Genomic DNA, 56,430 nt, shown 5'->3' on the forward strand with positions numbered 1-56,430 from the left:
GGGGTGGGGGGGGTTGCCCCCCGGGGGGGGGGGGGGGGCGGCGGGGGGGGGGGGCCCCGGGTCGGGGGGTTCCCCGGGGTAACCGGGGGGTTTACCCGGGGGGGGGGGGGGGGGGGGTGGTTTCCCCCCTCCCCTCCCCCTGTCCACCCCCTGACGGCAACCGCGCGCGCGGGCGTCACTCTCCTGGGGGAACCTTGCCAACTCGGCTGGATTTCCAGGTGGTTGCCTGGCATATGCTCACGCCGAACACGAACTGAAAAACGTTCGGCCCCCGGCCGGGACTGGCATCCCGATCGAGGGCCTGACCAACGAGGAAGTAGACCCTTCCTGATGGATACCCCATACCCTAGCGCGCCCCGCGCGCACACCGGCGTCGTCCACCACAACACGCCCCTGCCGGAGTCCGACTCCACGTCGGTCAGCACGGCCATGCTCCACCATCCCCAGCTCTCGTTCCTGGCGCGTGGCATCGGCGGCTACATCACGTCGCTGCCCGAAGGGGCCGAGATCACCATCCGCGCCCTCGCGAGCAAAGCCCGCGAAGGCGAGATCCGGGTGGCCGGCGCCCTGCGCGAACTGGAGTCCCAGGGGTACCTCGCACGGCGCCGCGTACGGCTCCCGGACGGCCGCCTGGTGACCCGCACGTCCTGGCACCGCGTTCCCGAGACACCGGCGGACGAGCAGCCGGCCCCCGACCCGGAGCCCGAGCCGGACCCCGCACCGGTCCCGGACCCGGATCCCGCGCCGGTCCCGGAGCCTGACCCCGCCCCGGAGCCCGAGCCCCAGCAAGACCCCGAGCCCGCCCCCGCACCCGCACCCGCCCCGGAGCCTGCGGCTCCCTCCGCCGCCGTCCACGAACCCGCCCCCGCGCCCCACCGGCAGGTCAGCCGCGCTTCCGTCCCGCAGCCGCAGCCGCAGCCGCAGCCGCAGCCGCAGCCGCAGCCCCCGCTCCCGCCGCAGCCCCAATCGCCACTCCCGCCGCCGCAGCCGTCCGCGCCCGACGACCGGGGCGCCCGGCTCCTCCGCTCGCTCTGCCTCGTGGACCTCCGGCTGACGCTGACGCCGCAGGAGGTCGTCCGGCTGGCGCCCGCCCTCGCCGGGTGGTTCGAGCGGGGACTGAGCGACGAGGCGATCACCGGTGTGCTCACGGCCCGCCTGCCGGAACCGCTGACCCACCCCGGCGGCCTGCTCGCCCACCGGCTGCGGCAACTGCTCCCACCGGCGCGCACACCGGAACCGCCGCCGATGACGCCCATGCCGCCCCCGCTGCCCACACCGGCCCCGCCGCCGATGCCGGGCGCCCCGCGCTGGGGCATGGTCATCCACGACGTGCCCGTCTTCGAGAGCTGCGACGACTGCGACCGCGCCATCCGGTCCTCCGCGCCCGGCCTCTGCCGCGACTGCGCCTCGGCCCGTGCCCGGCAGGTCGCCTGACGGCGTGTCGCTACTGCATTCGAAGAGGGGGCCGGGCGTGTCAGAGGAGACAGGGTGCCTCCCCGGCGCAGTCTGCTCGTATGACGAAGTCGTACTCGCTCCTCGGGATCGCCGCCTGCACCGTCGCCGCCACGCTGGCCACCGGCGTCCACCCCGCCGTCGCCGCCACGGTCGACGTCGGCAACCCCGTCTCCGGCAACAACGGCTTCGGCGTCGTGGTCGAGACCGACGCGCTGCTCGGCTCCACCGAGTCCGAGGGGCCCGTCGCGATCGGCGGCGACCTCGCGTACGGCGCCGGGTACAACGTCTCCCTCCACACCCCCGGCACCTTCAGGGTCGGCACCGACGCGCAGCCCACCGCGCTCCTCGTCGGCGGCCGGATCGACTACGCGGGCAGCAGCCCCGTCGGCGTGCTCAAGGTCCTCCAGAACGGCTACCTGAAGGTCGGCGACCTCACCGGCAGCCAGGTGGTCACCCAGGACTCCAACAGCGCCACCGTGAAGACCCAGGTCGTCGCCGCCGGGCAGGGCCACAACTCCACGCCCCGCATCGAGCTGACCGTCGAGCAGCCCGCGCTCTCCGTCGGCCCCCACCCCGGCCTGATGGACTTCACCGGCCTCTTCGCCTCCTACCGGGACCGCGCCGACGCGCTGGCGAGCTGCGTCGCGAACGTCGAGGTCCAGGACCCGGGCCGGATCACCCTCGACGGCGACCGCACCAACGTCCTCAAGCTGACCGGCGACGAGCTGAACGCCCTGTCCGAACTCACCTTCCTCGACCGCCCGACCGCCTCCGGCCCCCTCGTCATCGACGTGGACACGACGGCCACGGGCGGGGTGTTCACCTGGGACGTGCCCAACCTGGCGGGGGTGAGCGGCGACGACGCGCCCTTCATCCTCTGGAACTTCTCCGACGCGACCGCGATCACCATCGCCACCGGCGACTCCGTCGAGGGCACGATCTACGCGCCCCGCGCCCACGTCACGGACCTCGACCCCGCCAACATCGAGGGCGACATCGTCGCCAAGGCGCTGACGGCCGGACCGCTGGACGCGACGAGGGCGGCCGACGTGAACGCGGGCGAGATCCACCACTTCCCCTTCGCGGCGGACCTGAGCTGCGACGACGGCACCTCCCCGACCCCCACCCCGTCCCCCTCCACGAGCGAGCCCACCCCGTCGCCGTCCACGAGCGAGCCCACGCCCTCCCCCTCCACCAGCGAGCCCACGCCCTCCCCGACCACGACGGAGCCGTCCCCCGAGCCGTCCACGACGGAGCCCTCGACGGAGCCGGCCCCGGACCCCTCCACCACGGAGCCGTCCCCCGAGCCCTCCACGACCGAGCCGAGCGGCTACGGCGACGACGAACTGGCCGACAGCGGTACGAGCCCCGTCGTCTACGCCTCGGCCCTGCTCGCCTTGCTGTGCGCGGCGGGCGGTCTGCTCCTGGTGCGGCGCTTCAGGAGGCGCTGAGCCGGCGCCGCCACCCGGCTCCCAGCAGGACCAGGACCGACACCCCCGCCGCCGCGAGGCCGGCGGTGAGCCCCGGGGGACGGAAGGCGCAGCTCACGGTGGTCGTCCCCGCGATCCGTACGGCCAGCAGGCCCGCGTAGGGATCCGGTGCGCGGCCCTGGCAGGTCCAGCCGGGGATCGCGGGGGCGGCGACCACCGCCGTGCCGGCCGTCCCGTCCGGCAGGCGGGCGGTGAGGCCCGTCGCCGTGGTCTCGACGGAGACGGCGGACCGGGCCCGCAGGGCCGTCACCGCGTTCCGGAGGCGGTCGTGGTCCAGGCAGCGCAGCTCGGCCGGGCCCTTGCCGTCCGGGACCTCCGGGCGGGCGCCGGGGGTCTGGACGCCCAGGGACGCCATCGCCGCGCGGCGCCTGGGGCCGCCCCCGAGGAGCCCGACCGGGGCGCCGGTTCCGAGCCGGGCCTCACCCGTGCGCTCCGGGGCCCAGAGGAAGACCTCGGTGCCCACCGGGCAGGAACCGGGCTCCGCCGGGCGGGTGTACACCCCGGCGCCGAGGAGGAGTTCCTGGTTGCGGAAGGGGTCCCGGCCGAGGACGGGCGCGGCGCCCGGCGGCCGTACCGTCACGAGCGGCGGCACCGCCCCCGTCCGCACGACCTCGCCGTCCCGCCACCGCGCCCCGACCGCGAACAGGGCGTCCGTGACCGGGTTGTCGAGGCTCTGGAGGGCGCGGCCGCGGGAGGTCCAGCCGCCGCCGAGGGCGGTGAGGAGTTCGGTGAGGACGGCGGGGGTGTGGCTGCTGTAGTAGGCGGTGCCCTGGCCGCCCAGGAGCAGCGGGTCGTTGCCCGCGACGCGCGGGAGGCCGGAGTCGGTGCGGTACGCGGGCCAGCCGTCGGCCGCCGCGAGGGCCGCGGCCCGGCGCTCCTGTCCGGGGCCGTACGGCGGGTAGTCGTCGAGGTGCGCCAGGCGGCGGCGGTCCGCGTACGCCGTCGTCGCGGCGGCCTGGCCGAGCAGCGTGCCGGTGACGAGCAGCGCGGCGAGGACGGCGTACCCGCGGCGGCGGGGGAGCGCGAGCGCGCCGGCCACCGCGGCGAGGCCGGCGACGGCGAGGAGGAGCGCGGGGTGGGTGGCGAGCCGGCTCGGGAGGGCGGCGGCGGTGAGCGCGAGGACCACCGCGCAGCCCGCCGCGAGCGGGCGCCGGCCGGGCGGTCCGTGGGCGAGGCCGGCGTACCCGGCGATCACCAGGAGGCCGGCGAGGACGAAGGTCTGGCGGTACGGGCTGCCGTTCGGCGTGGCGAAGAGGTGCCACACCAGGTGAGTCCGTCCCCACTGGAAGGAGACGGCCGCGGCGAGGACGAGTCCGGTCCACACCCACCGCTCCCGGCCCGGCACCTCCCGCCGGAAGGCGAGCGTCGCCGCGAGCAGCAGCACCGGTGTGGCCACGAACGCGGCCGGGGTGGAGAAGCCGTACGTCCCCGGAAGCAGCCGCGCCAGCACGTCCGCCGCGCCCGCCGCCTCGAACTCCCGGACGACGCCCGGGTGCGCCTGCCGGGTGGAGAGGAGGACGGGGACGAGGACGGGCGCGGCCAGGCCCACCCCGAGCACCACCGAGCCGGCGGCCCGGAGCGGCGCCCGGAGCCGGAAGGGGCCCGCCGTCGCGAGGCGCGCGAGCAGGAAGAGGCCCGCGCCGAGCGTCGCCATGTACGCGGTGTAGAAGTTCGCCGTCCAGCAGACCGCCGCCGTCAGGACGGAGAGCAGGGGGCGGACGCCCTCGCGGGCCCACTCCGCGACCAGGCACAGCAGCGGGAAGGCGATCAGTCCGTCCAGCCACATCGGGTTGTACGCGCCCTCCACCAGCGACCAGCCGCACAGGGCGTACCCGGCGCCGAGCACGGGCGGCCACCAGCGGGCGGGGACGGTGGAGATCCGGCGGAGGAGGAAGGCGGTCGCGGCCGCCGCGAGGGCCGTCTTCAGGAGGGTCAGGGCGTAGACGGCGTACTCGATGTCCGCGCGCGGGGCCAGTGCCACCAGCGGGGCCAGCGGGCTCGACAGGTAGGTGCCGTAGTCGGGGAGGAAGCCGGTGCCCCCGCCCGCCCGCCAGTTGAGCGTGATCCCGCCGTCGGCGCGGCCGTGCAGCAGGTCCCACAGGTGGGCGTGGAAGGGGACGAACTGGTTGGCCAGGTCGTTGACGGACCGGTGGCGCGGACCGAAGGGGAAGATCCGGGCCGCCGCGTCCCCGGCGCAGACGGCGGCGACGGCGAGCAGTCCGGCCAGGGCGCAGGCGGCGGCCGTGGCGCGGCGCGTGGACTTCGGGGCCGGGTCCGGGCAAAGCGTGGAGGGCGGGGCGGTGCGCAGGACAGTTCGCATGGCGGTTCGAATATCGCAGCGCCGGAGCGGCGGAGGACGGCCACCGCGGGGCAGTTCACGCAATGGTCGCCCGGTCGTCACCCCGCCGGGGCGGGCGGGTCACCGGCCTGCCTTTGGGTGTCGGATGTGCTGCTCTCTCTCGTCGTCCCCTGCTTCAACGAGGAGGACGTCCTCGCCCGCTTCCACACCCATGTGACGAAGGAACTCAAGGCCCTGAAGGGCGAGTTCGAGATCGTCTACGTGGACGACGGAAGCCGCGACCGGACCCTCCCGATCCTGCGGGACCTCGCCGCCGCCGACCCCGCGCGGGTCCGCTTCGTCTCCTTCAGCCGCAACTTCGGCAAGGAGGCCGCCATGCTCGCCGGGCTCCGGCACGCGGCGGGCGACGCCGTCGTGATCATGGACGCCGACCTCCAGCACCCGCCGGAGCTGGTGCACCGCATGGTCGCGCTGCACGCCGAGGGGTACGACCAGGTCGTCGCCCGCCGCACCCGCGAGGGCGACCGGGTCACCCGTACCCTCACCGCCCGCCTCTACTACCGGGCGATCAACCGGCTCGTCGACGTCGAACTCGTCGACGGCGTGGGCGACTTCCGGCTGCTCTCCCGCCGCACGGTCGACGCGATCCTCGGCCTCGGCGAGTACAACCGATTCTCCAAGGGGCTCTTCTCCTGGGTCGGCTTCCGGACCACGACCTTCGCCTACGAGAACGCGGTGCGCGAGGAGGGCCGGTCCAAGTGGACCTTCGGCAAGCTCCTCAACTACGGCCTCGACGGCCTCCTCTCCTTCAACAACAAGCCGCTGCGCGCCGCCGTCTACCTCGGCCTGCTGCTCGTCTCCCTCGCCCTCGCCTACGCCGGCTGGATCGTCGCCGACGCCCTCGCCCACGGCGTCGACACGCCCGGCTACGTCACCCTCCTCGTCGCCGTCACCGCCCTCGCCGGCGTCCAGATGGTCATGGTCGGCCTGATCGGCGAGTACGTCGGCCGCATCTACTACGAGGTCAAGCGCCGTCCCCACTACCTGGTGGCCGAGACGCACGCGGGCCGCGACAGGGACGGCGCGCGGGCCGACACCCCGGCGGCGGGTGCCTCGTTGTGGGAGACGGTCGTCCGGAAGTGACCCCCGTGACGCGGTGACGGGCAAGTTGTCGCCGCGAAGTAGTGGCTACGGTCCCGGCGACTCCCTACCATCGATCACCGCAAGGTCGTCCAACTGACGCACGACCAGCCCGGGAGGCTCCTTTGCACCGCCGCGACCGCCGCCACGACCGCTCCGCACGCCGCCGCACCGCGCTTGCCCTCTCCGCCGCGCTCCTCGCCGCGGCTCCACTGCTCACCGCGTGCGGCGGCGACGCCCATCCGGGGGCGGCGGCCGTCGTGGGGGGCGAGCGCATCGACGTCTCCAGCCTCCAGGCCCAGGTGAAGGCGGCCCGGGACGCGCAGTCCTCGTCCCCGCAGTCCGCCCAGCTGATCGCCGCCACCGGGGATCTCGGCCGGCAGAAGCTCAACGGCATGATCTTCGACCGGATCCTCGGCAAGGTCGCCGCCGACCAGGGCGTCTCCGCCACCCGCGCCGAGCTCCAGGAGACCCGCGAGGCGTTCGTCCGCGACAACGGCGGCGAGGAGGGCCTGGCGGCCGTCCTGCTCCAGCAGCAGGGCGTGGCCCCCGGCCAGATCGACGACGTCGTCCGGCGCAACGTCCTCATGACGAAGATCGTCGAGAAGCTGGGGATCACCGAGACCCCCGAGGGCCAGCAGAAGCTCCAGGAGCTCTTCGCCGCCGCGTCGAAGTCCCTCGACATCGACGTGAACCCGCGCTACGGCGCCTGGGACGACACCAGGGTCCAGCTCGACACCGGCGCCGAGACGGCACCCTGGCTGGTCAGGGTCACCAAGGACCAGGCCGCGGCCGGCGCGGAACAGCTTCCGGGCTGACCCCGGCCCCGGGGTAGGTTCGGGGGGTGAACTCCGTGAACCCCGGCCGGGTCGTCCTGCTCACCGCCAGCCACCGGGTGGCGCCGGGACTGCTGTCCTGGCCCGCCTGGCAGGCGCTGCGCGGCGCCGACCGGGTCCTCTGCCCCGACGAGCACCACCCCCAGCTGCCGTACCTGCGGGAGGCGGGCGTCTCCGTCGAGCACGTCCGCCCCACCGCCGAGGAGCTGGTCGCCGCCTGCGCCGGCGGCCGCACCGTCCTGGTCCTGCCCTCCGGTGAGGGCGACCGCGCCCTCACCGACGGGCTCGCCCGGCTCGCCGGCTCCGGCCGCACCGCCATGCCCGACCTGGAGCTGCTGCCCGGCTCGTACGACCTGCCCGGCGCCCGCCTGCTCGACCTCGTCCAGGTCATGGACCTCATCCGGCGCGAGTGCCCCTGGTCCTCGCTCCAGACGCACCAGGGCCTCGCCAAATACGCCATCGAGGAGGCGTACGAACTGGTCGAGGCGATCGAGGCCGGCGACCGGCACGAGCTGCGCGAGGAGCTCGGAGACGTCCTCCTCCAGGTCGTCTTCCACGCGCGGATCGCCGAGGAGGACGCCGAGGAGCCGTTCTCCGTCGACGACGTGGCCGGCGCCCTCGTCGAGAAGCTGGTCCAGCGCCACCCGCACATCTTCGGCGACGAGACCGCCGAGACCCCCGAGGACGTCCGCGCCCACTGGCTGCGCGCCAAGGCCGTCGAGAAGGGCCGGGAGTCCGTGACCGACGGGGTGCCCGTCGGCCAGCCCGGCCTCGCGCTCACCGCGAAGCTCGCGAGCCGGGTGCGCACGGCCGGCCTCGACGTGCCGCTCCCGCAGGGCCCCGGCATCGGCTACGAGCTGCTGGCCCTCGCGGCCCGCGCGGAGGCCGAGGGCGTCGATCCCGAGGCGGCGCTGCGGGCGGCGGCCCGGGCGTTCCGGGACGCGATCAGAGGGGTGGAGGGGCTGTGAGGGACCGTTTCCTGAAGCGGCTGCGCAGGCCGCCGTCGAAGGAGCGGGACATCGAGGTGTTCCTCTGCTTCGGCATGGCGATGATGCTGTCGCTGGAGAGCGATCTGTGGGACTGGCTGCGGCCGCTCGCCTGGCTGGCGGCGCTCTGGTACGCCGAGGAACTGCTCCGCAGGGCCGTCTGGCGCCGCAGGGCGCGCCGCGCGGCCGTCTAGTCCCCGCGCGGGGCGCGGGCGGCCGGGTCGTGCCAGCGGATCGCCGGGGGGCTCAGGAGCCATTCGGCGCGGGTGGCCGGGCGGGTGGAGAAGCGGCCGACCGGCGGGAGGGCGTCGTGGCGGGTGCGGGCCGGGTCGGCGCCCAGCTCCTCCAGGACCTCGGAGACCTCGGTGAGGAAGCCGGGCGGGCCGGCCAGGTAGACGTCGTGGTCCGGCCAGCGGCCGCAGGACCGCAGCGCGGTGAGCAGGCGCTCGGTGGCCTGGTCGCGGGGGTGGCGGGGGGCCGAGGCGATGTACGTGACGCTCAGGCCGGGGAGCCGGGCGGCCAGCCGGTCCAGCTCCTCGCGCCCGTAGAGATACTCGCGGGAGCGGGCCACCGCGAAGACGCGGCCCTCCGCGTCCGGGTCGGAGCCGGCCGCCTCCTCCAGCAGGGCCCGTACCGGCGCCCAGCCCGTACCGGCGCATATATAGGTGCGGAGCGCGCCGGGCGCCGTGCGGGAGACCGCCGCGCCGCCGGCCGCGCTCAGCCGCAGCGTCTCGCCCGGGCGGACCTCGTCCACCAGGGCCGTGCTCATCGCCCCGCCGGGGATGCGGCTCACGTGCAGGTCGAGCGTGCCGTCCTCGCGGGGCGCGTTGCCGAGGGAGTACGTGCGCCACACCCGCGGGACCCGGAGCGAGCTGACGCCGGCGTACTGGCCGGGGAGATAGGGGTACGGCCTGCGGGGGCGGAGGGTGAGCACGGCCAGGTCGTCGTCGTGCCGCTCGTGTCCGACGACGTCCGCGTCCCACCAGGCGGGCTCCCCGGCGGCCGTGGACTCCTCGGCGCCCGCCAGCATCAGGTCGGCGACCCGCCCGTACGCCTCCGACCACGCCTTCTCCGCCTCGACCGTCCACACCGCCCCCGCGGTGTGCGCGAAGGCGGCGAGCAGGCTCTCGCCGACCGCCGCGTAGAGGGCGGGGGAGGCGAGGAACTTGCGGTGGTCGCGGCCGAGGCGGCCCAGATAGGCGTCGAGCCCGGGGTCGTCCAGCGAGGTCACGACGTGGGTGAGCGCGGCGAACAGCCGGTCGCGCTGCGGGACCATGTCCTCGGGGAAGAGCGCACGTACGCCGGGGTTGCGCCAGAAGAGGTGCGAGTAGAAGTACGTGACGGCGTGTTCGGCCCGTCTCTCGACGACCGCGAACGTGCTTCTGAGCAAGGGGAGGTCCACGCGGGAAATGTAGGGCACGGGCCGTCACGGCGTGGTCACCTGCCGCTGATCACGTCAGGTCGGCCGGCGGGGCGCGGAGGACCGGACGGTACGGTCACGGGGTGAGTGAAGGACCCGCACCGATGCCCGATACGCCCGGAACTCCCGGTACGAGCCCCGCGCCGGCCTCCTGTCCCGTCGGCGGTGCCGCGGGCGGGCCGGTGCCCGAGCTGTTCAGCTGGGAGTTCGCGACCGATCCCTACCCGGCGTACGCCTGGCTGCGGGAGCACGCGCCGGTGCACCGGACCACCCTCCCCAGCGGGGTCGAGGCGTGGCTCGTCACCCGGTACGCGGACGCCCGCCAGGCCCTCGCCGACCAGCGGCTCTCGAAGAACCCGGTGCACCACGCCGAGCCGGGCAAGACCGGCATTCCGGGCGAGCGCAGCGCCGGCCTGATGACCCACCTCCTCAACATCGACCCGCCGGACCACACCCGGCTGCGGCGCCTGGTGTCGAAGGCGTTCACCCCGCGCCGCGTCGCCGCCTTCGCGCCGCGCGTGCAGGAGCTGACCGACCGGCTCATCGACGACTTCGTGGCGCGCGGGAGCGCCGACCTCATCCACGAGTTCGCCTTCCCGCTGCCCATCTACGCCATCTGCGACATGCTGGGCGTCCCCGCCGAGGACCAGGACGACTTCCGGGACTGGGCCGGGATGATGATCCGGCACGGCGGGGGCCCGCGGGGCGGCGTCGCGCGGTCGGTGAAGAAGATCCGCGGATACCTCGCGGAGCTGATCCACCGGAAGCGCGAGGGCCTGCGGGAGGACGGGGCCGACGACCTCATCTCCGGGCTCATCCGCGCCTCGGACCACGGCGACCACCTCACCGAGGCCGAGGCCGTCGCGATGTGCTTCGTGCTCCTCTTCGCCGGCTTCGAGACCACCATCAACCTCATCGGCAACGGCGCCTACGCCCTGCTGCGGAACCCGGAGCAGCGCGCCCTCCTCCAGGCGTCGCTCGCCGCCGGGGAGACCGGGCTCCTGGAGACGGGCGTCGAGGAGCTGCTGCGGTACGACGGCCCGGTGGAGCTGGCGACCTGGCGGTACGCGACCACCGGTCTGACCCTCGGCGGGCAGGCGATCCCGGCGGGCGACCCGGTCCTCGTCGTCCTCGCGGCCGCCGACCGCGACCCGGACCGCTTCGGCGCGCCGGACACCCTCGACCTCGCCCGCAGGGACAACCAGCACCTCGGGTACGGGCACGGCATCCACTACTGCCTGGGCGCGCCGCTCGCCCGCCTGGAGGGGCAGACCGCGCTCGCCACCCTCCTGACCCGCCTTCCGGACCTGCGACTTGGGGTCGATCCGGAGGAACTGCGGTGGCGCGGCGGGCTCATCATGAGGGGGTTGCGCACGCTTCCGGTGGAGTTCACCCCATCCGCACCCCCGCAGGGCGGGTGACGGTGTGTCAGAAATGTGATCTTCACGTGATCGGGAAGCCATCGACTTGTGACGGACGTTCGAATGCGGCTACCTTCGCGCCAGCGTTCGGCCGGAACCCGGCCGTCCCTGCCGTCCCTGCCGTCACGCGAAAGGCCCCGACATGCTTTCCGGAAACGGACGACACCGTCGACCCCGTCAGGCTCCCGCGATCGTCGTCACCGCGGGAGTGACCGGATCCGCCATGGCGCTGCCGCTGCTCGCCGCCGGATCCGCCTCCGCCGCCGACGCGGCCACCTGGGACCGGGTCGCCGCCTGCGAGTCCGCCGGCCAGTGGAGCGCCAACTTCGGCAACGGCCAGTACGGCGGCCTCCAGATGACGCAGGAGGCGTGGGAGCGGCACGGCGGACTCGCCTACGCCCCCAGCCCCGACCTCGCCAGCCGCGCGCAGCAGATCACCGTGGCCGACAAGGCGCTCTCCTCCGGCAGCACCGACTGGGCCACCTGCGCCCCCATCGCCGGGCTCACCGACGACGGCAGGGCGACCGGCGTGCAGCCGGGCCCGGCCGTCCAGCAGGAGAACGAGGGCGGCCTGGCCCCCGAGTCGAACTGGACCGGCGGCACGGACACCGCCGCGAGCGCCGACGCGGGCGAGAAGGCGGAGAAGCCCGCCGCACCCGCCGCGAAGACCACGGCGCCCGCCGAGCGGGCCGAGGAGGCGGAGCAGGCCGCCGGCGAGGCGGAGACCGCCCCGGCCACGCCCACGAAGCCCGCGGCCCCGAAGACGCCCGCCGCGCCCACCACGCCGGCCTCCGAGGGAACCGCCACGCCGCCGTCGACGACCGCCCCGGACGCCTCCACGGGCACGCCGGACGCCTCCACGGGCGCCCCCGGCACCACCGCGCCCGGCACGCCGGTCACGCCTCCGGACGGCTCGGAGGCCCCCGAGACCCCCGTCGCGCCCGAGGGGTCCACCACCCCGGAGACCCCCGGTACGGACGGGGCTGACGAGTCGTCGGCCACGCCCGGGACGGGCAAGCACCGGGGCGAGGCCGCCCCGGAGGAAACCGACAAGACGGACACTGAGCAGGAATCCGGGCGACATGCCGCAGCTGCGGACAAGGTCACCTCAATCCCCGTCAACTCGGACGCAAGCGACGCCTACACCGTGCGGCCGGGTGACAGCCTGTCGGAGATTGCGCAGGAGAACGATCTCGCCGGCGGCTGGGACGCCCTCTATGACGCCAACCGCCATACGGTCGGCACCGATCCGGATCTCATCCTCCCTGGTCAGAGCCTTGAGCTGGTGACTCCTTCCGCAGAGAAGTGAGGTCGTTTCAGGGCTGTATGTCCGATTTTGGGAAAGTGAGACATGGGTCTCTTCGCCCCAACTGGCGTGTCACGTCCGCAAACTTTGCTTCCGTCAGCTCTCACCTGGGCAAACGAGGTCTGACGGAGTGCAAGTAAGGGCGTTTTGTCCGTCGTAAGGCCCTTTGAACTTCGAGCAGGTGTATGTCTACGGTCATCACCGCTCGCCACCGCGGGCCCCGTCGACCGAAACGCCGAGTCCTGCCGTCGGCCGCCGGGAATTGTCGTCGCGAAAGCGCCGCAGGCAGGAGTGGGGGACCCAAGGTTCGTGCCGGTCCCGGCCGTCGACCACGACGGCCGGACGACCGGCTAGGGGTGAAGCCGCGCGCTAGGACGCGTGGCCGGGCGAACTCTTCAAGCCCGAACCCGACAGCTCACCTCACAGGCGTCGGTGAAGAGGAAACTCCATGCTGTTCTCCGGCACGGGCAAGCGCCGTCGTCCCTCCAAGGCCACTCGCGTCGTCGCCCTCGTCGGCGTCACCGGTGCGGCCGTCGCCGCCCCGCTGATGGCCGCCGGCACCGCCTCGGCCGCCACCGCCTCCGAGTGGGACCGCGTCGCCCAGTGCGAGTCCGGTGGCAACTGGTCCATCAACACCGGCAACGGCTACTACGGCGGCCTCCAGTTCTCGGCCTCCACCTGGGCCGCGTACGGCGGCACCGCCTACGCCCCCACCGCCAACCAGGCCAGCAAGTCGCAGCAGATCGCCGTCGCTGAGAAGGTCCTCGCGGGCCAGGGCAAGGGCGCGTGGCCGAGCTGCGGCGTGGGCCTCTCCTCCGCCTCCTACGACGGCGGCTCCGCCGAGGCTGCCCCGCAGCAGAGCACCCAGCAGCAGAGCGCCCCGCAGCAGAGCACCCAGCAGAGCGCCCCCAAGCGCTCCGCCGAGCAGCCGACCACCCGCAGCGAGCAGCGCCAGGCCCCGAAGGCCCAGCCCGCGCCGCAGGCCGCCGCCAAGAAGACCGTCACCACCCCGACCGGCAAGAAGGTCAAGAAGGGCGACGGCGAGTACAAGGTCGTGGCCGGCGACACCCTCAGCAAGATCGCCGACGCCCGTGGCGTCGAGGGCGGCTGGGCGAAGCTCTTCGAGCTCAACAAGGACGTCGTCGAGGACGCCGACCTGATCTACCCGGGCCAGCAGCTCCACCTGAAGTGAGGCCCCCGGCACCGGTGAGTCCGGCGGCTTTCCGGTGCCCGACGACCCTCCCGCGGTGACCACCCCGGTCCCGAGCCCCTTCCCCCGTGGCTCGGGACCGGGGTTCTGCCGTTACTGTCCAGTAGATCCCGGGTCTTTCGTCCCCCCATGCATGCTCTTGGGCCCTTTTTCGTCCCAGGGGACGGGCGGTCGGCGGGCGGGAGCGCCGGAGCCGGTTAGGCTCTTGTCGCAAGGCGAACGAGACCTTGCGACCCATGCGTCACACCTAGCGTCACATCCCAGAAGGAGATGCTCGTGCCGTCCATCGACGTCGTCGTAGCCCGGGAAATCCTGGACTCCCGAGGCAACCCCACGGTCGAGGTCGAGGTCGGCCTCGACGACGGCAGCACCGGTCGTGCTGCCGTGCCGTCCGGTGCCTCCACCGGTGCGTTCGAGGCCCTGGAGCTCCGCGACGGTGACCAGAACCGCTACCTCGGCAAGGGTGTCGAGAAGGCCGTCCTCGCCGTCATCGAGCAGATCGGCCCGGAGCTCGTCGGCTACGACGCCACCGAGCAGCGCCTGATCGACCAGGCCATGTTCGACCTGGACGCCACCCCGGACAAGTCCTCGCTCGGCGCCAACGCCATCCTCGGCGTCTCCCTCGCCGTCGCGCACGCCGCCTCCGAGGCCAGCGACCTCCCCCTCTTCCGCTACCTCGGCGGCCCGAACGCGCACCTGCTGCCCGTTCCGATGATGAACATCCTCAACGGTGGGTCGCACGCCGACTCCAACGTCGACATCCAGGAGTTCATGATCGCCCCGATCGGCGCGGAGTCCTTCTCCGAGGCCCTGCGCTGGGGCACCGAGGTCTACCACACCCTCAAGTCCGTCCTGAAGACCAAGGGCCTCTCCACCGGCCTCGGCGACGAGGGCGGCTTCGCCCCGAACCTCGGCTCCAACCGTGAGGCGCTCGACCTCATCCTGGAGGCCATCAAGCAGGCCGGCTACGTGCCCGGCAAGGACGTCGCCCTCGCCCTGGACGTCGCCGCCTCCGAGTTCTACAAGGACGGCAAGTACCTCTTCGAGGGCAAGGAGCGCTCCGCCGCCGAGATGACGGAGTACTACGAGGAGCTCGTCTCCGCGTACCCGCTCGTCTCCATCGAGGACCCGCTCTTCGAGGACGACTGGGCCGGCTGGAACGTCATCACCGAGCGCCTCGGCGACAAGGTCCAGCTCGTCGGCGACGACCTCTTCGTCACCAACCCCGAGCGCCTCGCCCGCGGCATCGAGGAGAAGTCCGCCAACGCCCTCCTGGTGAAGGTCAACCAGATCGGCTCGCTGACCGAGACCCTCGACGCCGTCGAGCTCGCCCAGCGCAGCGGCTTCAAGTGCATGATGTCCCACCGCTCCGGCGAGACCGAGGACGTCACCATCGCCGACCTCGCCGTCGCCACCAACTGCGGCCAGATCAAGACCGGCGCCCCGGCCCGCTCCGAGCGCGTCGCCAAGTACAACCAGCTGCTGCGCATCGAGGAGATCCTCGACGACGCCGCCGTGTACGCCGGCCGCAGCGCCTTCCCGCGCTTCAAGGGCTGATCGCGGGGGCGACCAGCCCCGGCACCGTAGTTCCGTCCGTCCCCGCACCCGGTCCCGTACCGTGTGCGGGGACGCACGTTTGAGGGACACCGGACATCAGGGGAGGCGACACGACATGGCCGTCAAGGACCGGGACCGGTTCTCCACCGCGACCCGGATCAGGCTGCTCGGCGAGCAGACCGCCGCCCGTGTCTACCGCTCCCAGACCCGGCGCCAGGCCCGGCGCTCCCGGCTCACCGGCCGCGCCGCCTTCCTCGCCCTCGTCGTCTGCTCCCTCGTCGTCGCCCTCGCCTACCCGATAAGGAGCTACGTCTCCCAGCAGGGCGAGATCGCCGACCAGGAGCGCAAGGCCGCCGAGGCCGCCCGGCGGGTCGAGGAGCTGCGGGACGAGAAGGCCCGCCTCCAGGACCCCGCCTACGTCCGCCGCCTCGCCCGCGAACACCTCCACTACGTGCTCCCCGGCGAGACCGGCTTCACCGTGAACGACCCCGGGGCCGCCGACCGCCCCCGCGCCGACCAGGGCACGGCGGACCGACCCTGGTACGACAACCTCTGGGACGGCGTCGACAACGCCGACCGCCACTGACCGACCCGACTCAGGATCCACGATGGAAACGCCCCCTCCGCAGACCGCAAGCACCGAGCCCACCGAGGCGGACGTCGCCGCGTTCGAGGCGCAGCTCGGCCGGCCGCCCCGTGGCCTCCGCGCCATCGCGCACCGCTGCCCCTGCGGCAACCCGGACGTCGTCGAGACCGCGCCCCGGCTGCCCGACGGCACCCCCTTCCCGACCACGTACTACCTCACCTGCCCCCGGGCGGCCTCGGCCATCGGCACCCTGGAGGCCAACGGGGTCATGAAGGAGATGCAGGCCCGGCTCGCCACCGACCCGGAGCTCGCCGACGCCTACCGCGCCGCGCACGAGGACTACCTCGCCCGCCGCGACGCCATCGAGGTCCTGGAGGGCTTCCCCAGCGCCGGCGGCATGCCCGACCGCGTGAAGTGCCTGCACGTCCTCGTCGGCCACTCGCTGGTCGCCGGCCCGGGCGTCAACCCCTTCGGCGACGAGGCCCTCGCGATGCTCCCCGAGTGGTGGGCCAAGGGCCCGTGCGTGACGCCGTGCGCCGACAAGGAAGAGGAGAAGGGCGAGTGACCCGGGTCGCCGGAATCGACTGCGGAACCAACTCCATCCGCCTCCTCGTCGCCGACGTCCACCCGGAGACCGGGGAGCTCGTCGAGCTGGACCGGCGGATGACGATCGTCCGGCTAGGCCAGGGCGTCGACAGGACCGGCCGGCTCGCCCCCGAGGCGCTGGAGCGGACCTTCGCCGCCTGCCGCGCCTACGCGGAGGTCATCCGGGAGCTCGGCGCCGAGCGGATCCGCTTCGTCGCCACCTCCGCCTCCCGCGACGCCGAGAACCGGCAGGACTTCGTCGACGGGGTCGTCGCGATCCTGGGCGTCGAGCCCGAGGTGATCACCGGCGACCAGGAGGCCGCGTTCTCCTTCACCGGCGCCACCGGCGAGCTGCCGGACTCGGAGTCGTACCTCGTCGTCGACATCGGCGGCGGCTCCACCGAGTTCGTCACCGGCAACCGGCACGTCGAGGCCGCCCGCTCCGTCGACATCGGCTGCGTCCGGCTCACCGAGCGGCACGTCCGCCACGACCCGCCGACCGCCGAGGAGGCCGAGGCGATCCGCGCCGACGTCCGCGCCGCCCTCGACCTCGCCGCCGAGACCGTCCCGCTCGACACCGCCCGGACCCTCGTCGGCCTGGCCGGCTCCGTCACCACGGTCGCCGCCATCGCCCTCGGGCTCCCCGAGTACGACTCCGGGAAGATCCACCACGCCCGGATCCCCGCCGGCCAGGTCGCCGCGGTCACGAGCCGGCTGCTCGCCTCCACCCACGACGAGCGGGCCGCGATCCCCGTCGTCCACCCCGGCCGGGTGGACGTCATCGTGGCCGGCGCGATCGTGCTCCAGGAGATCGTCGAGCGCGTCGGAGCCGCCGAGGTCGTGGTCAGCGAGCACGACATCCTCGATGGGATCGCCCTATCCGTCGCATAGAAGCCCCCTATCGAGGGGTCCGGCGACAGCCCGTCGGAAAAGCTTCGTGAAGTTCTTCACAAGGAAAAGGGCCCTGATGGCGCCGGAGGAGGGTCTTTGGGCCTTCCGAGGGGGTCATCAGGGCCCTTTCGCAGGTGCGGAGGGCACTTCGCTCGAAGTTTCCATCGTGTGAACGGGCCCCTTGGTTCAGCGTTAACGGGGGCTCTCCAGGCCAGTTCAGCGGCGGTGAACAACGTTCACCAGTGCATTCCGGTTCCTTTGCACGACCATGACGTGGATCACGTGGGCGGCGGAGTGTAGCAGAGCACCCCGGGAAGCTTGTGAAGGGGCGCACGAGGTGACCCCCCGGGGTGGGTGGATACTCGATGGCATGAGCACCACGGAGCGTCCCAGGATCCTCATCGTAGGCGGCGGGTACGTTGGCCTGTACGCCGCGCGGCGCATCCTCAAGAAGATGCGCTATGCCGAGGCGACCGTCACGGTCGTCGACCCCCGGTCGTACATGACCTACCAGCCCTTCCTCCCCGAAGCCGCCGCCGGCAGCATCTCGCCGCGCCACGTCGTCGTCCCGCTGCGACGCGTCGTGCGCGGAGCCGAGGTGCTCACCGGCCGGGTCACCACCATCGACCAGGACCGCAAGGTCGCCACGATCGCGCCGCTCGTCGGCGAGGCGTACGAGCTGCCGTTCGACTACCTGGTCATCTCGATGGGTGCCGTCTCCCGCACCTTCCCGATCCCCGGCCTCGCCGAGCAGGGCATCGGCATGAAGGGCATCGAGGAGGCCATCGGGCTGCGCAACCACGTCCTGGAGCAGCTGGACAAGGCCGACTCGACCACCGACGAGGAGGTCCGCCGCAAGGCCCTGACCTTCGTCTTCGTCGGCGGTGGCTTCGCCGGCGCCGAGACCATCGGCGAGGTCGAGGACATGGCCCGCGACGCCGCGAAGTACTACCAGAACGTCTCGCGCGAGGACATGCGCTTCGTCCTGGTCGACGCGGCCGACAAGATCCTCCCCGAGGTGGGCCCCAAGCTCGGCCAGTACGGCAAGGAGCACCTGGAGTCCCGCGGCATCGAGATCTACCTGGAGACCTCCATGGACTCCTGCGTGGACGGCCACGTCGTGCTCAAGAACGGCCTCGAGGTCGACTCCAACACCATCGTGTGGACCGCCGGCGTCAAGCCGAACCCGGCCCTCGCCCGCTTCGGTCTGCCGCTCGGCCCCCGCGGCCACGTGGACTGCAACGAGAAGCTCCAGATCAAGGGCATGCCCTACGCCTGGGCCGCCGGCGACAACGCCCAGGTCCCGGACCTCGCCGCGATCAAGGCCGGCGTCCCGGCCGAGCGTGCCTGGTGCCCGCCGAACGCCCAGCACGCCCTGCGCCAGGCCAAGGTCCTCGGCGACAACGTGGTGTCCGGCATGCGCGGCTTCGAGCAGCGCGCGTACAGCCACGCCAACAAGGGCGCCGTGGCCGGCCTCGGCCTCCACAAGGGCGTGGCCATGATCGTCATGGGCAAGTTCAAGATCAAGCTCAAGGGCCGTCTCGCCTGGTACATGCACCGTGGCTACCACGGCATGGCGATGCCGACCTTCAACCGCAAGATCCGCGTCTTCGCCGACTGGACCCTCGGCATGTTCCTCAAGCGCGAGGTCGTCTCGCTCGGCGCCATGGAGACGCCGCGCGAGGAGTTCTACGAGGCCGCCAAGCCCGCCCCGGCCCCCGCCGCGGCCAAGGCGGCCCCGGAGAAGGCCAAGGCCTCGTAACACCTCCGCCAGGAGCTCAGCAGTACCCCCGCAGTACCTCAGCAGTGCCGAAGGGCCGTCCGTCATCCGTGGTGCGGACGGCCCTTCGGCGTGTTTTGCACACTCCTTGCGTCGCGGCGGGATGGGAAATCCCTACCGACGGTGTTCCCTTGGTGACGGACAAGTCTGGGGCAAGGACCACGGAGGTGTGTCACCATGGCCGACGCCGCGACGCGGCTCGCGACTCTCGCCGAGGAACTGCTGGGCACTCCCCTCCCGGTGCGGCTGCGCGCCTGGGACGGCAGCGAGGCCGGCCCGCCGGGCCGCGGCCCCGTGCTGGTGATCCGGGACCGCAGGGCGCTGCGCCGCATGATGTGGAAGCCCGGCGAACTGGGCCTGGCCCGCGCCTGGGTGGCCGGCGAGATCGACGTCGAGGGGGACCTGTACGAGGCCCTGGACCGGCTCTCCGGGCTGATCTGGGAGCGGGCCGAGGAGTCCGGCGGCCTGCTCGCCTCCGTACGGGATCCGCGGATCCGGGCCGCCGCCGCGAGCCTGGTCCGGCTGGCCGGCCCGCTGCCGCCGCCGAAGCCGCCCGTCGAGGAGGCCAGGGGCCGCAGCGGCGGGCGGCACAGCAGGCGCCGCGACAAGCAGGCGATCAGTCACCACTACGACGTGGGCAACGACTTCTACGCACTGGTGCTCGGCCCGTCGATGGTCTACTCGTGCGCCTACTGGACGGACGGCGGCACGCTGGAGGACGCCCAGCGGGACAAGCTCGACCTCATCGCCCGCAAGCTCGCCCTGAAGGAGGGCGACCGGCTGCTCGACGTGGGCTGCGGCTGGGGCTCGATGGCGATCCACGCGGCCCGCGAGTACGGCGCCCGGGTCGTCGGCATCACCCTCTCCCGCGAGCAGGCCGCCTTCGCCCGCAAGCGGATCGCCGAGGAGGGGCTCACCGACCGGATCGAGATCCGGGTCCAGGACTACCGGGACGTGCCCGACGGCCCGTTCGACGCGATCTCCTCCATCGGCATGGCCGAGCACGTGGGCGCGGAGCAGTACCGGGAGTACGCCGACCTCCTGCACGGCCTCCTGAAGCCCGGCGGGCGGCTCCTGAACCACCAGATCTCGCGCCGCCCCGAGCCCGACGAGGAGGCGTACCGGATCGACCCCTTCATCGACGCGTACGTCTTCCCCGACGGCGAACTGGCCCCGATGGGCCGCACCCTGACGACCCTGGAGGACGCGGGCTTCGAGGTCCGGGACGTCGAGGCGATCCGGGAGCACTACGCCCTGACGCTGCGCCGCTGGGTGGCGAACCTGGAGCGGGACTGGGACCGGGCGGTCCGGCTGGTCTCGCCGGGCCGGGCCCGGATCTGGCGGCTCTACATGGCGGCCTCGGCGGTCTCCTTCGAGCGCAACCGGATCGGTGTGAACCAGTTCCTGGCGGTCAGGACGCCGGTGTCGGGGAGGAGCGGACTGCCGCTGCGGACGCGGGAGTGGACGGAGTAGGGAAAAAGGGGAGAGGGCCGGGGTTCCCGTGGGAACCCCGGCCCTCTTCGCTCGTGCCGCGGGCCTACTCGGCCTTGATGGCGGTGAGCATGTTCAGGCGGGCGGCGCTGCGGGCCGGCCAGAGCGAGGCCAGCACGCCGACCAGGGCGGCGAGGAGCAGGAAGATCCCGACTCGGCCCCAGGGCAGGACGAGGGCGTACTCCGGCATGGCCGACTCGAAGGTCTTGCCGATGGCCCAGGCGAGGAAGGTGCCGAGGCCGATGCCGACGATGGCGCCGAAGACCGAGATCACCACGGCCTCCAGGCGGACCATCCGCTTCACCCGGCGCCGGTCGAGGCCGATCGCCCGGATCATGCCGATCTCCTGCTGGCGCTCGAAGACGGACATCGCGAGGGTGTTGACGACGCCGAGGACGGCGATGATCAGGGCCATCGCGAGCAGGCCGTACATGATGTTCAGCATCAGGTTGATCTGGCCGCCGAAGGTGTCGCGGATGTCCTTCTCGTCCATGACGGAGATGGCCGGGTTGTCGCCCATGGCCTTGGTCAGGGCCTGCTCGTGGGCGTCGCTCGGGCCGCCCTCGGTCGCGACGAAGATCTGCGGGATGTACTTCTCGGGGTCGTGCGCGTCGAGGATCTTCGTGTCGACGAGGACGGGGGAGAGGAACTCGCTGTCCTTGTAGACGGCGCCGACCGTCAGCGTCCCCTTCTTCTTGTCCAGGAACTCGACCGGGACGGAGGCGCCGACCTTCAGGCCGCGCGTGGCGGCGGTCTTCTCGGCCACCGCGATCTGCCCGTCGGCGAGGGTGCCGAGGGAGCCGTTGACGACGTCGATCTTCAGGACCTTCTCGACGTCGCCGGGGGTGACGCCGGAGGCGGAGACGTACGAGCCCTTGATGTCGAGGGCGCCGGCCTGCTGCGGGGAGACCGCGGTGACGCCCGGGGTCTTCTCCAGGGCCGTCAGGGCCTCTTGGGAGAGGCCGTCGCCGCTGGCCATGGAGACCATGTAGTCGGCCTTGATCTGTTCGACCGTCATCCGGTCCAGGGCCTGGCCGGCGCTGACGCCGATCACGGTGAGGCCGGTGACCAGGGTGAGGCCGATGGCGAGCGCGGAGGCGGTGGCGCCGGTGCGGCGCGGGTTGCGGACCGCGTTGAGGCCGGCGAGCTTCCCGGCGACCCCGAAGACCTTCACGAAGAAGGGGCGGATCAGGGCGATCACGGGCCGGGACAGGAAGGGGATGAGGATGATGACGCCGATGAGGGTGGTGAAGGCACCGCCCGCGATGACCATGCGGCCCGTCTCGCCGCCGCTGTTGGCGCCGAGCACGATCAGCACCGCGCCGATCGCGGTGATCGCGGCACCGATCGAGTTCCGCACGACGAGCGACTTGGCGTTCGGGGTGGAGTGGACGCTGTTCATGGCCGCGACCGGCGGGATCTTCGCGGCGCGGCGGCCCGGCAGCCAGGCGGCGAGCACGGTGATGACGACACCGACGCCGAAGGCGGCGAGGACCGGGGTGGCGCCCAGCACCAGATCGCCGCCCGGGACCTTCATGTCGAAGGCGGCCATGCCGGAGCGCAGGCCCACGGCGAGCCCGATGCCGAGCAGGTAGCCGACCGCGGAGGCCACGATGCCGACGATGCCGGCCTCGGCCAGGACGGAGCGGGTGATCTGCTTGCGCGAGGCACCGACCGCGCGCATCAGGGCCAATTCCTTGGTGCGCTGGGCGACCAGCATGGTGAAGGTGTTGGAGATCAGGAAGACGCCGACGAAGAGCGCGATGCCGGCGAAGCCGAGCAGCATCTGGTTGAGGGTGCCGAGGCCGGACTCGATCTCGCGGGCCTGCTGGTCGGCCAGAGCCTGGCCGGTCTGTGCGGTGGCCGCCTTCGGGACGACCTTCAGCACCTCGTCGCGGAGCTTGTCGGCGTCGGTGCCGGCGGCTGCCGAGACGTTCATGTCGGAGTAGTAGCCCGGCTTCAGGTACAGCTTCTGGGCGACCGGGGTGTCGAAGACGACGAGGCTGCCGCCGGCGTTGACGGCGCCGTCCTCGGTGGTGAAGACACCGGAGAGGGTGTACTCCTTCACCGGGCCGTTGGTGGCGACGCGGATCCGGTCGCCGACCTTGTAGCCGCCCTTGTCGGCGGACTCCTTGTCGAGCGCGACCTGGCCGGCGGCGGTGGGGCCGGCGCCGGAGGTGAACGCGAGGGCCGGGTCCTTGCCGTCCGGGCCGGGGGCGAAGTTGGTGCCCTTGTTGGACCAGCCGCTGCCGATCAGCTTGCCCTTCGCGTCCGGCACGCCGGCGAAGCCGTCGACGCGCGGCTGGACGCCGGTGACGCCGTCGAGCTTCGCGACCTTGTCGACGGTGGCCCGGGAGAGGCCGGGGTTCTTCGCGGCCTCCTCCGGGTTCGGGCGGAGGCTGACGGCGACGGCCACGTCGTCGTAGCTCTTCGCGGACTGGCCGCGGAAGGCCTGGGAGAGGGTGTCGGTGAAGACGAGGGTGCCGGAGACGAAGGCCACGCCGAGCATCACGGCGAGCACGGTCATCAGCAGCCGCGCCTTGTGCGCGAGGACGTTGCGCAGGGCGGTACGGAACATGGGTGAGGTCCTGGAGGAAGGCGGGACGGAAGTCGGGTGCGGGGCTCTCGCGGGGCGCGACGCCTCGCGTCAGCTCGTACGGCCCTTGGCGTCGAACGCCTTCATGCGGTCGAGGACTCCGTCGGCGGAGGGGCGCAGCATCTCGTCGACGATCCGGCCGTCGGCCAGGAAGATCACACGGTCGGCGTAGGAGGCGGCGACGGGGTCGTGGGTGACCATGACGACGGTCTGGCCGAGCTCGCGGACCGAGTTGCGGAGGAAGCCGAGGACCTCGGCGCCGGAGCGGGAGTCCAGGTTTCCGGTGGGCTCGTCACCGAAGATGATCTCCGGCTGGGAGGCGAGGGCGCGGGCGACGGCGACGCGCTGCTGCTGGCCGCCGGAGAGCTCGGTCGGGCGGTGCTTGAGACGGCCGGAGAGGCCGAGCATGTCGATGACCTTCTGGACCCACGCCTGGTCGGGCTTGCGGCCGGCGATGTCCATGGGGAGCGTGATGTTCTCCAGGGCGGTCAGGGTCGGCAGCAGGTTGAACGCCTGGAAGATGAAGCCGATCTTGTCCCGGCGGAGCTGGGTGAGGTGCTTGTCCTTGAGGGTGGACAGCTCGGTGTCGCCGATCCGGACGGAGCCGGAGGAGAAGGAGTCGAGGCCGGCGACGCAGTGCATGAGCGTCGACTTGCCGGAGCCCGAGGGGCCCATGATCGCGGTGAACTCGCCCTGGCGGAAGTCCACGCTGACCCGGTCGAGCGCGACCACCTGGGTCTCGCCCTGCCCGTAGACCTTCGTGAGCTCCGTGGCGCGGGCGGCCACCGCGGTGGCGCGGGGCACGGTGGGGGTGGTGGTCACGAGAGGACTCCTGTCAGGACGACTGTTCGGGAACCCGGTGTCCCGGGAACCACTCCATCGTTTCGAACGTTCCGGCCCGAAGCGTCCGTCCACGTGCCCGTTCGAGGGGCCCCCTTGGGTCGGACCGCGCCTCCCGGGCCTCCTCCTCTGGTATGACCTCGACCCCGACGGCGGACGTGACACACCTGCGGCGAGATCTGGTCAATCCAGGGGTGGATCCTTTGCGCCTGCGACCCCCGTCACAGTTTGCGGAAAACGCGCTCACCTGCACTGACGCACCCTCAGGCGTCAATAAAATAAGACAACATCGGACGCTCGTTCCGCTGAACGAGGGAGGGGTCCCGATAGGCTCCTGTGCCAACGCGGAGCTACGCGGATAACGCCCGGATGGTGGAATAGCAGACACGGCGAGCTTAAACCTCGCTGGCCTTCGGGCCGTACCGGTTCAAGTCCGGTTCCGGGCACCACCCGGGCCCCAGGAGACGCCTGCGGCCCGGTGTACCGCCCCCGTCGCCCCTCCTGCACCTGCCCGCCCCTCACTCCCGGGCCTCCGGTGGCCGGTGAAGATCGAAAGTTGTCGCAAAAGATCCTCCCCGAGCACTAGAGAGTTTCTTTTGCCTACGCATTACCCTTGACGCAAGGCCGCGCAGTGCGGCCGTCCATGGAGGAGTGAGATGAGGAGCAGCAACCCGGTCTTCTCGCGACGGGGGTTCAGCCGCGACAACGGCTACGCGGGCTTCAACGCGCAGCAGCCGCAGGCCGGGGGCCCCGCCGTCGGAGCGAACCCGTACGCGACCGGTAACCCGTACGCCGAGGGTGCGACCAACCCGTACGCCACCAACCCCTACGCCCCGCAGGACGTCCAGACGGGCGCCCCGCAGCAGGCGCGCGGCAATGTGATGACGATCGACGACGTCGTGAGCCGTACGGCCATGACGCTCGGCACCGTCGTCCTCACCGCCGCCCTGTCCTGGTTCCTGCTGCCGGTCGACCCGGCGAACCTGGGCAAGTCCTACGGCATCGCCATCGGCGCCGCCCTGGTCGCGCTCGTCCTGGCGCTCGTGCAGTCCTTCAAGCGCAAGGCCTCGCCGGCGCTGATCCTGGGCTACGCCGCCTTCGAGGGCGTCTTCCTCGGCGTGATCTCCGCGGCCGTCTCGACCTACATCGCCGACGGCGTGGTCGTCCAGGCGGTCCTCGGCACGATGGCGGTCTTCGCCGGTGTGCTCATCGCCTACAAGATGGGCTGGATCCGGGTCAACCGCCGCTTCACCGGCTTCGTGATGGCCGCCGCCATGGGCTTCATGCTGCTCATGGTGGTGAACCTGCTCTTCTCGGTGTTCGCCGGCGGTGACGGCCTCGGCTTCCGCAGCGGTGGCCTCGGCATCCTCTTCGGTGTCATCGGCGTCATCCTGGGTGCCTGCTTCCTGGCCCTCGACTTCAAGCAGGTCGAGGACGGCGTGACCTACGGCGCTCCGCGCGAGGAGGCGTGGCTGGCCGCCTTCGGTCTCACCATGACCCTGGTGTGGATCTACCTGGAGATGCTGCGTCTGCTGTCGATCCTCCAGGGCGACGACTGACGCACCCCGTGACTCGGGGGAAGGGCCCGTCCGGCATCCGCCGGGCGGGCCCTTCCGCGTCCCCCGCGGGGCCCCGGTAGGGTCGGGCGGGTGCTGGATACGAGTGAACTGACCGCCGCCGTGGAACGCCTCGCGGACCGGCTGCGGGTCGCCCCGCAGAGCCGCCTCCAGCGGGGCGCGGCCGCCGAGGGCCTGGCCCTGGCGAGGGAGCTGGCGGTACGCGCGCAGGCGGTGGAGACGCCGGGCCTGGAGCCCCGGACCGTCCCCGACGCGGGCCTCTTCGCGGTCGCCGACCAGCTGGTGGTCGTGGGCACGGACCTGGCGGAGGCACTGCGAACGGCCCCGTCCCCCTCCCGCGAGCGGGAGCTGGTCGAGGCCGTGCGGTTGGTACGGGAGGCCGCGGAGCGGTCGGGGCTCTGAGCAGGGCCGGGGCTGTGGCGCGGGCCGTGCGGATCCGCGGTCGGAGGCCGCCGCAGCGCCCCGAAGCCTGCGAGGCCCCCCAGGGCCTCGCGGTGCGAGGGGCGCGTCGAAGGACTAGAGCGAGGCGATGACGCGGTCGGCGAGGATGTAGACGTTCTCCTCGTCGGTCTCGCCGTAGGAGAAGGTCAGGGCGAAGGCGCCCGAGACGCCCGAGCCGCCGAGGAGGACCGGGGTGCGCCCGGCCTGGAGGGCGTCCGCGAGGCGCTCCGCGGTCTCACGGTGCCCCGGGGTCATGCAGAGCGTGGTGCCGTCGGCGAAGACGTACACGTCGAGGGTGCCCAGCGGGCCCGGGCGGACGTCCGTGAGGGCCGTGGCCGTGTCGGCCAGCTCCTCCAGGCGCGCCACCGTGCGCTCGTGGTCCGTCACGACCGGCGTCTGCACCGGCACGAAGTCCGGGTGCGAGGGGTGCCGGCGGCGGGCGGCGGCCAGCTCGGCCGAGTCCTCCGGGTACTCCGGGAAGTCGTCCACCGGGTCGACGATGCCGTCGAGGGCGGCCGCCTCGGCCTCCATGGCCTCCAGCGCCATCGCCTCCAGGCCCACGAAGTCCGTCTGGCGCGGGAGGAAGAGAGCGCCGGCCTCCTCGCCGCCCGGGCCGCCGAGGAGGGCGGAGGGCGCGTCGGCCGCGTCCCTGGCCTCCTGCGCGGCCCAGAAGGCCCGCGCCTCGGCGAGCTCGCGCTCGCGCTCCTCGGCCAGCGCCTCCGCGACCGCGGCCCGTATCTCGGCGGCGGGCGTGGCGCGGGCCGCGGGGACCGTCACGCCGTGGCCGGCGGCCAGCTCGGTGCGCAGGGCGGTGACCTCCTTGCGGAGACCCCGCACGTGGTGCAGGGCAGCGGCGCCCACGGCCGTGGCAGCGGCCGTGGTCAGCAGCAGGGCAAGAGACATGGCGCTCACTGACGTACTCCCGGTTCGAGTCGATCCCCCGACTTCCTACATCAGCTTGTCGTGGGGTGGGGCTGCCTGTCAGTGCATTACGTCACGAAATGGACAGGTATTTCGGCCGGGTGTTTAGTCCCCAAATAGCTCTGACCTGGGAAAACGAACTCCCCCGGGATGTAGGTCACATCCTGGGGGAGATTCGGTCACGGCTCGGACGCGGTGAGGTTGACGCGCTCGGCGGGTGGAGAGCGCGGCCCAGCCGGTACTGGCTCAGCCGCTCGATTCAGCTCAGCCGCTCTCGTTCCTCGCGCGCCCCCTACCCTCCGCTGCGGCTCAGCTCAGCCGCTCGATGACCATCGCCATGCCCTGGCCGCCGCCGACGCACATCGTCTCCAGGCCGAACTGCTTGTCGTGGAACTGGAGGCTGTTGATCAGGGTGCCGGTGATGCGCGCGCCGGTCATGCCGAAGGGGTGGCCGACGGCGATGGCGCCGCCGTTGACGTTGACCTTGTCGAGGTCGAAGCCGAGGTCCCGGTAGGACGGGATGACCTGCGCGGCGAAGGCCTCGTTGATCTCGACCAGGTCGATGTCGGAGGAGGACAGGCCGGCCCGCTGGAGGGCCTGCTTCGACGCCTCGACCGGGCCGAGGCCCATGATCTCGGGCGAGAGGCCGGAGACGCCGGTGGAGACGATCCGGGCCAGCGGGGTCAGGCCCAGCTCGCGCGCCTTGGTGTCGGACATGATGACGAGCGCGGCGGCGCCGTCGTTCAGCGGGCAGCAGTTGCCGGCGGTGACCAGGCCGTCGGGGCGGAAGACCGGCTTCAGGCCGGACACGCCCTCCAGGGTGACGCCGGCGCGCGGGCCGTCGTCGGTGGAGACGACCGTGCCGTCCGGGAGCGTCACCGGGGTGATCTCGCGGGCCCAGAAGCCGTTCTTGATGGCCTGCTCGGCCAGGTTCTGCGAGCGGACGCCGAACTCGTCCATGTCCTGGCGGGTGACGCCCTTCCAGCGGGCCAGGTTCTCCGCGGTCTGGCCCATGGCGATGTACGCGTCGGGGACGATGCCGTCCTCGCGCGGGTCGTGCCAGGAGGAGCCCTCGGACGCGGCGACCTCGGCGGTACGGGCCTCGGCGTCGGCGAAGAACGGGTTGTGCGTGTCCGGCAGCGAGTCCGAGTTGCCCTTCACGAAGCGGGAGACCATCTCGACGCCGGCCGAGATGAAGACGTCGCCCTCGCCCGCCTTGATCGCGTGCAGCGCCATCCGGGAGGTCTGCAGCGAGGAGGAGCAGTAGCGCGTGACCGTGCAGCCCGGCAGGTGGTCCATGCCCATCTGCACGGCCACGATCCGGCCCAGGTTGTTGCCCTGCTCGCCGCCCGGAAGGCCGCAGCCCAGCATCAGGTCGTCGATGTCGCGCGGGTCCAGCTCGGGGACCTTGGCGAGCGCGGCCTGGATGATCGTGGCCGTGAGGTCGTCGGGGCGCAGGTCCTTCAGGGAGCCCTTGAAGGCCCGGCCGATGGGGGAACGGGCGGTCGAGACGATCACGGCTTCGGGCATCACGGCTCCAGGGGGCTGGTGGCGGTCGGACTCACTGGGAAGTTACCCGGACGTACCGCACGGGGTCACCGGGATCGGCGTGTGATGCGGACCTCTTTTCTAAGCGCTTGCTCAGGCGGGGGGGAGGGTCGCTCCCCGCCGGCCCTCAGGCCCGCGGGGAGTCCTGCGGCAGCGGCTCCCCGCGGCCCTCCGGCGCCTCCCCGGAGGCCGGCGCCGCCCCCGCCTCCGCGGCCTCGCCCGCCTCCGTCAGCCGCCGCCTGCGCCGGTGCTTCAGGAGCGCCCACGGCGCCCGGGCACCGGTCACCTCGGTACCCGCCTGCTTCGCCGCCTCGGCCGCCGCCTTCGCCACCGGCAGCATGTCCTCGCGGCGGCCCGGCTCCAGCCGGTCCGGTTCCGGCCACACGCCGAGCGAGGCGCACAGCGTCGGCAGCACCGCCATCGCCGCCGTGGCGTACCCCTCCGCCGACGGGTGGAAGAGGTCCACCCCGAACATCTCCCGCGGGTTCGCCGCGAACTCAGGGCCCAGCAGGTCGCCCAGCGACACCGTCCGCCCGCCCTGCTCCACCACCACGATCGTCTGCGCCGCCGCCAGCTGCCGCGAGGCCCGCCGGGCCAGCCAGCGCAGCGGCTGGTAGACCGGCTCGATCGTGCCCAGGTCCGGGCAGGTGCCGACGACCACCTCCGCGCCGGCCGTCCGCAGGCTCCGCACCGCCGCCGCCAGGAGCCGTACCGACTCCGTCGCGGGCATGCGGTGCGTCACGTCGTTCGCCCCGATCATGATCACGCAGACGTCCGGCGGTCCCAGCGGCTGTGCGAGCAGCAGCGACACCTGCCGCTCCAGGTCGTCCGAGCGGGCCCCCGACAGCGCCACGTTCCGCAGCGTCACCGGGCGCTCCGCGACCGCCGCGAGCCCCGAGGCGAGCAGGGCGCCCGGCGTCTGACCGGCCCGGCGCACGCCCTGACCCGCGGCGGTGGAATCACCCAGAAGGGCCAGCCGCAGCGGGTCCTCCGCGCCGAACGCCCTCCCGTAGAGCCCGTCCGCCGCCGGCGGCAGGGGAGCCGTCCCCGTGCCCACCGTCCGCTTCGCGAGCTGCGCCTCCGCCAGCACGATCCCGACCGCGGCCACGCCGATCAGTCCGATGCTCCCGCCGCCGTACGCCGCTCCCGCCGCGATCCGGCGCGCCACCCTCGCCCTGGACATCGGGGGCGTCACCTCCTTCGAGCCGTACAGGTCCGTCAAGCCGTTCCAGCCGTTCAGGGTCTAACTGCCCCGAAAGGCGTCCCGACTACGCATACGCTGGCCACACCATTACGGAGACCCCGGAGAACACGGTGCAATTCCACGACTCGATGATCAGCCTCGTCGGCAACACCCCGCTGGTGAAGCTCAACAACGTGACGGCAGGCATCCAGGCCACCGTCCTCGCCAAGGTGGAGTACTTCAACCCCGGCGGGTCGGTCAAGGACCGCATCGCCCTGCGCATGATCGAGGCCGCCGAGCAGAGCGGCGAGCTGAAGCCCGGGGGCACCATCGTCGAGCCCACGTCCGGCAACACCGGCGTCGGCCTGGCGATCGTGGCCCAGCAGAAGGGCTACAAGTGCGTCTTCGTCTGCCCGGACAAGGTGTCCCTCGACAAGATCAACGTACTGCGGGCCTACGGGGCCGAGGTCGTCGTCTGCCCCACCGCCGTCGACCCCGAGCACCCGGACTCGTACTACAACGTCTCCGACCGGCTCGTCCGCGAGATCCCCGGCGCCTGGAAGCCCGACCAGTACTCCAACCCGAACAACCCGCGCTCGCACTACGAGACCACCGGTCCCGAACTGTGGGACCAGACGGAGGGGAAGATCACCCACTTCGTCGCGGGCGTCGGCACCGGCGGCACCATCTCCGGCACCGGCAACTACCTCAAGGAGGCCAGCGGCGGGACCGTCGAGGTCATCGGCGCCGACCCCGAGGGCTCCGTCTACTCGGGCGGCTCCGGCCGCCCGTACCTGGTCGAGGGCGTCGGCGAGGACTTCTGGCCCACCGCCTACGACCGGAACGTCACCGACCGGATCGTCGCGGTCTCCGACAAGGACTCCTTCCAGATGACCCGCCGCCTCGCCAAGGAGGAGGGCCTGCTCGTCGGCGGCTCCTGCGGCATGGCCGTGGTCGCAGCCCTGGAGGTCGCCAGGGAGCTCGGCCCCGACGACGTCGTCGTCGTCCTCCTGCCGGACTCCGGCCGCGGCTACATGTCGAAGATCTTCAACGACGAGTGGATGGCGGACTACGGCTTCCTGGAGTCCACCGCCACCGCCACCGTCGCCGACGTCCTGCGCCACAAGTCGGGCGGCCTGCCCTCCCTCGTCCACATGCACCCGGACGAGACCGTCGGCCAGGCCATCGAGGTGCTGCGCGAGTACGGCGTCTCCCAGATGCCCATCGTGAAGCCGGGCGCCGGCCACCCCGACGTGATGGCCGCCGAGGTCATCGGCTCGGTCGTCGAGCGGGAGCTCCTGGACCACCTCTTCACCCACAAGGCGCAGCTGGAGGACCCGCTGGAGGGCCACATGTCCGCCCCGCTGCCGCAGGTCGGCTCCGGCGAGCCGGTCGCCGACCTGATGTCGGTCCTCGGCGACGCCGACGCCGCCATCGTCCTCGTCGAGGGCAAGCCGACCGGGGTCGTCAGCCGCCAGGACCTGCTCGCCTTCCTGGCCAACGGCGGCGCGAGGTAGCACCCGGCCGGGGGCGGCGGGGGCCCGCGCGGGCGTTCGCGCAAACGGTACGAGCACGTCACGTCCGCGCAGCACCCGCTTAACACGCCTCCGGCAGAGTGTTCCTCGTCGGCGTCACAGAACTTCCGGAGCGGCTCCCGGACCTCTGAAGACGCCGCGGACGCGGAGACCGGCCCTGACCCGGGCCCGTGTCCCCCGCGGGGACCGCCGTCGTCCCGCCCCCCAGCGATGGGGGTGCGGCGGTCCCCGCGCAATCCTCCTCCCGGCTCAGAGCTGGGTGATCGGCCGCATCGCCAGGCCCTCGGTGCCGGCCCAGCCGTTCACCCGCGCCGCGTCGTCGACGGACACCGTGTCGAGGCCGTCGGGCAGGTCGAAGACGAGCGTGCCGCGCAGCTCGGTGCCCTCGCCGGCGACCAGGGTGGCCGTGAAGCGGTCGGACTGGTCGTACACCGCCTCGCCGCCCTCGTCGTTGCCGAAGACGTACAGGCCCGCGTAGGCCTTCCCGCCGCCCTCGACGACCACCGGCTCGGAGTCCGGCTCCCCGAGCGTCTCGACGATCGGGGCGTCGTTCCCGGCCCTGAGCCGCAGGATCGGGGCCTCGTTGAGGACGCAGGGGGTCTTCGAGGCGTTGGTGACCGTCAGCAGGAAGCGGCGGGGGGTCTCCCCGGCCGCGTCCTGGAGCTCGACGGCGGTGTTCAGCCCGTCGGCCTCGCAGTCCGCGTACTCCGTGCCGTTTCCGCCACCCGTCTCGCCGCTGTCCCCGGTCCCGGTGGCCGACGGTCCGGCGGTGCCGGTCCCGGAGTCACCGGTGGGCGCGGCGGTCGCGGGCGCGGTGGACGCCGGCGCCCGGCCGGCGGACGCGGAGCCCGAGGGGGACGCGGCCGAGGGGGCCGAGGCGGTCGGCGACGCGGCGGCGCCGGTGTCACCGTCGGACTCCTGGCAGGCGGTGGTCGTCAGCAGCGCCGCGACCACGGCCGCGCCCAGGACCGCTCCGCGCAGGCGGCGGCGCGGTGCGCCGGCTCCGGCCGTCTTCGAGTTCATGCCGTTCCCTCTTCCCCCGTGACCGACCTCAAGTCGGCCTGTGTGCAAGCGACATGGCTATTCTTGCCAGCCGGGGGCGGGGCTCCACCGGCCTCCCGCGTTTGTTACAGCCCTCGGACGAAGCGGACGTCATGGCGTGACCATGGCACCCGGAAGGGGCCGCTCCCGTCCCGTCCGTACCGCCTCTGCATATCCTTATGCAGACAGGGTCAGGGATGAATGGATGAAGGGGGACGGCATGAGCGACAGCCCGGCCGGGCGGCTCCAGGCGCTCTTCGAGGGGCACCGGCTCACGCCCACGCAGCGGCGGATCGCCCACTGCATGGTCCGGCGGGCCGCCGACGCGCCCTTCCTCTCCAGCGTCGAGCTCGCGGAGCTGGCCGGAGTCAGCCAGCCCTCCGTGACCCGCTTCGCGGTCGCCCTCGGCTTCGACGGCTACCCCGCGCTCCGCCGCCACCTGCGCGAGGTCGCACCGCCCGAGAAGCCCGCCGGCGGGGAGGACGCCGGGCACAACGCGTACCAGCAGGCCGTCCTCGCCGAGATCGAGAACCTGCGCCACCTCGCCGGGCTCCTCGCCGACCCCGCGCCCGTGGAGCGCGCCGGGCGGCTCCTCGCCGGCTCGCGCCCGCTGCTCGTCCTCGGTCTGCGCGCCGCCTCCTCGCAGGCCCGGGGCTTCGCCTACTTCGCCGCCAAGGTGCACCCGGACGTCCGGCTGCTCGACGAGGGCGGCTCGATGCTCATGGACCGGATCGACGCGGCCGTACGTGCCGGGGCCACCGCGCTGCTCTGCTTCGCGCTGCCCCGGCACCCGCGCGAGGTCGTCGAGGTCCTGGAGTACGCGCGGGCGGCCGGTCTCCAGGTGGTGACCGTCGCCGAGTCCGCCTTCGCCCCCGTCGCCGCCCACTCCGACCTGCTCATCCCGGCCGCTGTCGGCACCGGGCTCGCCTTCGACACGGCCTGCGCGCCGATGCTCCTCGGCCGGGTCCTGCTGGAGGCCATGGCGGACGAGCTGCCGGACGCGCAGGCGCGTCTGGAGCAGTTCGACGCGAGGGCGGCGGAGCGGGGACTCTTCGTGGAGTGAGAGCCGGGGGGCTCCCGGCGGGGCGGGGGTCCCGGCGGGACCCGGGACCGGTCAGACCTCCAGCTCCGCCTCGATCTTCTTCAGCTGGTGGCGGGCCATCGCCAGGTTGGCCCGGTCCTTGGACAGCGCCAGGTAGAGGAAGAGGCCGTTGCTGCCGCGCGACTTGAGCAGCCGGATGAGGTGGTACTGGGTGCCGAGGGTGATCAGGATGTCCTCGATGTCCTCCTGGAGGCCCAGCATCTCCATCGTCCGGAGCTTGGCCCGCACCACGTCGGTGTTGCCCGCGGCGGCGACGGTGAGGTCGAGCTCCTTGCCGCCGCCGATGGTGCCGAGGGCCATGCCGCTGGTGTAGTCGACGAGGGCCGCGCCGACCGCGCCCTCGATCGTGAGCGCTTCCTTGAGGGCGCCTTCGGTGTTCGCCATGGTGTCCACTTCCTTCTGTTCGGGTTCGGTTTGCTTGCGGGGCCGGGTCAGCTGAGGTCCCTGCGCTCCAGCGCGCCGTCGACGAGGTCGCCTATGCGGGCGCTGGAGCGGCGGGCCTCCAGATGGAGCCGGCCCACGTTGATGCGGGGCTCGGCGAGCAGGGTGAGGACGGCGGAGCCGCCGGCCGCGTAGGTGGCGACGTAGCCGGTCTCGCCGCGGACGAGCAGTTCGCGGAAGCCGCCCTGGCCGGTGGACTCGGTCAGCCGCCGGCCGACGCCGAGCGCGGCGGCGGTCAGCGCGGCGACGCTCTCGGCGGCGCCGTCCACGGTGTCGTGGGCGAGCACGAGGCCGTCGGCGCTGGCCGCGAGCGCCCCGGTGAGCTGGGGCAGCCGGGCGCGCAGGCGTCTGAGCTCGCCGAGCACCTCGGCTTCGGCTGTCATCAACTGTCTCCTCTCGGCGCGCAGGCGCAGAGCACGCCTCATCACAGGTGTGCCTCCAGGGCGTCACGGAGCCGGCGCAGCAGGGCGATGTCGGGGTCGGAGACCGGGGGGACCGGTGACCACTCCGGGGACGGCGGTGGGGGGGTGGCGCCGGGGGCCGCGTCGAGCGGGGTCTCGACGAGGCCGGCGGCGGCGAGCCTGCGGACGTCGAGGAGGGTGTGGAAGGCGGGGCGGCCGAGGACCCGGGCCAGCTCGGCGGGGGTGCGGACACCGTCGGCGGCGGCGAGCAGGGCGCGGCGGCGGGCGCCGACGCCCTGGCCGGGGGCGGCCGGGCGGGGGACGACGGGGGCGGTGTCGACGGAGGCGTACGGCCAGACGGAGTCGAGGAGTTCGCGGCGGCGGAGGGTCTCGCGCTCGACGGCCTCGGCGGAGACCGGGCGGACGGTGCCGAACCAGTGGCCGACCCCGTACCGGAAGCGGGTGGGGCCGCTGGCGGGGGCGAGGGCGAAGAAGGCGGCGTCGAAGACGGCGCCGAGGTGGCATATCTCCAGTTCGCCGTCGCGCAGCCGGCCGCTGTCGACGAGGAAGCGGCCGACGGCCCGGTGGGCGCCGGCCCGGTCGACGGCCTCGTCCCAGTTCTCGCGGGGGAGCCGGCCGGCGGTGGTGAGCAGGACGTCCATGCCGGGGGCGGCGGGGCTCTCGGCGTGCACGACGTGCCCGTCGACGAGGTAGAGGGTGCCGTGGTCGCGCAGCAGGGCGCCGGTGGCCTTCTCCGCCGCGAGCCGGACGAGCATCGGGGAGACGCTCATCCGAGGACCAGTCTCTCGGCGAGGTCGCCGAGCCGGAGGCGGGCGAGGGCGAGGTTGCCGGTGTCGCGGTCGAGCCAGAGGTGGAGGAAGACGCTGCTGTCGAAGGAGGTCCGGACGAAGCGGAGGACGTGGTAGCCGGCCCGGGTGGTGAGGATCAGGTCCTCGACGGGTGGCTGGCCCTCGGCCCCTCCGGCGGCCTCCGGCTCGTCCCCGGGGGCGGTGAAGGAGTCGAACTCGGCGGCGGATCGGGCGAGTTCGGCGGTCTCGGCGGCGGTCGTCTCGTGGTCGCCGACCGGTGACTCGCCCGCGGTCCCGAGTGCGAGGCCGCTGTTCCAGTCGACCAGGGAGGCACCGCGAGCACCCGGCAGGGTCATGGCCTCCATCAGGCACTCGTCGATTCCGGGCACGCGGGTTCCCCTCCCGATTCGGCGTGCGAGCAACGGCAGTGACGGTGACGTTACTGAACGGCGCGGCCCCGGGAGGGGGTTCTGGCATTTTCCATCGGAACATGCCCAAGGGCGGCCTGAAGTGAACGACGATGGAGGGTGGACCCCCGGTTCAGTACCGGCTCGTGACCGCCCGGGCGATGTCGTCCAGGTCCTTCGCGAGCGCCTTGGCGACGGCCTTCGAGCCGATGCGGGCGAGGACGCGGGTGACGAATCCGGGCTTGCGGCCGTCCGCCGGGCCGCCGGAGAAGGTCATCCGGAGCACGCTCGCGTCCGGTCCCTCGGCGCGCAGGGAGAGCTCGGAGACGTAGTGCATGCCGTGCGAGTCGGCGACCGCCACGTACCGGTCGGGCGGCTCGCACTCGGTCACGGTCATCTCCTCCGTGGCCTCCTTGCCCAGCATCTTCCGGGTCTCGCGCCAGCGGGTGCCGACGCCGAAGCCGCCCTCCGTGAGGACCTCGACCCTCTGGACGCCGGAGAGCACCCGGGGCATCTCCGGCAGGTCGGTGATCGCCTCCCAGACGCGGCCCGGCGAGGCGGCGACCCGGCGCTCGACGACGACGGTTGTGGTGGTGGTCATGGTCTCCATCGAAGTGGTTGTGCCGCTTCTCCGCTACCGGACGAGCGCGTCCGCGTGCGCGCCGCCGGCCTCGGCGACGATCTCCTCCGTGGTCTGCGCGGGGCGGACGAGGGCGAAGGAGACCCCGCCGTCGCCGGTGACGGTGAAGCCGTGCACGGCGGGGCGGGGCAGGGAGTTGTAGGCGTAGTGGTGGGCGAAGGCGTAGGCGCCGGTGTCCGGGACGGCGACCACGTCGCCGGGGTGGAGCAGCGGCAGGGCGCGGCCGGCGGCGAGCAGGTCCCCGGCGAAGCAGGCGGGGCCCGCCACGTCCTGGACGGTGACCTCGCCGGACCGGGGGCGGCCCTCGGAGTCGTAGGCGAGGATCCGCAGCGGCCACGCCTCGGGGGCGTACACGGTCCGGGTGGCGAGCTGGACGCCCGCGTGGGTGACGGCGATCGGGCGTCCGCCGGAGGTCTTGGTGTACTCGACGCGGGTGAGGACCGTGCCGTGCTTGGCGAGCAGGGAGCGGCCGAACTCGGTGACCAGGCGGTAGCGGCCGTCGAGGAGGCCGGGGGCGGTGGCGGCGAGCAGCCGGGCGTACTCGGCGTAGGTGGGGGTCTCGTCGTCGGAGGAGAAGTTGACGGGGAGGCCGCCGCCGATGTCGAGGGTGTCGATCTGGGGGCGGCCCGCCTTGGCGTTGATCTCCTCGGCCAGCTCGTACGCGGTCCTGACGCCTTCGGCCATCAGGGTGAGGGGGATGCCCTGGGAGCCGGTGTGGGTGTGCAGCCGAGTGAGCCAGGGGCGGTCGAGGTACGCCTGGACGACGGCCTCGCGGGCGCCCTCGTCGCGCAGCGCGACGCCGAACTTGGAGGTGGCGGTGGCGGTGGAGAGGGCGCCGATCGTCCCGGCGCCGACCTGCGGGTTGACCCGGAGGCCGAGCGGCGAGGCGGTGGGGGCGGAGGCGACCAGGGCGTCGACGCGGGCGAGTTCCTGGAGGTTGTCGGCGTTGACGGCGATTCCGAGGGCCAGCGCCTCGCGGAGTTCGGCGGGCGTCTTGGCGGGCGAGTCGAGGACCGTACGGGACGGGGGCAGCCCGGCGGCGCGGGCGAGGGCCAGTTCGCCCGGGCTCGCCACCTCGGCGCCGATGCCCGCGTCGGCCAGCAGGCGCAGGACGGGGACGAGCGGGGCGGCCTTCACGGCGAAGGCGTGCAGCACCTCGGCGTCGGTGACGGCGGCGAAGGCGCTGGTCAGGGCAGCGGCGGAGGCGCGGATGCCGGCCGTGTCGAGGAGGGCGACGACGGGGGCGGCGCCGGGGGTGCGGAGTCCCGGGGCGGGGGCGGCGGCGGGAGCGAGGAGTCCTCGGGCGACGGCGGCTCGGACGGCGAGGTCACGGCGGTAGGAGGCCATGGGGCCCATCCTGGCGGGCGCGGCGCGAGCCGTCACCGGGGCGTGCGCGGGGGGCGCGCAGGGGGCGCTCCGAGGCGCGCGGCAGGCGGCGCGAGCCCCCGCGCGCCCGACGGGCCGCACCGCGCCCTGTTGACTACAACTATTCATCAGTCCAGGATGTGAATATCTGAACGACATCCGAGGAGGCACCCCCATGTCAGGACCCCGCCCCGTACGAGCCCCCCGCGGTACGGAACTGAGCGCCCTGGGATGGCAGCAGGAGGCCGCCCTCCGGATGCTCCAGAACAACCTCGACCCCGAGGTCGCCGAGCACCCCGACAAGCTCGTCGTCTACGGCGGCACCGGCAAGGCCGCCCGCGACTGGCGCTCCTTCGACGCCATGGTCCGCACCCTGCGCACCCTCAAGCAGGACGAGACCATGCTCGTCCAGTCCGGCCGCCCGGTCGGCGTCATGCAGACCCACGAGTGGGCCCCGCGCGTCCTCATCGCCAACTCCAACCTGGTCGGCGACTGGGCGAACTGGGAGGAGTTCCGGCGCCTGGAGCAGCTCGGCCTCACCATGTACGGCCAGATGACCGCCGGTTCCTGGATCTACATCGGCACCCAGGGCATCCTCCAGGGCACCTACGAGACCTTCGCCGCCGTCGCCGCCAAGAAGTTCGGCGGCACCCTGGCCGGCACCATCACCCTCACCGCCGGCCTCGGCGGCATGGGCGGCGCCCAGCCCCTCGCCGTCACGATGAACGACGGCGTCGCGATCTGTGTCGACGTCGACCCGCGCGCCATCGAGCGCCGCATCGAGCACCGCTACCTGGACGTCAAGGCCGACGACCTCGCCCACGCGCTCCGGCTCGCCGTCGAGGCGCGCGACGCCCGCCGCCCGCTCTCCATCGGCCTCCTCGGCAACGCCGCCGAACTGGTCCCGCAGATGCTCGCCGAGGGCGCCCCGATCGACATCGTCACCGACCAGACCTCGGCCCACGACCCGCTCTCCTACCTCCCCGTCGGCGTCGCCTTCGAGGACATGGCGGACGCGGCGGCCAAGGACCCGGCCGGTTTCACCGTCAAGGCCCGCGAGTCGATGGCCAGGCACGTCGAGGCCATGGTCGGCTTCATGGACGCGGGCGCCGAGGTCTTCGACTACGGCAACTCCATCCGCGGCGAGGCCCAGCTGGCCGGCTACGACCGCGCCTTCGCCTTCCCCGGCTTCGTCCCGGCGTACATCCGCCCGCTGTTCTGCGAGGGCAAGGGCCCCTTCCGCTGGGCCGCCCTCTCCGGCGAGGCCTCCGACATCCACAAGACGGACAAGGCGATCCTCGACCTCTTCCCGGAGAACGAGTCCCTGCACCGCTGGATCAAGATGGCCGGCGAGCGCGTCCACTTCCAGGGCCTCCCGGCCCGCATCTGCTGGCTCGGCCAGGGCGAGCGCGACAAGGCCGGCGCCATGTTCAACGACATGGTCGCCGACGGCACCCTCGCCGCCCCCCTCGCGATCGGCCGCGACCACCTCGACTGCGGCTCCGTCGCCTCCCCGTACCGCGAGACCGAGGCCATGCTCGACGGCTCCGACGCCATCGCCGACTGGCCGCTCCTCAACGCCATGGTCAACGTCGCCTCCGGCGCCTCCTGGGTCTCGATCCACCACGGCGGCGGCGTCGGCATGGGCCGCTCGATCCACGCCGGCCAGGTCTCGGTGGCCGACGGCACCGCGCTCGCCGGCGAGAAGATCCGCCGCGTGCTCACCAACGACCCCGGCATGGGCGTCATCCGCCACGTCGACGCCGGCTACGACATCGCCGAGCGCGTCGCCGACGAGAAGGGCGTCCGCGTCCCGATGCGTGAGGGCGACCAGGCGTGAGCACCACCTTCCACGCCATGTGGCGGTCGCTGCGGCCCCTCGGCCGCAGCGCCGCCTCGGGCGGCTACCGCCGATACGCCTGGACCGAGGCCGACGCCGACTGCCGGCTCTGGTTCCGGATGCAGGCCGAGGCCCGCCGCCTGGACGTCGAGACCGACCGCAACGGCAACCAGTGGGCCTGGCTCGGCGACCCCACCGCGGGCGACGCCGTCGTCACCGGCTCCCACCTGGACTCCGTGCCCGACGGCGGCGCCTTCGACGGCCCCCTCGGCGTCGTCTCCGCCTTCGCCGCCCTCGACGAACTCCGCTCCCGCGGCGCCTCCTTCAAGCGGCCCCTCGCCATCGTCAACTTCGGCGACGAGGAGGGCGCCCGCTTCGGCCTCGCCTGCGTCGGCTCCCGCCTCACCGCCGGCCGGCTGACCAAGGAGCAGGCGTACGAGCTCCGCGACGCGGACGGCATCACCCTCCCGCAGGCCATGGAGAAGGCCGGGTACGACCCCGAGCGGATCGGCCCCGACCCCGAGCGGCTCGCCCGCGTCGGCGCCTTCGTCGAGCTCCACGTCGAGCAGGGCCGGGCCCTCGACCTCTCCGGGGACGCCGTCGGCATCGCCTCCGCCATCTGGCCGCACGGCCGCTGGCGGTACGACTTCGCCGGCGAGGCCAACCACGCGGGCACCACCCGCCTGGTCGACCGCCGCGACCCCATGCTCACCTACGCCGAGACCGTCCTCGCCGCCCGCCGCGAGGCCGAACTCGCGGGAGCCGTCGCCACCTTCGGCAAGATCGCCGTCGAGCCCAACGGCGTCAACGCGATCCCGTCGCTGGTCCGCGGCTGGCTCGACGCCCGCGCCGCCGACCAGGGCTCCCTGGACGCCGTCGTCAGCGGCGTCGAGACCGCCGCCCGGGAGTACGCCGACCGGCACGGCATCGACCTCGCCGTCGTCCAGGAGTCGTACACCCCCGTCGTGGACTTCTCGCACGCCCTCCGCGACGAGCTGGGCCGCGTCCTCGGGGAGCGGACCCCCGTCCTCGGCACCGGCGCGGGACACGACGCGGGCATCCTGTCGGAATCGATCCCGACCGCCATGCTGTTCGTACGGAACCCCACCGGCGTCTCGCACTCCCCGGCCGAGCACGCGGCCGAGGACGACTGCGTCGCCGGGGTCCTCGCACTCGCCGACGTACTGGAGGAGCTGGCGTGCCGCTGACGACGTACTGGCTGGAGCACGCCTGGCTCGGCACCTACGCCGAGCCGGGCGTCGCCCTCGACGTGGCCGACGGGCGGATCTCCGCCGTACGGACGGGCGTGGACACCCCGCCGCCCGGCGCCGTCGTCCTGCGCGGCTTCACCGTCCCGGGCCTCGCCAACGCCCACAGCCACGCCTTCCACCGCGCCCTTCGCGGCACCGTCCAGGTCGGCAGCGGCACCTTCTGGACCTGGCGCGAAGTCATGTACGGCGTCGCCCAGCGGCTCACCCCGGACAGCTACTTCACGCTCGCCCGGGCCGTGTACGCCGAGATGGCGCTGGCCGGCGTCACCGCCGTCGGCGAGTTCCACTACCTCCACCACGCCCCCGGCGGCACCCCCTACGCCGACCCCAACGCCATGGGCGAGGCCCTGATCGCGGCGGCCCGGGAGGCCGGCATCCGCATCACCCTCCTCGACACCGCCTACCTCTCCGCCGGCTTCGGCGCCGCCCCCGAGCACCACCAGCTCCGCTTCTCCGACGGCACCGCCGAGCGGTGGGCCGAGCGGGCGAGCGCCCTGAAGGACCGGGACGGCGTACGGATCGGCGCGGCGATCCACTCCGTCCGGGCCGTCCCCGCCGACCAGCTGTCGACGGTCGCCCGCTGGGCCGAGGAGCGGCGGGCCCCGCTCCACGTCCACCTCTCCGAGCAGACCGCCGAGAACGAGGCGTGCCACGCCGCCCACGGCACCACCCCGACCCGGCTCCTCGCCGACCACGGCGTCCTCGGCCCGCGCACCACCGGCGTCCACAACACCCACATGACCGACGAGGACATCGCGCTCGTCGGCTCCACCTCCACCGGCACCTGCATGTGCCCGACGACCGAACGCGACCTCGCCGACGGCATCGGCCCCGCCGCCGCCCTCCAGAAGGCCGGCTCCCCGCTCTCCCTCGGCAGCGACAGCCACGCCGTGATCGACCTCCTGGAGGAGGCGCGCGCCATGGAGCTGAACGAGCGGCTGCGCACCCACATCCGGGGCCACTGGACCGCCGCCGCGCTGCTCCGCGCCGCCTCCGCCGACGGCCACGCGGCCCTCGGCTGGGCCGACGCCGGCGCCCTGGAGACCGGCGCCCTCGCCGACTTCACCACGATCGCCCTCGACTCGGTCCGCACGGCGGGACCGGTGCCGCGCCTGGCCCCCGAGACGGCCGTCTTCGCGGCGACGGCGGCCGACGTCCGCCACGTCGTCGTCGCCGGCCGCGCGATCGTCCGGGACGGGAGCCACGTCTCCGTACCGGACGTCCCCGGCGCCCTCGCGACGGCGATCGCCGCCCTCAGGGGCTGACGCACCCGACCCCCGCCCCTCCACCGGAGAGCACGCACATGACGACGACCGTCATCACGAACATCGGCAGCCTGGTCACCAACGACCCCGCCCTGGGAGAGGGCCCCCTCGGCCTGGTCCGGGACGCGGCCCTGGTCCTGGACGGCGACCGGGTCGCCTGGGCGGGCCCGGCGTCCCGGGCCCCGGACGCCGACGCCCGGGTCGACGCCGCGGGCCGCGCCGTCCTCCCCGGCTTCGTCGACTCCCACTCCCACCTCGTCTTCGCCGGCGACCGCACCGCCGAGTTCAACGCCCGCATGTCCGGACAGCCCTACAAGGCCGGCGGCATCCGCACCACGGTCGCCGCCACCCGGGCGGCGACCGACGCCGAGCTCTCGGCGAACGTGGCCCGCCTCCTGCGCGAGGCCCTGCGCCAGGGCACCACCACCTTCGAGACCAAGTCCGGCTACGGCCTGACCGTCGAGGACGAGGCCCGCGCGCTGCGCATCGCCGCCGAGCACACCGACGAGGTGACCTACCTCGGCGCCCACATCGTCTCCCCGGACTTCGCCGACGACCCGGCGGCCTACGTCGACCTGGTCACCGGACCGATGCTGGACGCCTGCGCCCCGTACGCCCGCTGGGTGGACGTCTTCTGCGAGAAGGGCGCCTTCGACGGCGACCAGGCCCGCGCGATCCTCACCGCCGGCAAGGCGAAGGGCCTCCAGCCCAGGATCCACGCCAACCAGCTCTCGTACGGCCCCGGCGTCCAGCTCGCGGTGGAGCTGGACGCGGCGAGCGCCGACCACTGCACCCACCTCACGGACGCCGACGTCGACGCGCTGGCCTCCGGGAACACGGTCGCGACGCTCCTCCCCGGCGCCGAGTTCTCCACCCGCGCCGAGTGGCCCGACGCCCGCCGCCTGCTCGACGCGGGCGTGACGGTGGCCCTCTCCACCGACTGCAACCCGGGCTCCTCCTTCACCTCCTCCGTCCCCTTCTGCGTCGCGCTCGCGGTACGGGACATGGGCATGACCCCCGACGAGGCGGTCTGGTCCGCCACCGCGGGCGGCGCGGCGGCCCTCCGCCGCACCGACGTCGGCCGCCTGACCCCCGGCGCCCGCGCCGACCTCACGCTCCTGGACGCCCCCTCCCACGTGCACCTCGCCTACCGCCCGGGCGTGCCGCTGGTCGCGGAGGTCTGGCGGAGGGGCGTCCGCGTCGCCTGACACCACGGCGGAAGCGGCCGACGGCCCTCCGCTCACTCACGGACGGTGTTGAGTACGGCTACTCATGTGGGCGTTTCCCGGCCGCCCGCATGATTCCCGCATGCGAATCCCACAGCGCCTCCCGAAGACCGTCACCGCCGCCGTCCTCGGCGCCCTGGCCCTCACCGCCTGCGGCACCCAGGGCACCTCGGGCGGGGCCGCGCCGGCCGCGGTCACGGCGGCGGTCCCGGCCGCGCCCGCGGCCGCGACCGCCACCCCCTCGCCCCGGATGATCTCGGGAGCCGCGCTGGAGAAGCACCCCGACCCGGTGGTGCGGAACCAGGCGATCGCCCTGCGCATCGCGAACACCTGCGCTCCGGACAGGGCGATGGAGCTGCCCCCGCTGCCGGAGGTCGACAAGGTCGCGGAGACGGTCGGACCGCCGCTGCGGACCCCGCCCCCGGAGCCCGTCCCGCTCCCCGAGGACCTCCCTGAGGACCTCCCCGAACCGCCCGGCCCCGTGGCCACCGTCTCGTTCGACGAGGTGCCCCTGACCGCCGCGGACCGGTGCGCCGCGGACGCGCACGCCGACCGCGTCCGCGCGGGCTTCGCCGGCGCGGCCCCGGCCGACGAGGCCGCCCTGCGCAAGACCCTGACCGGCCTCGACTACCTGCCCGAGCTCGTCCACCGCATGCCCGGCGACGGAGCCCTCCGGGTCCGGATCGACCTCCGCGACCTCTCCCCGGACGACAGCGCGGCCCTGGAGGTCACCCCCACCGCCGCCGGCGTCCGCGTCGAAGCCTTCGGCGCCCCCATCGCGGGCGGCCCGGACCTCACCGAGATCCGCCGCACGGCCACCCCCTGACCCTCACCCCGCCAGCGCCCGCACCAACTCCTCCGCCCGGCCCAGCGCGGCCGCCTCCGCCGGTGTCACGTGCGGGTCGGCGGCACGCAGGCGGCGGGCCTCCGGGAGGAGGAGGGGGCCGGGGGAGGCCGCCAGGAGGGCGCCGAGGCCGGCCCGGGCGCCCTCGGCGTACGGGGCGGGGGAGACGGCCACCTCCGCGAGCATCAGCGCCGACATGGCGCGGTCGAGGCCCGGCGCGCCCCCCTCCTCGGCCGTGGACCAGTCGATGACGACCGGGCCCCGGTCCTCGGTCAGCATCACGTTCCCGGGGTGCAGGTCCAGGTGGACCGGGCCGCCCGGCAGGGCGTGCAGACGGTCGAGCAGGCCGGCGATCAGCCGCCCGGCCGCCTCCGGCTCGTACGCCCCCGCCAGCAGCGCGTCCAGCAGCGAGGGCCCCCGCAGCCGCTCCATCACCAGATCGGGCCCGGCCGCCTCGCGCACCGCCGGGACCGGATAGCAGGCGTCCGCCAGGCGGGCCATCAGACCGGCCTCCCGGGTGGCGTCCCGGCCCTCCCGGTAGCGGCGCAGCACCCACGCCCCGTCGTCGCCGTGCTCGTACACGTCCGCCGAGCGTCCCCGCCCCACGAGTCCCCTGCCCACCGAAGCCCCCTCCGTGATCGAAACGCCGAGTATGCCTGCCGGGGAGGGGTTCGGCCCGGTACCGTCCTGTCCTGGCAGTGCCCAGGGGGATGACCGGGGGGTCGGCTAGGTGAGTGCGTGGCGTGTGCGGGTCGTGCGGCCGGGGGAACTGGGCGCGCGCGAGATCGAGGCGTGGCGGGAACTGAGGGCCAAGTCCGGCGCTCCCGCGAACCCGTTCATGGAACCGGAGTTCACCCTCGCCGTCGGCACCGTGCGGCCCCGCTCGCGGGTCGCGGTGTGGTGGGAGGACGGCGAGCCCGTCGGCTTCTTCCCCTACGAGAAGGGGCCGCTGGGACGCGGCCGCGCCATCGGCTTCGGCGTCTCCGACAGCCAGGGCGGCGTCTTCCGGCCCGGACTCCGGCCCGGCGCCCGGGCGCTGCTCCGCGCCTGCGGGCTCGTCTTCTGGGAGTACGACAACCTGGAGACCGGGCAGCCCGTCTTCGAGGGCGCCGCCGACGAGTCCTTCGCCTCGCCCGTCATCGACGTCGGCGAGGGGTACGCGGCCTACGAGGCGCTGCTGCGCGTCCAGTCGCCGAAGTTCCTCAGGACCACCCTCGCCAAGGACCGCAAGCTCGCCCGGCAGGCCGACGGCGAGGTGCGGTTCGTCTTCGACGAGCGCGACCCGGCCGCCCTGCGCACCCTCATGGCGTGGAAGTCCGCCCAGTACCGCCGCACCGGGCGCGGCGACCGCTTCGCACAGGAGTGGATCAGCGCCCTGGTCCGCCACCTCCACGAGCGGCGCACGCCCGGCTGCTCGGGCGTCCTGTCCGTGCTGTACGTGGGCGACCGCCCGATCGCCGCCCACTTCGGGCTGCGGTCCGCGACCGTCCTGTCGTGCTGGTTCCCCGCCTACGACCCCGAGTACGCCAAGTACTCCCCCGGCCTCGTCCTCCACCTCAGGATGGCGGCGGGCGCGGCGGAGGAGGGCATCGGGATGCTCGACCTCGGGCGGGGCGCCGCCGAGTACAAGGACTCCCTGAAGACCGGCGAGCTCACCGTGTACGAGGGCGCCGTCACCCGGCCCGACCCGCGCACCGCCCTGCACTGGCTGCGCCGCGAACCCGTCCGCGCCGCCCACGCCTACGTCCGGGCCCGCCCGGCCCTGGCGGCCCGCGCCCGCGAGGCGCTGAACACGGCGGCCCGCCTGCGCGGCGACCGCTGAAAGCCGGGGGCGTCGACAGCCGTGGGGGCATCGACAGCCGTGGGGAAGCACCGATAGCCGTGGGGAAGCACTGATAGCCGTGGGGAAGCACTGATAGCCGTGGGGAAGCACCGATGAAGCAGCAGCAGTCCGCCGTGTCCGGCCCGTCCGCGATCTCCGTCGCCGAGCTGGAGCTGGGCGCGGCCGGGCCCCGGCTCCGCCCCGCGCCCGGGGCGGACGAGCCCGTCCCCGGGGACGTCTACGCCCTCGTCCGCGTCGACGGCCGCCCCGCCGCCACCGTCCTCGGGCGGTACGAGGAGGGCGAGGACCCGGCCGAGGTGCTCGCCGCGCTCGCGGAGAAGCGGCTGATGGAGAGCGCCGCTCTCCATGCCGACGCCGAACGGCTCGCCGCACAGGAAGCGCCGCTCTCCATACCCGAGCCCCCGCCCGCGTCCCCGCTCACGTCCCCGCCCCGCGTCTCCGCGATCGTCGCCACCCGCGAGCGCGCCGGCTCCCTCGCCCGCGCCCTGGACTCGCTGCTCGCGCAGGACCACCCCGACCACGAGGTGATCGTGGTCGACAACGCCCCCCGCACCTCCGCCACCCACGACCTCGTCACCGGGAGGTACGCGGACCGCGTCCGGTACGTGCGGGAGGACCGGCCCGGGCTCGCCGCCGCCCACAACGCCGGGGTCGCCGCCGCCGAGGGCGAGATCCTGGCCTTCACGGACGACGACGTGATCGCCGACCCGCGCTGGCTGAGCGCGCTCGCCGCGCCCTTCGCCTCGGACCCCGGGCTCGGCTGCGTCACCGGCCTGATCCTGCCCGCCCGGCTGACCACCCCCGCCCAGATCCTCCTGGAGTCCCACGGCGGCTTCGCCAAGGGCTTCGCGCCCCGGCTGTACGACCCGGCCCGGCCGCCCGCCGACGAGCCGCTGTTCCCCTTCACGGCGGGCAGCTTCGGATCCGGCGCCAACATGGCCTTCCGGGCCTCCGCGCTCCGCCGCGCGGGCGGCTTCGACCCCGCCACCGGCACCGGCACCCCGGCGAAGGGCGGCGACGACCTGTACGCCTTCGTCGCCGTCCTCGCCGCCGGGCACCGGCTCCGCTACACGCCCGACGCCCTCGTCTGGCACCACCACCGCGAGACCTGGCAGGACCTCAGGAACCAGGCGTACGGCTACGGCGCCGGGCTCACCGCGTACCTCACCGCCACCCTGGTCCGCCGCCCAGCCCTGCTCCCCGCGCTCCTCGCCCGCGTCCCGCGCGGCCTCGCGCACGCCCGGACGATGACGGCCGAACGCGGCGGCTCCCAGGGCGGGGACGGGATCCCCGGCGAGCACGGCACCCACCACCACCCGTGGCCCGCCGCCCTCTCCCGCCTCGAACGGCGCGGGATGCTGTACGGCCCGGTGGGCTACCTCAAGGCGCGACTCTCCCAGGGAGCCTCCCGATGAACGGCGCCCCCGCGCACACCCGCATCCCGGTCCTCCTCTATCACCCCGTGATGGACGACCCGCCCGCCTGGATCGCGGAATTCACCGTCACTCCCCGCCAGTTCGCCTCGCATCTGGACGCGGTCACCGGCAGCGGCCGCACCCCGCTCACCGTCGGCGCGCTCGTCGGGCACCTCGCCGCCGGCACTCCGCTGCCGCCCCGGCCCGTGGTCCTCACCTTCGACGACGGCTTCGCCGACCTCGCGGGACCCACCGCCGAAGCGCTCGCCGCCCGGTCGCTGCCGGCCACCGCGTACCTCACCACCGGCGCCCTCGCCCCCGGCCGGCCCTGCCTCCTGCCGCCCGCGCCGATGATGACCCTGGCGCAGGCCCCCCGCCTGGAGGAGTACGGGATGGAGGTCGGCGGCCACACCGTCAGCCACCCCCAGCTCGACACCCTCCGGCCCGCCGCCCTCCGTGCCGAACTGTGCGACTCCAAGGCCGAACTGGAGGACGTCCTCGGCCACGAGGTCCGCCACCTCGCCTACCCGCACGGCTACAACAGCCCCGCCGTCCGCCGGGCCGCACGGGACGCCGGGTACGCCTCCGCCGTCGCCGTCCGGCACGCGCTCAGCTCCCGGACCGACGAACTCTTCCGGCTCGCCCGGCTCATCGTCCGCCGCGACCACACCGCCGCCGACGTCGAGGCGTGGATGGAGGGGCGGGGTGCCAGGACCGCCCCCTACCCCGACTCGCTGCCCACCGTCGGCTGGCGGCTCTACCGCAGAGCGAAAGCGCTGGTGAAGGGGCCGGAGTTCGCCGGCTGAGCGTCCGGCCGCACCGGCCGGACAAGCCGGACCAAGATCGACAAAGCCCGTGCGTGAGACGGGAGTTGTGTACCAGGACAGAACCGAAGTACGTTCCCTTGCTTCGTCAAAGGGACCAGGGGGGAGAGGGCCTCGTGCAGCAGAGAGGGCCGGACACGGACACCGAGGGCGGCGTCCCGGCACAGTCGAGCGGCCCGGACCTCGGGACGGGTACGGGAACGGACACGCCCGCGGACACGGAGCGCGGGGCGCCGGCGGACACGGAGCGCGGGTCCGCGGTGGACGCCGAGCACGGGTCCGCGGTGGACACCGAGCACGGGTCCGCGGTGGACACCGCGCGGGGAGCGGCGGTGGACACGGAGCGCGGGGCGCCGGCGGACGCCGAGCACGGGTCCGCTGTCGACGCCGAGCACCGGTCCGCGGCGGAGATCAAGTCCGCTGTCCCGCCCCGGCCCCCGGGCTCTCCCCGCTCCCTCCGGGACCGGTTCGGCTCGCCCGCCGCCCTCGCCCTCGCACCGCTCCTCGTCGCCACCGCGCTCTGGCTCTGGGCGCTGCCCCGCATCGACTTCCGGAACATCGACGAGTTCGGACTGCTCGACCGCTTCCCGATCGCCTTCTACGCGGCCCTCGCCGTCCTCACCCTGGGCTTCGTCCTCACCCTGCGCCGGGCCGGCACCTCGCCCGGCTGGCCCGCCGTCTACTGCGTGGCCATGCTGTTCGCCCTCAAGGCGCCTCCGGCGGTCCTCTACGAGACCGTCCGCTACGCCTGGGCGTCCAAGCACGACGCCATCATCAGCCGGCTGCTCGCGGAGGGAACGGTCCGTCCCGGCACCGACCTCTCCGGCGGCATGTCCGCCTACGACCAGTGGCCCGGCTTCTTCGCGCTCGACGCCGGCCTGGTCCGCGCCTTCGGCGTGGAGGCCGCGGCCTCCTTCACCAACTGGGCCCCGGTCGCCCTCGGGCTGCTCACCCTGCCGGTCCTCGTCCTCATCTACCGCACCTTCAGCGACGACTGGCGGCTGGTGTGGACCGCGATGTGGATCTTCCAGCTCGCGAACTGGGTCGGCCAGGACTACCTCTCCCCGCAGGGCTTCTCCTACCTGCTGTACCTCACCGTCCTCGCCGTCGTCGTCCGCCACTTCGTGCGGCCGGGCTCCGCCGGACCGCTGCGCGACCGGACCGTCCTCGACCCGGCCGCCACGGCGGTACCGCCCGCCACCTCCACCCGGCAGCGGGCGATCGCCGTCCTCCTCCTGGTCCCGGCCATCGCCGCCATCAACGCCTCCCACCAGCTCACCCCGCTGATGCTGTGCGTGACCCTCGCGGCCCTCTGCCTCACCCGCCGCTACCGCAACCTCGGGCTGCTCGCCACGGCCGGCGCGCTGATGCTCGCCTGGTACCTCACCATGGGCCGGGAGCTGTTCTTCACCACGCTCTCCACCCTGAGTGAGAAGCTGGGCAACCTGCTCGCCAACTCCCGGCCCGGATTCGCCGGCGACCCGACCGGCCCCGGACCCGAACTCGTCGGCAGCGCCAACGTCCTGATGGTCCTCGCGCTCGGGGGGCTCGCCGCCGCGGCCGTCCTGCTCCGCCGCCGGCTCGCCCGCAGCGCCCTGCCCCTGATCCTCGCCGCCGCGGCACCCGTGCCGCTGGTCCTGGTCAACGACTACGGCGGCGAGATGATCTTCCGGGTCTACCTCTTCGGCCTGCCCGGCTCCGCCTTCTTCGCCGCCGCCGCGCTGGTCCCCGCCGCCGGCGCCAAGAGCAGGGCCGCCCTCGGCGCCCGCAGGTTCGCGATCGTCGCCCTGCCGCTCGCCCTCGTCACGATGCTGGCGGGCTTCCTCCCCTCGTACTACGGCAAGGAGGGCATGCACTACGCCCAGCCGGGCGAGACCGCGCTCACCCGCCGGGCCTTCGACCAGGCCCCGGAAGGCGCGCTGGTCCTCGCCGCGACCGGGGCCTTCTCCGACGCGTACTACCGCTACGACCGCTACGACCGGTGGTTCTTCACCGAGCAGGAGGTCGACGAGAACCTCCGCATGCTGAAGGACCCGGCCGGCTACCTCGCCGGCGGCATCCCCGCGGGGGTGCCCGCCTACGTGATCCTCACGCCCACCCAGGCCGAGGCCGTCATCGGCGAGGGATACCTCCCGCCGGGCGGATTCGACACCCTGATCCGCTCCCTGAAGCGGTCCCCGCTCTTCGCGGTCGTGGAGGAGAGCCGGTACGGCATCGTCCTGCGCTACAAGCCCACGACGTCCTGACTCCGCACCCACCGCACCCGCGCCCGACTCCGAAGGAGCAGGAACGCCATGGCCCTCCCACGTCTCGTCCCGGACCGGCACAGAGCCGTCCTCGCCGCCTCCGGCTGGGTCGCGCTCGCCGCGACCGCGCTGCCCGGCGGCTCGCCCCTGCGCTGGCTCCCCGTCCTGCTCTTCGTCGGGCTCGCGCCGGGCGTGGCCCTGCTGACACCGCAGCCGGCCGGGCTGCGGCCGGGCGCCCGCCTGGAGCTGTTCGCACTGGCGGCGCCCCTCAGCCTGTCCCTCGCCACGCTCACCGCCACCGCTCTCTTCCTCGCCGACGCCTTCTCGGTCGCCGCCTTCCTCGGCGTCCTGGCGGCCTTCGTCACCGTCGCGGCCCTGCTGCCCGGCGTTCCGCTGCCCGCCGCCACCGACGGCGCCGACGAGCCGGAATCCGCCCCCGGGACGACCCGCTCCCCGTTCCGCTTCCGCAAACGCGAAGGCGGTGAGCAGGGGTGAGCGGGCGGACGGCCCGGGGCGGGGCGGCCGGCCGGCTCGCGGTGGCCCTGGCCGCCGTCGGCGCGCTGACCGCCGGCATCGGGGTCTGGGCCGCCCTCCGGGACGACGCCGACGAGCGCTGCCTGCCCGACGCCCGGCTCGTGGCGCCCTGCGGGGCCTGGTGGGGCGCGTACATCCCGTACGACGAGGACAGCTCGCTGACGAGGCCGGTGTACGCGTTCGAGAAGAAGATCGGCCGCAAGCTCGACCTGGTGTACACGTACCACGACATGTCGGGAAGCGAGGCGGACGGCCGGCTGCTCACCCCCGACGAGGTCGAACTCGGCCGCGAACGGCTGCTGATGCTCGCCTGGGAGTCCACCGTCTGGACCGAGAAGCACCACGAGAACTGGACCGAGAAGCAGCTCGGCTGGAAGAACATCGCCTCCGGCCGCCACGACAAGACGGTGATCGACCCGCAGGCCCTGCGCATCAAGGAGTACGGCAGGAAGGTCTTCCTCTCCTTCGACCAGGAGGCCGACTTCCGCATCCCGCAGGGCGCTGGCACCGCCGAGGAGTACGTGGCGGCCTACCGGCACCTCCACGACCGGTTCCGCGAGCTCGGGGTGACCAACGTGGTGTGGGTGTGGACCGTCTCCGGCTGGACCGACAACGCCGCCACCATGAAGGCCCTCTACCCGGGCGACGCCTACGTCGACTGGATCGGCATGGACCAGTACAACTACTACCTCTGCCACGAGTCGCCCCACTGGCTGGACTTCGAGGCCAGCCAGCGCCCCTCCTACGACTGGCTCCGCGAGAACATCGCCGACGACAAGCCGGTCATGCTCGCCGAGTTCGCCACCGCCCCCGACCCCGAGCGCCCCGAGCGCCAGCGGGACTGGTACGCGGGGATCCCGGGGGTCGCGCCGACCCTGCCCGAGGCCAAGGCGTACGTCCACTGGAACCGGGCCGTCCCCGGACCCGGCTGCGACCTCACCGTCGACTCCGGTGCGGCGCTCGACGGTTACCGGACGGCCGGGCAGGACGCGTACTTCAAGCAGCCCCTGCCGCGGCGCTGAGCCCGCTCAGGAGCGCAGTCCCCGGATCGCGTACACCGCCATCGTGACGCCGGACAGGCCGAGCAGCAGTGGGAGCGGGGCGGTGGCGAGGGACTGCTGGGCCGCCCAGCCGGCCCATATCAGCACCCACACCGCCCCGGCCGCGATCCGGCCGCCCGCGCCCAGCAGCCGCAGCAGCAGGGCCGCGAGCGCCAGGGACAGGCCCTGCGCCACCACCGGCGCCACCCAGGCCGCCGGGCCCGTGCCGAGGAGTTCCGCCGCCGGACCCGCGGCCGGCGGTGGGAGCAGGCCCACGAACGGCGGCGCGGTGTGCAGGGCGAGGAAGGTGACCAGCAGCACCGCGCACGCGTAGCCGCCGCGGAAGGCGCGCACGCCGACCGCCGCGCCCTGGAGGCCGACCAGCACCAGGCCGGCCAGCAGGGTCGGCGCCGGGAGCGCGGCGAGCAGGTCCCGGCCGGAGGGCCGGGCGGCGTCGAGCGGCGCGGCGAACGCCAGCGGCAGCCAGAAGGCGAGCACCGCGACCGCGAGCAGCGCCCACAGGAGGGCGGCGGGCGAGCGGTCCGGCCCGCCCGGGGGCCGCGTGCCGGGCGCCGGCTCGGGGCCGGGCGGCCGGGGCACGTACACGGGGATGCCGTACGCGGGCGTCACCGTGTCCTGGGCGGCGGTGGAGCGCAGATAGGCGTTCTGCCGCGCCCAGTTCGTCCGGTAGCCGTCGTCGTCCCCGGCGGCGGCGACCGGCGCTGCGGGGGCCTCGGGCGCCTTGCCCCTGAGGACCGCCCGCAGCCCCGGGACGCAGGCCACGGCCATCACGGTCATCCCGCCGAGCACCGCCATCCCGGCCCCGCTGATGCCGTACGGGCCGAGCAGCACGGCCGCGCTGCCGAGGACGAGCACGCACATGCCGCCCTGCACGAGGGCGAGCATGCCGGTGCGGCCCTGGACGCGGAGCACCCCGATGTACAGCTCCACCGCGACCCGGGGGAGGGCACCGGCGGCGAGCAGCCGCAGCACCGTCGAGCCGTTGTCGGTGTAGCCCTGGCCGAAGGGGGCCAGGATCAGCGGCGCGAAGAGGACGAGCACCAGGACGACCGGGACGAGCAGCAGCACCATCCGGCGCAGCGCGCCGCGGACGCCCTCGGCGAGTGAGTCGGGGCTGTGGGAGGCGTGCGCGGTCAGCGAGGAGGCCATGTTGATGGCCATGAACTCCATGGTGCCGCCGACGGTGTACGCCGTGTAGAAGAAGGCGTTGTGCGCGGAGTCGAAGCGGACCGCGACCATGACCGGCAGCAGGCTGATCATGAGGAGGCTGAAGAAGGCGCCCACCGCGTCCCCGGCGACGAAGCGCCCGATCTCGCGGTACGTGGGCGGCTCGCGGTCCTTGTCGGCGCGGGCCTGCTGGGGGATGAGCCGGCGGAAGACCAGCCAGGCCAGCGGGATCGTGGAGAACGCGATCGCCGCCGCCCAGGAGACGAAGACGCCGAGGACGGGCAGGGCGGCGGCGAGGACGACGAGCAGGACCAGCTTCCCGACGGAGAAGACGGCGTTGCCGACCGGCACCCAGAACGCCTTGCGCAGGCCGGTGAGGACCCCGTCCTGGAGACTGAGCAGCGCCCAGCCGACCGAGGAGAGGGTGAAGAAGATCCCGGCGGAGAGGGTGCCCAGCGGGGCGTACGAGGGTCCCCACCAGTCCAGGGTGAGCAGGAAGATCCCGGAGGCGGCGGCCACCACGACGCTGCTGAGGAGGTAGAGGCGCAGCACGAGCGGGCCGGTGGCGCGGCCGGCCCGGGGGACGTAGCGGACGACCGCGCCGGCGAGGGTGGTCGCCGTGATGGAGGCGAGCATCCGCTGGGCGGCGATGGCGGCGGAGCCCTGGCCGACGGCCTCCTCCGTGTAGTAGCGGGCGGCGACCAGCCAGAAGCCGAGGCCGAGGGCGGCCGAGACGCCGGTGGAGAGCATCAGGGCGTAGGCGTTGCGGAAGAGCGAGTCCTCCCCGGAGGAGTCCTCGCCGGCGGCCTTCGCCTCGGAGGCTCCGGCGCCGGGTGCCCCCGGGGCGTCCGGTTCGGCGCCCCGGGTCCGTACGGTGTCGGTCACCGGGCGCCGCCCGGGGCGGGCGAGGGCACGGCGGGGCGGGCGCCGGAGGCGCGCAGCGCGCCGAGCGCCTCGTCGGCGCGGCGCGGGTCGACGGGCAGGGCGTGCCGGGCGAACCAGGCGGCGGCGGCCGGGGCGGGGGAGGGGTCGGTGAAGGCCTCGCCCGCGTAGCCGTCGAGGGGCGGGTCGTAGAGGTAGCCGACGGTGATCCGGCGGCGGGCGAGCGCGGCGACGGCGGCGTCCCGGTCCTCGACCAGCAGCGGCGTCCGGAAGAGCGGCGGGACCTCGCCGTCGGCCGGCAGGCCCTGGGCGGAGTACTCGCTCGCGAGGAGGCGGGCGGTGCCGGCGCGGTGGGCGTCGAGGACGGTGTCCAGGGCGGCGAGCCGGTGGCGGACACGGCGCAGGCGGGCGGCTCCGGGGCGGAGCCGGTAGTCGTGCATGTCGACGCGGATCCAGGAGTGGAAGGGGTCGAGGGCGGGCGCCCCGCCGAGGGCCCGGGTCAGCTCCTCGGGGCGCAACGGCATGCGGATGCCGGGCCGTTCGTGCAGTCCGGCGGCGCGCAGGGCGGCGTGCGCGGGGCGGGCGAGGCGCAGCCCGCGGGCGGTGGACTCGGCGTACGGGCGTGCCAGGTAGGCGAGTTCCTTGGTGAGCCGGGCGGGGCGGAGCATCGCGTCCCGCTCGGCGGCGAGTCCGTCGCGCAGCCGCGGGTCGGCGACGGCGAGGAAGCCGCCGGTCTTGGCGCCGGTGTGCTTGGAGAGGCTGAAGACGGAGGCGTCGCCCCAGGCGCCGACCGGGCGGCCGCCGACGGTGGTGCCGATGGCGTGGGCGGCGTCCTCCAGGAGCGGGATGCCGAGCCGGTCGCAGCGGGCGCGCAGTTCGGGGGCGGGGTCGGGGTTGCCGTACAGGTTGGTGGTGAGGACGGCGGAGAGCCCGGACCAGACGGAGTCGGGGACGGCCGCCGGGTCGAGCGAGCCGTCGCGCGGGTCGAGCGGCGCCTGGACGGGCCGGAGCCCGGCGGCGAGCACGACGAAGAAGATGACGTCGTCGTTGACGGGTGACATGAGCACCCGGCCGCCGGGCGCGCACCAGCGGCGCAGCGCGAGGTAGAGGCCGAAGCGGCACGACGGCACGTAGAGGCACGCCCGGCCCCCCAGCCGGACGCGCATGCGTTCTTCCAGTTCCGCGTAAGCAGAAACCATGTGATTCCCCCCTGGATCCACGGGCTCAATGTCGCCCATTCCGGGCGGGGACGTCAACAACGTCCCGCCCGGCCGCCGTGGGCGCGCGGAAGGGCCCGTCCGGGTCGGTCGACCGTGAACGGGCCCTTTCCGTCGCTATCTTGGCGCTTCGCGGGGGGCGGCGGAGGTGGTTCCTCCAGAGAGGCGCGTCATTCCTCCAGCGTGAGCCCGCGGCGCAGCCGGGCGAGGGTGCGCGAGAGCAGCCGGGAGACGTGCATCTGGGAGATGCCGAGCTCGGCGCCGATCTCCGACTGGGTGAGTCCGGTGACGAACCGCAGGGACAGGATGAGCCGTTCGCGTTCGGGCAGCGAGGCGATCATCGGCTTGAGGGAGGCGACGTACTCGATGCCGGTCAGGCCGTGGTCCTCGTAGCCGAGCCGGTCGGCGAGGGTGGACTCGTTCTGTCCGTGGTCGTCGTCCTCGGTCTGGGCGTCGAGCGAGGCGGCCGTGTAGGCGTTGCTGGCGGCCATGCCCTCGACGACCTCGTCCTCGGTGCGCCCGAGTTCGGCGGCGAGTTCGGCGACGGTGGGCGCCCGGTCGAGGCGCTGGGAGAGGGCGTCGCCGGCCCGGGCCAGGTCGAGGCGGAGTTCCTGGAGCCGGCGGGGGACGTGCACGGACCAGGAGGTGTCGCGGAAGAAGCGCTTGATCTCGCCGATGATCGTCGGCATCGCGAAGGTGGGGAACTCCACGCCGCGGGCGAGTTCGAAGCGGTCGATGGCCTTGATGAGGCCGATCGTGCCGACCTGGACGATGTCCTCCATGGGCTCGCTGCGGCTGCCGAAGCGGGCGGCGGCGAAGCGGACCAGGGCCAGGTTGAGTTCGACGAGGGTGTTGCGGACGTACGCGTACTCGTGGGTGCCCTCCTCCAGCTCGGCGAGCCGGGCGAAGAGGTCCTTCGAGAGCGCGCGGGCGTCGGCCGGGGCGACCCGGTCGAGAGGGCCGTCGAGTGCCGGGGACGGAACGGGTGTGGGATCGGCGGGACGGGGAAGGGCTGGTGTCGACGGCGCGGTGGGGGTGCGCGGGACGTCGAGCCGGGGTGACATGGGTCTCCTCAGGGGGTGGGTGTCCGGGTGCGGTTTGCGGCGCCTCCAAGCCGGCTGGATCGGGTGTTGCCTACTAGCCCTACCTGCTCGGCGGCGATCGTTGCAAGTGGCAATAATCCGTATTGGGTGGTTTTGTGGGGGGCTCGTGTGCGTCGGAAGGCGCTCCGCTAGTAGGGTTCTGCGCAGTCGATAGAGGAGGGGCCCGACCATGGACCGCCAGCACATCGGCAGCGCGCAGCCCGCGCGGCTGCGGGTCGAGGCCAGCGCTGTGGACGGCGGCGCGGAACTTCTCGCTCCGGTGGGTGAGCTCGATCACCACACCGCGGAACTGCTGCGCGAACCGCTCGATGCCGCCCTGGACGCCGGCCGCGTCCGGCTCGTCGTCGACTGCTCGGGACTCGCGTTCTGCGACTCGACCGGACTCAACGTGC

The 56,430-nt window shown here is 73.6% G+C and carries 49 protein-coding genes, 1 tRNA gene and 1 riboswitch (1 of these 51 only partly in view); of the genes, 32 read left to right on the plus strand and 18 right to left on the minus strand.

The annotated features are described in order from the left end of the window. Positions 1-330 precede the first annotated feature (330 nt). Together ACFYT9_RS36825 and ACFYT9_RS36830 are read left to right on the plus strand one after the other, a co-directional pair. A complete protein-coding gene (locus ACFYT9_RS36825; RefSeq protein WP_389171008.1) occupies positions 331-1,434 on the plus strand; it encodes a hypothetical protein in 1,104 nt (367 codons plus the stop codon). A gap of 80 nt (positions 1,435-1,514) precedes the next feature. Continuing rightward, the gene (locus ACFYT9_RS36830) at positions 1,515-2,906 is read left to right on the plus strand and encodes a collagen-binding domain-containing protein (RefSeq protein WP_389171011.1); all 1,392 of its coding nucleotides are present in this window, start codon (positions 1,515-1,517) and stop codon (positions 2,904-2,906) included. Here the strand turns inward: ACFYT9_RS36830 and ACFYT9_RS36835 are convergent. Beyond that, complete coding sequence (locus ACFYT9_RS36835; RefSeq protein WP_389171013.1) at positions 2,893-5,265, minus strand: YfhO family protein; 2,373 nt, start codon at positions 5,263-5,265, stop codon at positions 2,893-2,895. The two genes, ACFYT9_RS36830 and ACFYT9_RS36835, sit on opposite strands and share 14 nt — an antisense overlap. Positions 5,266-5,391: 126 nt before the next feature. Between ACFYT9_RS36835 and ACFYT9_RS36840 the strand changes: the two genes are divergently transcribed. The 4 genes from ACFYT9_RS36840 (at position 5,392) to ACFYT9_RS36855 (ending at position 8,400) form a co-directional block, all read left to right on the plus strand. Then, on the plus strand, positions 5,392-6,387 hold the full coding sequence (locus ACFYT9_RS36840) for a glycosyltransferase family 2 protein (RefSeq protein WP_376596656.1): 996 nt from the start codon (positions 5,392-5,394) through the stop codon (positions 6,385-6,387). A gap of 122 nt (positions 6,388-6,509) precedes the next feature. Further along, the gene (locus ACFYT9_RS36845; RefSeq protein ID WP_376596657.1) at positions 6,510-7,202 is read left to right on the plus strand and encodes a SurA N-terminal domain-containing protein; all 693 of its coding nucleotides are present in this window, start codon (positions 6,510-6,512) and stop codon (positions 7,200-7,202) included. A 26-nt stretch (positions 7,203-7,228) separates the two neighbouring features. Next, entirely contained in the window at positions 7,229-8,188 is a 960-nt protein-coding gene (locus ACFYT9_RS36850) for a nucleoside triphosphate pyrophosphohydrolase (RefSeq protein WP_389171017.1), read from the plus strand. Further along, complete coding sequence (locus tag ACFYT9_RS36855; RefSeq protein ID WP_389171020.1) at positions 8,185-8,400, plus strand: hypothetical protein; 216 nt, start codon at positions 8,185-8,187, stop codon at positions 8,398-8,400. Before ACFYT9_RS36850 ends, ACFYT9_RS36855 begins: the two co-directional genes overlap by 4 nt. On the opposite strand, the gene ACFYT9_RS36860 is transcribed toward ACFYT9_RS36855, so the two are convergent. Next, positions 8,397-9,608 carry a globin domain-containing protein gene (locus tag ACFYT9_RS36860; protein WP_376596663.1) on the minus strand — a complete coding sequence of 404 codons (1,212 nt, stop codon included), beginning with the start codon at positions 9,606-9,608 and terminating at the stop codon, positions 8,397-8,399. The two genes, ACFYT9_RS36855 and ACFYT9_RS36860, sit on opposite strands and share 4 nt — an antisense overlap. 122 nt (positions 9,609-9,730) lie before the next feature. Between ACFYT9_RS36860 and ACFYT9_RS36865 the strand changes: the two genes are divergently transcribed. From ACFYT9_RS36865 to ACFYT9_RS36905, 9 genes are all read left to right on the plus strand, one after another. Continuing rightward, on the plus strand, positions 9,731-11,047 hold the full coding sequence (locus tag ACFYT9_RS36865) for a cytochrome P450 (RefSeq protein ID WP_376596665.1): 1,317 nt from the start codon (positions 9,731-9,733) through the stop codon (positions 11,045-11,047). Between the two features lie 208 nt (positions 11,048-11,255). After that, positions 11,256-12,356 carry a transglycosylase family protein gene (locus ACFYT9_RS36870; protein WP_389171023.1) on the plus strand — a complete coding sequence of 367 codons (1,101 nt, stop codon included), beginning with the start codon at positions 11,256-11,258 and terminating at the stop codon, positions 12,354-12,356. Positions 12,357-12,620: 264 nt separating this feature from the next. Then, positions 12,621-12,797: riboswitch (cyclic di-AMP (ydaO/yuaA leader) on the plus strand. A 4-nt stretch (positions 12,798-12,801) separates the two neighbouring features. After that, on the plus strand, positions 12,802-13,545 hold the full coding sequence (locus tag ACFYT9_RS36875; RefSeq protein ID WP_389171025.1) for a transglycosylase family protein: 744 nt from the start codon (positions 12,802-12,804) through the stop codon (positions 13,543-13,545). A 288-nt stretch (positions 13,546-13,833) separates the two neighbouring features. Then, a complete protein-coding gene (gene eno / locus ACFYT9_RS36880; RefSeq protein WP_376602951.1) occupies positions 13,834-15,120 on the plus strand; it encodes a phosphopyruvate hydratase in 1,287 nt (428 codons plus the stop codon). Between the two features lie 115 nt (positions 15,121-15,235). Next, on the plus strand, positions 15,236-15,706 hold the full coding sequence (locus tag ACFYT9_RS36885; RefSeq protein WP_376602952.1) for a septum formation initiator family protein: 471 nt from the start codon (positions 15,236-15,238) through the stop codon (positions 15,704-15,706). Between the two features lie 22 nt (positions 15,707-15,728). Further along, on the plus strand, positions 15,729-16,271 hold the full coding sequence (locus ACFYT9_RS36890; protein WP_389171029.1) for a DUF501 domain-containing protein: 543 nt from the start codon (positions 15,729-15,731) through the stop codon (positions 16,269-16,271). Beyond that, entirely contained in the window at positions 16,268-17,182 is a 915-nt protein-coding gene (locus ACFYT9_RS36895) for an exopolyphosphatase (RefSeq protein WP_387271515.1), read from the plus strand. Before ACFYT9_RS36890 ends, ACFYT9_RS36895 begins: the two co-directional genes overlap by 4 nt. A 370-nt stretch (positions 17,183-17,552) precedes the next feature. Next, positions 17,553-18,944, plus strand: a complete 1,392-nt coding sequence (locus tag ACFYT9_RS36900; RefSeq protein WP_376602955.1) for an NAD(P)/FAD-dependent oxidoreductase — start codon at positions 17,553-17,555, stop codon at positions 18,942-18,944. Positions 18,945-19,139: 195 nt separating this feature from the next. Continuing rightward, positions 19,140-20,435, plus strand: coding sequence for a class I SAM-dependent methyltransferase (locus ACFYT9_RS36905; RefSeq protein ID WP_389171033.1), 1,296 nt, complete (start codon positions 19,140-19,142; stop codon positions 20,433-20,435). Positions 20,436-20,499: 64 nt separating this feature from the next. Here the strand turns inward: ACFYT9_RS36905 and ACFYT9_RS36910 are convergent, their stop codons facing one another. Continuing rightward, positions 20,500-23,031: an ABC transporter permease gene (locus tag ACFYT9_RS36910; RefSeq protein ID WP_389171035.1), complete on the minus strand. Its 2,532-nt coding sequence runs from the start codon at positions 23,029-23,031 to the stop codon at positions 20,500-20,502. 69 nt (positions 23,032-23,100) lie between these two features. Beyond that, a complete protein-coding gene (locus ACFYT9_RS36915) occupies positions 23,101-23,871 on the minus strand; it encodes an ABC transporter ATP-binding protein (RefSeq protein WP_376604375.1) in 771 nt (256 codons plus the stop codon). A 381-nt stretch (positions 23,872-24,252) separates the two neighbouring features. On the opposite strand from ACFYT9_RS36915, the gene ACFYT9_RS36920 reads away from it, so the two are divergent. From ACFYT9_RS36920 to ACFYT9_RS36930, 3 genes are all read left to right on the plus strand, one after another. Further along, positions 24,253-24,338: transfer RNA gene (locus ACFYT9_RS36920), tRNA-Leu, on the plus strand. A 207-nt stretch (positions 24,339-24,545) separates the two neighbouring features. Continuing rightward, the gene (locus ACFYT9_RS36925) at positions 24,546-25,448 is read left to right on the plus strand and encodes a Bax inhibitor-1/YccA family protein (RefSeq protein WP_376604377.1); all 903 of its coding nucleotides are present in this window, start codon (positions 24,546-24,548) and stop codon (positions 25,446-25,448) included. A 90-nt stretch (positions 25,449-25,538) separates the two neighbouring features. Beyond that, positions 25,539-25,868 (plus strand): hypothetical protein, encoded by a 330-nt coding sequence (locus ACFYT9_RS36930; RefSeq protein WP_376595866.1) that lies wholly within the window; start codon positions 25,539-25,541, stop codon positions 25,866-25,868. 114 nt (positions 25,869-25,982) lie between these two features. Here the strand turns inward: ACFYT9_RS36930 and ACFYT9_RS36935 are convergent, their stop codons facing one another. The 3 genes from ACFYT9_RS36935 to ACFYT9_RS36945 all read right to left on the minus strand — a co-directional run bounded on the left by ACFYT9_RS36935 (position 25,983) and on the right by ACFYT9_RS36945 (position 29,559). After that, complete coding sequence (locus tag ACFYT9_RS36935; RefSeq protein WP_389171040.1) at positions 25,983-26,810, minus strand: hypothetical protein; 828 nt, start codon at positions 26,808-26,810, stop codon at positions 25,983-25,985. Between the two features lie 327 nt (positions 26,811-27,137). After that, entirely contained in the window at positions 27,138-28,358 is a 1,221-nt protein-coding gene (locus ACFYT9_RS36940; protein WP_376595868.1) for an acetyl-CoA C-acetyltransferase, read from the minus strand. Between the two features lie 145 nt (positions 28,359-28,503). Further along, positions 28,504-29,559, minus strand: a complete 1,056-nt coding sequence (locus ACFYT9_RS36945) for an SGNH/GDSL hydrolase family protein (RefSeq protein ID WP_387276639.1) — start codon at positions 29,557-29,559, stop codon at positions 28,504-28,506. Positions 29,560-29,690: 131 nt separating this feature from the next. Between ACFYT9_RS36945 and ACFYT9_RS36950 the strand changes: the two genes are divergently transcribed. Next, positions 29,691-31,076 (plus strand): cystathionine beta-synthase, encoded by a 1,386-nt coding sequence (locus ACFYT9_RS36950; RefSeq protein ID WP_389171044.1) that lies wholly within the window; start codon positions 29,691-29,693, stop codon positions 31,074-31,076. Positions 31,077-31,343: 267 nt separating this feature from the next. On the opposite strand, the gene ACFYT9_RS36955 is transcribed toward ACFYT9_RS36950, so the two are convergent. After that, entirely contained in the window at positions 31,344-32,117 is a 774-nt protein-coding gene (locus tag ACFYT9_RS36955) for a DUF4232 domain-containing protein (RefSeq protein WP_389171047.1), read from the minus strand. Positions 32,118-32,355: 238 nt separating this feature from the next. Between ACFYT9_RS36955 and ACFYT9_RS36960 the strand changes: the two genes are divergently transcribed. Then, a complete protein-coding gene (locus tag ACFYT9_RS36960) occupies positions 32,356-33,198 on the plus strand; it encodes a MurR/RpiR family transcriptional regulator (protein WP_389171050.1) in 843 nt (280 codons plus the stop codon). A gap of 51 nt (positions 33,199-33,249) precedes the next feature. On the opposite strand, the gene ACFYT9_RS36965 is transcribed toward ACFYT9_RS36960, so the two are convergent. From ACFYT9_RS36965 to ACFYT9_RS36990, 6 genes are all read right to left on the minus strand, one after another. Further along, on the minus strand, positions 33,250-33,621 hold the full coding sequence (locus ACFYT9_RS36965) for a hypothetical protein (protein WP_376595873.1): 372 nt from the start codon (positions 33,619-33,621) through the stop codon (positions 33,250-33,252). Positions 33,622-33,668: 47 nt separating this feature from the next. Beyond that, positions 33,669-34,103, minus strand: a complete 435-nt coding sequence (locus ACFYT9_RS36970) for a roadblock/LC7 domain-containing protein (RefSeq protein WP_376595874.1) — start codon at positions 34,101-34,103, stop codon at positions 33,669-33,671. After that, entirely contained in the window at positions 34,103-34,870 is a 768-nt protein-coding gene (locus ACFYT9_RS36975) for a transcriptional regulator (RefSeq protein ID WP_387276633.1), read from the minus strand. Before ACFYT9_RS36975 ends, ACFYT9_RS36970 begins: the two co-directional genes overlap by 1 nt. Next, complete coding sequence (locus tag ACFYT9_RS36980; RefSeq protein ID WP_376595876.1) at positions 34,867-35,277, minus strand: hypothetical protein; 411 nt, start codon at positions 35,275-35,277, stop codon at positions 34,867-34,869. The genes ACFYT9_RS36975 and ACFYT9_RS36980 overlap by 4 nt, the downstream gene beginning before the upstream one ends. 151 nt (positions 35,278-35,428) lie before the next feature. Continuing rightward, positions 35,429-35,896 carry an SRPBCC family protein gene (locus ACFYT9_RS36985; RefSeq protein ID WP_389171054.1) on the minus strand — a complete coding sequence of 156 codons (468 nt, stop codon included), beginning with the start codon at positions 35,894-35,896 and terminating at the stop codon, positions 35,429-35,431. Positions 35,897-35,929: 33 nt separating this feature from the next. Continuing rightward, on the minus strand, positions 35,930-37,291 hold the full coding sequence (locus ACFYT9_RS36990) for a diaminopimelate decarboxylase (protein WP_389171131.1): 1,362 nt from the start codon (positions 37,289-37,291) through the stop codon (positions 35,930-35,932). A 184-nt stretch (positions 37,292-37,475) separates the two neighbouring features. Between ACFYT9_RS36990 and hutU the strand changes: the two genes are divergently transcribed. The 5 genes from hutU to ACFYT9_RS37015 all read left to right on the plus strand — a co-directional run bounded on the left by hutU (position 37,476) and on the right by ACFYT9_RS37015 (position 43,728). After that, complete coding sequence (gene hutU, locus ACFYT9_RS36995; protein WP_387276627.1) at positions 37,476-39,140, plus strand: urocanate hydratase; 1,665 nt, start codon at positions 37,476-37,478, stop codon at positions 39,138-39,140. A 17-nt stretch (positions 39,141-39,157) separates the two neighbouring features. Next, positions 39,158-40,348 carry an allantoate amidohydrolase gene (locus ACFYT9_RS37000; RefSeq protein WP_389171133.1) on the plus strand — a complete coding sequence of 397 codons (1,191 nt, stop codon included), beginning with the start codon at positions 39,158-39,160 and terminating at the stop codon, positions 40,346-40,348. After that, the gene (locus ACFYT9_RS37005; protein ID WP_389171057.1) at positions 40,339-41,676 is read left to right on the plus strand and encodes a formimidoylglutamate deiminase; all 1,338 of its coding nucleotides are present in this window, start codon (positions 40,339-40,341) and stop codon (positions 41,674-41,676) included. Before ACFYT9_RS37000 ends, ACFYT9_RS37005 begins: the two co-directional genes overlap by 10 nt. Positions 41,677-41,714: 38 nt before the next feature. Continuing rightward, positions 41,715-42,884: an imidazolonepropionase gene (hutI, locus tag ACFYT9_RS37010; protein WP_389171060.1), complete on the plus strand. Its 1,170-nt coding sequence runs from the start codon at positions 41,715-41,717 to the stop codon at positions 42,882-42,884. 100 nt (positions 42,885-42,984) lie between these two features. Beyond that, complete coding sequence (locus ACFYT9_RS37015; protein ID WP_389171063.1) at positions 42,985-43,728, plus strand: hypothetical protein; 744 nt, start codon at positions 42,985-42,987, stop codon at positions 43,726-43,728. Positions 43,729-43,731: 3 nt separating this feature from the next. On the opposite strand, the gene ACFYT9_RS37020 is transcribed toward ACFYT9_RS37015, so the two are convergent. Further along, a complete protein-coding gene (locus ACFYT9_RS37020) occupies positions 43,732-44,367 on the minus strand; it encodes a phosphotransferase (RefSeq protein WP_389171065.1) in 636 nt (211 codons plus the stop codon). Between the two features lie 109 nt (positions 44,368-44,476). On the opposite strand from ACFYT9_RS37020, the gene ACFYT9_RS37025 reads away from it, so the two are divergent. From ACFYT9_RS37025 to ACFYT9_RS37050, 6 genes are all read left to right on the plus strand, one after another. Continuing rightward, positions 44,477-45,568 carry a GNAT family N-acetyltransferase gene (locus tag ACFYT9_RS37025; RefSeq protein ID WP_389171068.1) on the plus strand — a complete coding sequence of 364 codons (1,092 nt, stop codon included), beginning with the start codon at positions 44,477-44,479 and terminating at the stop codon, positions 45,566-45,568. 113 nt (positions 45,569-45,681) lie between these two features. After that, the gene (locus tag ACFYT9_RS37030; protein WP_389171071.1) at positions 45,682-47,004 is read left to right on the plus strand and encodes a glycosyltransferase; all 1,323 of its coding nucleotides are present in this window, start codon (positions 45,682-45,684) and stop codon (positions 47,002-47,004) included. Next, positions 47,001-47,810: a polysaccharide deacetylase family protein gene (locus ACFYT9_RS37035; protein ID WP_387276611.1), complete on the plus strand. Its 810-nt coding sequence runs from the start codon at positions 47,001-47,003 to the stop codon at positions 47,808-47,810. Before ACFYT9_RS37030 ends, ACFYT9_RS37035 begins: the two co-directional genes overlap by 4 nt. 134 nt (positions 47,811-47,944) lie before the next feature. Beyond that, the gene (locus ACFYT9_RS37040) at positions 47,945-50,074 is read left to right on the plus strand and encodes a hypothetical protein (RefSeq protein ID WP_389171074.1); all 2,130 of its coding nucleotides are present in this window, start codon (positions 47,945-47,947) and stop codon (positions 50,072-50,074) included. Between the two features lie 48 nt (positions 50,075-50,122). Next, the gene (locus tag ACFYT9_RS37045; protein WP_389171077.1) at positions 50,123-50,569 is read left to right on the plus strand and encodes a hypothetical protein; all 447 of its coding nucleotides are present in this window, start codon (positions 50,123-50,125) and stop codon (positions 50,567-50,569) included. Beyond that, positions 50,566-51,630, plus strand: a complete 1,065-nt coding sequence (locus ACFYT9_RS37050; RefSeq protein ID WP_387276605.1) for a glycosyl hydrolase — start codon at positions 50,566-50,568, stop codon at positions 51,628-51,630. Before ACFYT9_RS37045 ends, ACFYT9_RS37050 begins: the two co-directional genes overlap by 4 nt. 6 nt (positions 51,631-51,636) lie before the next feature. On the opposite strand, the gene ACFYT9_RS37055 is transcribed toward ACFYT9_RS37050, so the two are convergent. From ACFYT9_RS37055 to ACFYT9_RS37065, 3 genes are all read right to left on the minus strand, one after another. After that, a complete protein-coding gene (locus tag ACFYT9_RS37055) occupies positions 51,637-53,721 on the minus strand; it encodes a lipopolysaccharide biosynthesis protein (RefSeq protein ID WP_389171080.1) in 2,085 nt (694 codons plus the stop codon). Continuing rightward, complete coding sequence (locus ACFYT9_RS37060; protein ID WP_389171082.1) at positions 53,718-54,917, minus strand: DegT/DnrJ/EryC1/StrS family aminotransferase; 1,200 nt, start codon at positions 54,915-54,917, stop codon at positions 53,718-53,720. Before ACFYT9_RS37060 ends, ACFYT9_RS37055 begins: the two co-directional genes overlap by 4 nt. Before the next feature lie 188 nt (positions 54,918-55,105). Then, positions 55,106-55,999, minus strand: coding sequence for an RNA polymerase sigma factor SigF (locus ACFYT9_RS37065; RefSeq protein WP_389171085.1), 894 nt, complete (start codon positions 55,997-55,999; stop codon positions 55,106-55,108). A 208-nt stretch (positions 56,000-56,207) separates the two neighbouring features. Here ACFYT9_RS37065 and ACFYT9_RS37070 point away from each other — a divergent pair, with 208 nt between their 5' ends. Then, on the plus strand, positions 56,208-56,430 hold the 5' portion of the coding sequence (locus ACFYT9_RS37070; protein ID WP_376595892.1) for an STAS domain-containing protein. It continues 155 nt past the right edge of the window; only the first 223 of its 378 coding nucleotides appear in the window; its start codon is at positions 56,208-56,210; the stop codon falls past the right edge of the window.

The sequence above is a fragment of the Streptomyces sp. NPDC004435 genome (genome assembly GCF_042873895.1).
Lineage (GTDB): Bacteria > Actinomycetota > Actinomycetes > Streptomycetales > Streptomycetaceae > Streptomyces.

Coding starts and splice junctions, on each gene's coding strand:
- ACFYT9_RS37030 (WP_389171071.1), top strand. CDS start 45,682: ATGAAGCAGCAGCAGTCCGCCGTGTCCGGCCCGTCCGCGATCTCCGTC.
- ACFYT9_RS37060 (WP_389171082.1), bottom strand. CDS start 54,917: ATGGTTTCTGCTTACGCGGAACTGGAAGAACGCATGCGCGTCCGGCTG.
- ACFYT9_RS36825 (WP_389171008.1), top strand. CDS start 331: ATGGATACCCCATACCCTAGCGCGCCCCGCGCGCACACCGGCGTCGTC.
- ACFYT9_RS36985 (WP_389171054.1), bottom strand. CDS start 35,896: ATGACCACCACCACAACCGTCGTCGTCGAGCGCCGGGTCGCCGCCTCG.
- ACFYT9_RS36960 (WP_389171050.1), top strand. CDS start 32,356: ATGAGCGACAGCCCGGCCGGGCGGCTCCAGGCGCTCTTCGAGGGGCAC.
- ACFYT9_RS36865 (WP_376596665.1), top strand. CDS start 9,731: ATGCCCGATACGCCCGGAACTCCCGGTACGAGCCCCGCGCCGGCCTCC.
- ACFYT9_RS37015 (WP_389171063.1), top strand. CDS start 42,985: ATGCGAATCCCACAGCGCCTCCCGAAGACCGTCACCGCCGCCGTCCTC.
- hutU (WP_387276627.1), top strand. CDS start 37,476: ATGTCAGGACCCCGCCCCGTACGAGCCCCCCGCGGTACGGAACTGAGC.
- ACFYT9_RS36925 (WP_376604377.1), top strand. CDS start 24,546: ATGAGGAGCAGCAACCCGGTCTTCTCGCGACGGGGGTTCAGCCGCGAC.
- ACFYT9_RS36885 (WP_376602952.1), top strand. CDS start 15,236: ATGGCCGTCAAGGACCGGGACCGGTTCTCCACCGCGACCCGGATCAGG.
- ACFYT9_RS36910 (WP_389171035.1), bottom strand. CDS start 23,031: ATGTTCCGTACCGCCCTGCGCAACGTCCTCGCGCACAAGGCGCGGCTG.
- ACFYT9_RS36940 (WP_376595868.1), bottom strand. CDS start 28,358: ATGCCCGAAGCCGTGATCGTCTCGACCGCCCGTTCCCCCATCGGCCGG.
- ACFYT9_RS36835 (WP_389171013.1), bottom strand. CDS start 5,265: ATGCGAACTGTCCTGCGCACCGCCCCGCCCTCCACGCTTTGCCCGGAC.
- ACFYT9_RS37065 (WP_389171085.1), bottom strand. CDS start 55,999: ATGTCACCCCGGCTCGACGTCCCGCGCACCCCCACCGCGCCGTCGACA.
- ACFYT9_RS37000 (WP_389171133.1), top strand. CDS start 39,158: ATGTGGCGGTCGCTGCGGCCCCTCGGCCGCAGCGCCGCCTCGGGCGGC.
- ACFYT9_RS36975 (WP_387276633.1), bottom strand. CDS start 34,870: ATGAGCGTCTCCCCGATGCTCGTCCGGCTCGCGGCGGAGAAGGCCACC.
- ACFYT9_RS36970 (WP_376595874.1), bottom strand. CDS start 34,103: ATGAGGCGTGCTCTGCGCCTGCGCGCCGAGAGGAGACAGTTGATGACA.
- ACFYT9_RS36965 (WP_376595873.1), bottom strand. CDS start 33,621: ATGGCGAACACCGAAGGCGCCCTCAAGGAAGCGCTCACGATCGAGGGC.
- eno (WP_376602951.1), top strand. CDS start 13,834: ATGCTCGTGCCGTCCATCGACGTCGTCGTAGCCCGGGAAATCCTGGAC.
- ACFYT9_RS36935 (WP_389171040.1), bottom strand. CDS start 26,810: ATGTCTCTTGCCCTGCTGCTGACCACGGCCGCTGCCACGGCCGTGGGC.
- ACFYT9_RS36945 (WP_387276639.1), bottom strand. CDS start 29,559: ATGTCCAGGGCGAGGGTGGCGCGCCGGATCGCGGCGGGAGCGGCGTAC.
- ACFYT9_RS37035 (WP_387276611.1), top strand. CDS start 47,001: ATGAACGGCGCCCCCGCGCACACCCGCATCCCGGTCCTCCTCTATCAC.
- ACFYT9_RS36990 (WP_389171131.1), bottom strand. CDS start 37,291: ATGGGCCCCATGGCCTCCTACCGCCGTGACCTCGCCGTCCGAGCCGCC.
- hutI (WP_389171060.1), top strand. CDS start 41,715: ATGACGACGACCGTCATCACGAACATCGGCAGCCTGGTCACCAACGAC.
- ACFYT9_RS36830 (WP_389171011.1), top strand. CDS start 1,515: ATGACGAAGTCGTACTCGCTCCTCGGGATCGCCGCCTGCACCGTCGCC.
- ACFYT9_RS36900 (WP_376602955.1), top strand. CDS start 17,553: ATGAGCACCACGGAGCGTCCCAGGATCCTCATCGTAGGCGGCGGGTAC.
- ACFYT9_RS36955 (WP_389171047.1), bottom strand. CDS start 32,117: ATGAACTCGAAGACGGCCGGAGCCGGCGCACCGCGCCGCCGCCTGCGC.
- ACFYT9_RS36905 (WP_389171033.1), top strand. CDS start 19,140: ATGGCCGACGCCGCGACGCGGCTCGCGACTCTCGCCGAGGAACTGCTG.
- ACFYT9_RS37045 (WP_389171077.1), top strand. CDS start 50,123: ATGGCCCTCCCACGTCTCGTCCCGGACCGGCACAGAGCCGTCCTCGCC.
- ACFYT9_RS36875 (WP_389171025.1), top strand. CDS start 12,802: ATGCTGTTCTCCGGCACGGGCAAGCGCCGTCGTCCCTCCAAGGCCACT.
- ACFYT9_RS36890 (WP_389171029.1), top strand. CDS start 15,729: ATGGAAACGCCCCCTCCGCAGACCGCAAGCACCGAGCCCACCGAGGCG.